56 protein-coding genes, 1 tRNA gene and 4 pseudogenes (2 of these 61 only partly in view) are annotated in these 57,000 nt (G+C 62.5%); 20 read left to right on the top strand and 41 right to left on the bottom strand.

Translation table 11 applies throughout. The annotated features are described in order from the left end of the window. The 7 genes from Cocul_RS09610 to uvrA form a co-directional block, all read right to left on the bottom strand. Nucleotides 1–564, bottom strand: partial view of a TrmH family RNA methyltransferase gene (locus Cocul_RS09610; RefSeq protein WP_055123044.1) — the 5' portion only. It extends 255 nt beyond the left edge of the window; 564 of the gene's 819 nt are visible here — the first part of the coding sequence; the start codon lies at nt 562–564; its stop codon lies beyond the left edge, outside the window. A gap of 19 nt (nt 565–583) precedes the next feature. Then, entirely contained in the window at nt 584–904 is a 321-nt protein-coding gene (locus Cocul_RS09605) for a TM2 domain-containing protein (protein ID WP_082422269.1), read from the bottom strand. A 76-nt stretch (nt 905–980) separates the two neighbouring features. Next, nucleotides 981–1,370 (bottom strand): 50S ribosomal protein L20, encoded by a 390-nt coding sequence (rplT, locus tag Cocul_RS09600; RefSeq protein WP_055123043.1) that lies wholly within the window; start codon nt 1,368–1,370, stop codon nt 981–983. A 53-nt stretch (nt 1,371–1,423) separates the two neighbouring features. Further along, nucleotides 1,424–1,618, bottom strand: coding sequence for a 50S ribosomal protein L35 (gene rpmI / locus Cocul_RS09595; protein WP_018118582.1), 195 nt, complete (start codon nt 1,616–1,618; stop codon nt 1,424–1,426). A 36-nt stretch (nt 1,619–1,654) separates the two neighbouring features. After that, nucleotides 1,655–2,176: a translation initiation factor IF-3 gene (gene infC, locus Cocul_RS09590; RefSeq protein ID WP_082422268.1), complete on the bottom strand. Its 522-nt coding sequence runs from the start codon at nt 2,174–2,176 to the stop codon at nt 1,655–1,657. A 263-nt stretch (nt 2,177–2,439) separates the two neighbouring features. Further along, on the bottom strand, nt 2,440–3,285 hold the full coding sequence (locus Cocul_RS09585) for a serine hydrolase (protein ID WP_150114442.1): 846 nt from the start codon (nt 3,283–3,285) through the stop codon (nt 2,440–2,442). Nucleotides 3,286–3,334: 49 nt separating this feature from the next. After that, a complete protein-coding gene (gene uvrA, locus Cocul_RS09580; RefSeq protein WP_055123099.1) occupies nt 3,335–6,181 on the bottom strand; it encodes an excinuclease ABC subunit UvrA in 2,847 nt (948 codons plus the stop codon). A gap of 92 nt (nt 6,182–6,273) precedes the next feature. Between uvrA and Cocul_RS09575 the strand changes: the two genes are divergently transcribed. The 3 genes from Cocul_RS09575 (at nt 6,274) to Cocul_RS09565 (ending at nt 9,842) form a co-directional block, all read left to right on the top strand. After that, the gene (locus Cocul_RS09575) at nt 6,274–6,873 is read left to right on the top strand and encodes an MBL fold metallo-hydrolase (RefSeq protein WP_055123040.1); all 600 of its coding nucleotides are present in this window, start codon (nt 6,274–6,276) and stop codon (nt 6,871–6,873) included. A gap of 61 nt (nt 6,874–6,934) precedes the next feature. Continuing rightward, on the top strand, nt 6,935–7,627 hold the full coding sequence (locus Cocul_RS09570; protein ID WP_055123039.1) for a DoxX family protein: 693 nt from the start codon (nt 6,935–6,937) through the stop codon (nt 7,625–7,627). Between the two features lie 106 nt (nt 7,628–7,733). Further along, on the top strand, nt 7,734–9,842 hold the full coding sequence (locus tag Cocul_RS09565) for a HelD family protein (RefSeq protein WP_082422279.1): 2,109 nt from the start codon (nt 7,734–7,736) through the stop codon (nt 9,840–9,842). Here Cocul_RS09565 and Cocul_RS09560 read toward each other — a convergent pair. From Cocul_RS09560 to polA, 7 genes are all read right to left on the bottom strand, one after another. Beyond that, nucleotides 9,839–10,282, bottom strand: coding sequence for a universal stress protein (locus Cocul_RS09560; protein WP_055123037.1), 444 nt, complete (start codon nt 10,280–10,282; stop codon nt 9,839–9,841). The two genes, Cocul_RS09565 and Cocul_RS09560, sit on opposite strands and share 4 nt — an antisense overlap. A gap of 38 nt (nt 10,283–10,320) precedes the next feature. After that, entirely contained in the window at nt 10,321–10,770 is a 450-nt protein-coding gene (locus Cocul_RS09555; protein WP_055123036.1) for a universal stress protein, read from the bottom strand. A 33-nt stretch (nt 10,771–10,803) separates the two neighbouring features. Then, nucleotides 10,804–12,888 (bottom strand): excinuclease ABC subunit UvrB, encoded by a 2,085-nt coding sequence (gene uvrB, locus Cocul_RS09550; RefSeq protein WP_055123035.1) that lies wholly within the window; start codon nt 12,886–12,888, stop codon nt 10,804–10,806. 17 nt (nt 12,889–12,905) lie between these two features. Further along, nucleotides 12,906–13,502, bottom strand: coding sequence for a dephospho-CoA kinase (gene coaE, locus Cocul_RS09545; protein WP_055123034.1), 597 nt, complete (start codon nt 13,500–13,502; stop codon nt 12,906–12,908). A 3-nt stretch (nt 13,503–13,505) separates the two neighbouring features. After that, the gene (locus Cocul_RS09540) at nt 13,506–15,539 is read right to left on the bottom strand and encodes a glucose PTS transporter subunit IIA (RefSeq protein WP_055123033.1); all 2,034 of its coding nucleotides are present in this window, start codon (nt 15,537–15,539) and stop codon (nt 13,506–13,508) included. 135 nt (nt 15,540–15,674) lie between these two features. Then, nucleotides 15,675–17,126, bottom strand: coding sequence for a 30S ribosomal protein S1 (gene rpsA / locus Cocul_RS09535; protein ID WP_055123032.1), 1,452 nt, complete (start codon nt 17,124–17,126; stop codon nt 15,675–15,677). A 196-nt stretch (nt 17,127–17,322) separates the two neighbouring features. Next, nucleotides 17,323–19,893 carry a DNA polymerase I gene (gene polA, locus Cocul_RS09530; RefSeq protein WP_055123098.1) on the bottom strand — a complete coding sequence of 857 codons (2,571 nt, stop codon included), beginning with the start codon at nt 19,891–19,893 and terminating at the stop codon, nt 17,323–17,325. A gap of 93 nt (nt 19,894–19,986) precedes the next feature. Between polA and Cocul_RS09525 the strand changes: the two genes are divergently transcribed. The 4 genes from Cocul_RS09525 (at nt 19,987) to Cocul_RS09510 (ending at nt 21,549) form a co-directional block, all read left to right on the top strand. Further along, nucleotides 19,987–20,060, top strand: a tRNA-Leu gene (locus Cocul_RS09525). A gap of 186 nt (nt 20,061–20,246) precedes the next feature. Then, nucleotides 20,247–20,441, top strand: a complete 195-nt coding sequence (locus tag Cocul_RS09520; RefSeq protein ID WP_055123031.1) for a hypothetical protein — start codon at nt 20,247–20,249, stop codon at nt 20,439–20,441. Nucleotides 20,442–20,906: 465 nt separating this feature from the next. Then, entirely contained in the window at nt 20,907–21,215 is a 309-nt protein-coding gene (locus Cocul_RS09515; RefSeq protein WP_245622193.1) for a hypothetical protein, read from the top strand. A 25-nt stretch (nt 21,216–21,240) separates the two neighbouring features. Continuing rightward, nucleotides 21,241–21,549, top strand: coding sequence for a hypothetical protein (locus Cocul_RS09510; RefSeq protein ID WP_055123029.1), 309 nt, complete (start codon nt 21,241–21,243; stop codon nt 21,547–21,549). A 48-nt stretch (nt 21,550–21,597) separates the two neighbouring features. Here the strand turns inward: Cocul_RS09510 and Cocul_RS09505 are convergent, their stop codons facing one another. The 12 genes from Cocul_RS09505 to Cocul_RS09445 all read right to left on the bottom strand — a co-directional run bounded on the left by Cocul_RS09505 (nt 21,598) and on the right by Cocul_RS09445 (nt 34,810). Further along, the gene (locus tag Cocul_RS09505) at nt 21,598–21,966 is read right to left on the bottom strand and encodes a hypothetical protein (protein ID WP_055123028.1); all 369 of its coding nucleotides are present in this window, start codon (nt 21,964–21,966) and stop codon (nt 21,598–21,600) included. Further along, nucleotides 21,956–22,351: a hypothetical protein gene (locus Cocul_RS09500; RefSeq protein WP_055123027.1), complete on the bottom strand. Its 396-nt coding sequence runs from the start codon at nt 22,349–22,351 to the stop codon at nt 21,956–21,958. Before Cocul_RS09500 ends, Cocul_RS09505 begins: the two co-directional genes overlap by 11 nt. Nucleotides 22,352–22,399: 48 nt before the next feature. Then, on the bottom strand, nt 22,400–22,729 hold the full coding sequence (locus tag Cocul_RS09495; RefSeq protein WP_055123026.1) for a hypothetical protein: 330 nt from the start codon (nt 22,727–22,729) through the stop codon (nt 22,400–22,402). A gap of 19 nt (nt 22,730–22,748) precedes the next feature. Further along, nucleotides 22,749–23,972, bottom strand: a complete 1,224-nt coding sequence (locus Cocul_RS12645; RefSeq protein ID WP_211257120.1) for a hypothetical protein — start codon at nt 23,970–23,972, stop codon at nt 22,749–22,751. Nucleotides 23,973–25,027: 1,055 nt separating this feature from the next. Continuing rightward, on the bottom strand, nt 25,028–25,378 hold the full coding sequence (locus tag Cocul_RS09485; RefSeq protein ID WP_055123024.1) for a phage gene 29 protein family protein: 351 nt from the start codon (nt 25,376–25,378) through the stop codon (nt 25,028–25,030). Between the two features lie 2 nt (nt 25,379–25,380). Continuing rightward, on the bottom strand, nt 25,381–27,009 hold the full coding sequence (locus Cocul_RS09480) for a Gp37-like protein (protein WP_150114441.1): 1,629 nt from the start codon (nt 27,007–27,009) through the stop codon (nt 25,381–25,383). A gap of 25 nt (nt 27,010–27,034) precedes the next feature. Continuing rightward, complete coding sequence (locus Cocul_RS09475; RefSeq protein ID WP_055123022.1) at nt 27,035–28,309, bottom strand: hypothetical protein; 1,275 nt, start codon at nt 28,307–28,309, stop codon at nt 27,035–27,037. A 20-nt stretch (nt 28,310–28,329) separates the two neighbouring features. Further along, a complete protein-coding gene (locus tag Cocul_RS09470) occupies nt 28,330–28,695 on the bottom strand; it encodes a hypothetical protein (protein WP_150114440.1) in 366 nt (121 codons plus the stop codon). Nucleotides 28,696–28,709: 14 nt separating this feature from the next. Continuing rightward, the gene (locus Cocul_RS09465; protein ID WP_055123020.1) at nt 28,710–29,816 is read right to left on the bottom strand and encodes a hypothetical protein; all 1,107 of its coding nucleotides are present in this window, start codon (nt 29,814–29,816) and stop codon (nt 28,710–28,712) included. Nucleotides 29,817–32,541: 2,725 nt separating this feature from the next. Continuing rightward, nucleotides 32,542–33,549, bottom strand: a complete 1,008-nt coding sequence (locus Cocul_RS09455) for a phage tail tape measure protein (RefSeq protein ID WP_150114439.1) — start codon at nt 33,547–33,549, stop codon at nt 32,542–32,544. Beyond that, the gene (locus Cocul_RS09450) at nt 33,453–34,376 is read right to left on the bottom strand and encodes an IS481 family transposase (RefSeq protein WP_055123017.1); all 924 of its coding nucleotides are present in this window, start codon (nt 34,374–34,376) and stop codon (nt 33,453–33,455) included. The genes Cocul_RS09455 and Cocul_RS09450 overlap by 97 nt, the downstream gene beginning before the upstream one ends. 68 nt (nt 34,377–34,444) lie before the next feature. Continuing rightward, entirely contained in the window at nt 34,445–34,810 is a 366-nt protein-coding gene (locus tag Cocul_RS09445) for a VOC family protein (protein ID WP_055123016.1), read from the bottom strand. Nucleotides 34,811–34,838: 28 nt separating this feature from the next. Between Cocul_RS09445 and Cocul_RS09440 the strand changes: the two genes are divergently transcribed. Further along, nucleotides 34,839–35,885, top strand: a complete 1,047-nt coding sequence (locus Cocul_RS09440) for a helix-turn-helix transcriptional regulator (RefSeq protein WP_211257119.1) — start codon at nt 34,839–34,841, stop codon at nt 35,883–35,885. A 154-nt stretch (nt 35,886–36,039) separates the two neighbouring features. Here the strand turns inward: Cocul_RS09440 and Cocul_RS09435 are convergent, their stop codons facing one another. From Cocul_RS09435 to Cocul_RS09425, 3 genes are all read right to left on the bottom strand, one after another. Beyond that, nucleotides 36,040–36,420 (bottom strand): hypothetical protein, encoded by a 381-nt coding sequence (locus tag Cocul_RS09435; protein WP_055123015.1) that lies wholly within the window; start codon nt 36,418–36,420, stop codon nt 36,040–36,042. A 59-nt stretch (nt 36,421–36,479) separates the two neighbouring features. Further along, nucleotides 36,480–37,205: a bifunctional DNA primase/polymerase gene (locus Cocul_RS09430; protein WP_150114438.1), complete on the bottom strand. Its 726-nt coding sequence runs from the start codon at nt 37,203–37,205 to the stop codon at nt 36,480–36,482. 78 nt (nt 37,206–37,283) lie between these two features. After that, nucleotides 37,284–37,574 carry a hypothetical protein gene (locus Cocul_RS09425; RefSeq protein WP_055123013.1) on the bottom strand — a complete coding sequence of 97 codons (291 nt, stop codon included), beginning with the start codon at nt 37,572–37,574 and terminating at the stop codon, nt 37,284–37,286. A gap of 380 nt (nt 37,575–37,954) precedes the next feature. Between Cocul_RS09425 and Cocul_RS13040 the strand changes: the two are divergent. Both Cocul_RS13040 and Cocul_RS09415 read left to right on the top strand, forming a co-directional pair. Next, a pseudogene (locus tag Cocul_RS13040) lies at nt 37,955–38,739 on the top strand (transposase). 183 nt (nt 38,740–38,922) lie between these two features. Next, a pseudogene (locus Cocul_RS09415) lies at nt 38,923–39,950 on the top strand (prephenate dehydrogenase). On the opposite strand, the gene Cocul_RS09410 reads toward Cocul_RS09415, so the two are convergent. From Cocul_RS09410 to Cocul_RS13085, 6 genes and pseudogenes are all read right to left on the bottom strand, one after another. After that, a complete protein-coding gene (locus tag Cocul_RS09410) occupies nt 39,947–41,035 on the bottom strand; it encodes a trypsin-like serine protease (RefSeq protein WP_055123012.1) in 1,089 nt (362 codons plus the stop codon). The pseudogene Cocul_RS09415 and the gene Cocul_RS09410 overlap by 4 nt on opposite strands. 1 nt (nt 41,036) lies before the next feature. Further along, nucleotides 41,037–41,966 carry a DUF418 domain-containing protein gene (locus Cocul_RS09405; protein ID WP_055123011.1) on the bottom strand — a complete coding sequence of 310 codons (930 nt, stop codon included), beginning with the start codon at nt 41,964–41,966 and terminating at the stop codon, nt 41,037–41,039. 318 nt (nt 41,967–42,284) lie between these two features. Beyond that, nucleotides 42,285–42,525, bottom strand: a pseudogene (locus Cocul_RS12640) (transposase); the annotation flags it as partial. 38 nt (nt 42,526–42,563) lie between these two features. Beyond that, nucleotides 42,564–42,797, bottom strand: a complete 234-nt coding sequence (locus tag Cocul_RS13095; protein WP_342669519.1) for an integrase core domain-containing protein — start codon at nt 42,795–42,797, stop codon at nt 42,564–42,566. Nucleotides 42,798–42,935: 138 nt separating this feature from the next. Beyond that, nucleotides 42,936–43,484 (bottom strand): annotated as a pseudogene (locus tag Cocul_RS13090) (IS3 family transposase); the annotation flags it as partial. Nucleotides 43,485–43,541: 57 nt separating this feature from the next. Beyond that, entirely contained in the window at nt 43,542–43,757 is a 216-nt protein-coding gene (locus Cocul_RS13085) for an IS3 family transposase (RefSeq protein ID WP_082422264.1), read from the bottom strand. Between the two features lie 561 nt (nt 43,758–44,318). On the opposite strand from Cocul_RS13085, the gene Cocul_RS09395 reads away from it, so the two are divergent. The 3 genes from Cocul_RS09395 (at nt 44,319) to Cocul_RS09385 (ending at nt 45,968) form a co-directional block, all read left to right on the top strand. Then, on the top strand, nt 44,319–44,645 hold the full coding sequence (locus tag Cocul_RS09395) for a type II toxin-antitoxin system HicB family antitoxin (RefSeq protein WP_082422277.1): 327 nt from the start codon (nt 44,319–44,321) through the stop codon (nt 44,643–44,645). A 369-nt stretch (nt 44,646–45,014) separates the two neighbouring features. Further along, nucleotides 45,015–45,374: a Cd(II)/Pb(II)-sensing metalloregulatory transcriptional regulator CmtR gene (gene cmtR, locus Cocul_RS09390; RefSeq protein ID WP_055123009.1), complete on the top strand. Its 360-nt coding sequence runs from the start codon at nt 45,015–45,017 to the stop codon at nt 45,372–45,374. After that, complete coding sequence (locus tag Cocul_RS09385; protein ID WP_055123008.1) at nt 45,375–45,968, top strand: cadmium resistance transporter; 594 nt, start codon at nt 45,375–45,377, stop codon at nt 45,966–45,968. 215 nt (nt 45,969–46,183) lie between these two features. On the opposite strand, the gene Cocul_RS12635 is transcribed toward Cocul_RS09385, so the two are convergent. Then, nucleotides 46,184–46,483: a hypothetical protein gene (locus Cocul_RS12635; RefSeq protein WP_211257125.1), complete on the bottom strand. Its 300-nt coding sequence runs from the start codon at nt 46,481–46,483 to the stop codon at nt 46,184–46,186. Here Cocul_RS12635 and Cocul_RS13175 point away from each other — a divergent pair. The 7 genes from Cocul_RS13175 (at nt 46,451) to Cocul_RS09350 (ending at nt 52,013) form a co-directional block, all read left to right on the top strand. Continuing rightward, a complete protein-coding gene (locus Cocul_RS13175; protein ID WP_245622204.1) occupies nt 46,451–46,594 on the top strand; it encodes an Arm DNA-binding domain-containing protein in 144 nt (47 codons plus the stop codon). The two genes, Cocul_RS12635 and Cocul_RS13175, sit on opposite strands and share 33 nt — an antisense overlap. After that, nucleotides 46,561–47,409, top strand: coding sequence for a tyrosine-type recombinase/integrase (locus Cocul_RS09375; protein WP_245622192.1), 849 nt, complete (start codon nt 46,561–46,563; stop codon nt 47,407–47,409). The genes Cocul_RS13175 and Cocul_RS09375 overlap by 34 nt, the downstream gene beginning before the upstream one ends. A 417-nt stretch (nt 47,410–47,826) precedes the next feature. Then, nucleotides 47,827–48,330 carry a hypothetical protein gene (locus tag Cocul_RS09370; protein WP_055123006.1) on the top strand — a complete coding sequence of 168 codons (504 nt, stop codon included), beginning with the start codon at nt 47,827–47,829 and terminating at the stop codon, nt 48,328–48,330. Between the two features lie 246 nt (nt 48,331–48,576). Beyond that, on the top strand, nt 48,577–49,428 hold the full coding sequence (locus Cocul_RS09365; protein ID WP_055123005.1) for a DUF368 domain-containing protein: 852 nt from the start codon (nt 48,577–48,579) through the stop codon (nt 49,426–49,428). Nucleotides 49,429–49,442: 14 nt separating this feature from the next. Continuing rightward, entirely contained in the window at nt 49,443–50,318 is an 876-nt protein-coding gene (locus Cocul_RS09360; RefSeq protein ID WP_055123004.1) for an ABC transporter substrate-binding protein, read from the top strand. Next, a complete protein-coding gene (locus Cocul_RS09355) occupies nt 50,311–51,243 on the top strand; it encodes an amino acid ABC transporter permease (protein ID WP_055123003.1) in 933 nt (310 codons plus the stop codon). The genes Cocul_RS09360 and Cocul_RS09355 overlap by 8 nt, the downstream gene beginning before the upstream one ends. A 2-nt stretch (nt 51,244–51,245) precedes the next feature. Continuing rightward, the gene (locus Cocul_RS09350; RefSeq protein ID WP_055123002.1) at nt 51,246–52,013 is read left to right on the top strand and encodes an amino acid ABC transporter ATP-binding protein; all 768 of its coding nucleotides are present in this window, start codon (nt 51,246–51,248) and stop codon (nt 52,011–52,013) included. A gap of 175 nt (nt 52,014–52,188) precedes the next feature. Here Cocul_RS09350 and coaD read toward each other — a convergent pair whose 3' ends face one another. The 5 genes in view from coaD to Cocul_RS09325 are tightly spaced (at most 11 nt apart) and all read right to left on the bottom strand, a layout consistent with a single transcriptional unit that may run on beyond the window. After that, complete coding sequence (coaD, locus tag Cocul_RS09345; RefSeq protein ID WP_055123001.1) at nt 52,189–52,668, bottom strand: pantetheine-phosphate adenylyltransferase; 480 nt, start codon at nt 52,666–52,668, stop codon at nt 52,189–52,191. Further along, nucleotides 52,665–53,234, bottom strand: coding sequence for an RsmD family RNA methyltransferase (locus tag Cocul_RS09340; protein WP_055123000.1), 570 nt, complete (start codon nt 53,232–53,234; stop codon nt 52,665–52,667). The genes coaD and Cocul_RS09340 overlap by 4 nt, the downstream gene beginning before the upstream one ends. A gap of 11 nt (nt 53,235–53,245) precedes the next feature. Continuing rightward, nucleotides 53,246–55,300 (bottom strand): ATP-dependent DNA helicase RecG, encoded by a 2,055-nt coding sequence (locus tag Cocul_RS09335; protein WP_055122999.1) that lies wholly within the window; start codon nt 55,298–55,300, stop codon nt 53,246–53,248. Next, nucleotides 55,301–56,605 carry a DAK2 domain-containing protein gene (locus Cocul_RS09330; RefSeq protein WP_055122998.1) on the bottom strand — a complete coding sequence of 435 codons (1,305 nt, stop codon included), beginning with the start codon at nt 56,603–56,605 and terminating at the stop codon, nt 55,301–55,303. It lies immediately after the preceding gene. Between the two features lie 11 nt (nt 56,606–56,616). Continuing rightward, on the bottom strand, nt 56,617–57,000 hold the 3' portion of the coding sequence (locus tag Cocul_RS09325; RefSeq protein ID WP_055122997.1) for a uracil-DNA glycosylase. The gene runs 276 nt beyond the window's last position; 384 of the gene's 660 nt are visible here — the last part of the coding sequence; its start codon lies beyond the right edge, outside the window — the gene reads right to left on this strand; the stop codon is at nt 56,617–56,619.

Genomic DNA, 57,000 nt, shown 5'->3' with positions numbered 1-57,000 from the left:
GCGCAGGGAATCCAGTACGGATTCCACCTTGACCTCGCGGGCCACCGGCAGATGAAACAAAGACCCCGCCGAGGCCCGCACCACCTTGTTCCCCTGCGGGTCCACCGTCTCTCCGGCAAAGATCACGGCGTCTGCCCCCATCGCATCGGACACCCGGATCAGGGTGCCGGCGTTGCCGGGATCGGCGGTGGCCACCGGCACGGACACCAGGGTGGGTTTGCCCGCCAGGGCCCGCTGCATGGGCCATAGCGCCGGGGAGCAGACCGCGAAGATTCCCGTGGTGGTCACCATGTCCGTGAGCGAGCGCGCGGCCTTATCGCTGATGGGGTGGACGTACACGCTGAGGTACTGCGCGGACTTCACGATCTCCGCGCACCGCTGCGCCGCAGTTTCGGTGACGTACACGTCCGTGGCGGCCCCGGTGGTCACCGCCGCCTCCACCGAGTTCTCCCCCTCCACGAGGAAGGCGCGCGCTTTGCGACGCCCCGCAGCCCGGTGCAGTTTGGCCGCCGCGACGATCCTGGGGGTGCGCTCCGTGAACGGAGCAGAAAAGTCAAGAGACATGCCCCTACCGTACCCGGGTTTAGGTCAGTTCCCGCCCATAGGGATCGGTGGTATATGTGCCCGCGCGCAGCAGGATCAGCACGAAGTCCACGAAGGCCCAGATGTGTACCGCGATCACGATGGGGATACCAACGATCACGAAGGAGAGCAGCCAGCCCACGATGTACAGGCTCAGCTGGGTGATGGCGCGCGAGCGGTATCCCAGGTAAAAATTATGCACGCCAAAGTGGCCCAGGAAGAAGGCCAGCAGAGCGGAAACGATGTAGGAGCGCGGCGGAACAAGCGGATCCATCGCATAATCGGGGCCGGGGTTCTGCTGATGAAACTGCGGCAATGTCATGGTTATCCAGGGTAAACAAAAACCCACCGGTGTGCATACCGGCGGGCTTTAGTATTCAGCGATGTTCCGGGCCGTTTTAGGCGGCCTTGGCCTTGGGGGCGTTCACGTCCTCCGGCAGGGCGGCCTTGGCCTTCTCACAGATTGCAGAGAAGGTGGCAAAGTCATTGACGGCCAGATCGGCCAGGATCTTGCGATCCACCTCGATCTCCGCCAGCTTGAGGCCCTGGATCAGGCGGTTATAGGTGATGCCATTCATGCGAGCGGCGGCGTTGATGCGCTGGATCCACAGCTTACGGAACTCGCGCTTGCGGGCGCGACGATCCCGGTAAGAGTAGGTCATGGAGTGCAGCCACTGCTCCTTGGCCTTGCGGTAAAGGCGGGAGCGCTGGCCGCGGTATCCCTTGGCGGACTTGAGAATCTCGCGACGCTTCTTCTTGGCGTTCACTGACCGCTTAACACGTGCCACGGTAATACTCTTCTTTCAAATCTCGTTGGTGGTGTGGGGACAGACGGCCTGATTTAGGCCTGGCCGAGGAGACGCTTGACGCGCTTGGTATCCGGCTTTGCCACATCGACCGTGCCCTTGAGGCGACGGGTGCGGGTGGAGGGCTTGCCCTCCAACAGGTGACGGCGACCAGCCTGCTCGCGGCGCAGCTTGCCGGTGCCGGTCTTCTTGATGCGCTTAGCGGTGCCCTTGTGGGTCTTTTGCTTCATGGCTCGATCCTTCACAATCCCTGATTAACGTGTGTCTTACTTCTTACCCTTGCGAACCGGCCCCAGAACCATCGTCATGTTCCGGCCGTCCTGCTTGGGTTTCATATCCACGACGCCCACCTCTGCGACGTCCTGGGCCAACCGATCCAGCAAGCGGAACCCTAGCTCCGGTCGGGACTGTTCGCGGCCACGGAACATGATCGTCACCTTGACCTTGGAGCCCTTCTCCAGGAACCGGACTACGTTACCCTTCTTCGTCTCATAATCGTGATCGTCGATCTTGGGACGAAATTTCTGCTCTTTGACTACAGTCTGCTGCTGGTTCCGGCGTGCCTCGCGGGCCTTCTGGTCCTGTTCATACCGGTACTTGCCGTAGTCCATGATCTTACAGACCGGGGGCTTGGCCTTGGGGGCGACCTCGACGAGATCCAGATCCGCCTCATAGGCCAACTTGCGGGCGTCATCAGTACGGACAATGCCTACCTGTTCCCCACCGGGGCCAACGAGGCGAACCTCGGGAACTCGGATTCGCTCATTAATGCGAGCTTCAGCGCTGATGTGTACTCCTCAAGTAGCAGGGTAAATAGTGTTCTTCGTACCGCACCACATTCAGATATACATACCCAATGAAAAACCTGCATGTACAAAGCACATGCAGGAGAACATTACGGCCACGCTATACCGCGTGGCTTAAACCTGTGGCCTACCTATGACGGCGGCGTAAGGTGGGATGATCTCCTCTTGCGGCCCGAGCATAGCACTCTGGGCGGTAGTGCCTAGCACTCTATCAGGGGGTCCCACTTCACGCAAATCAACACGCATCAGCAGCGATGCGAGGCTTTGATGTCGCCCTTGCTCAGCAATTCCCGCAGCCCCCGCGCCATGTCATCCAGGATCGCGCGCCCCTCGGATTCCGTCTCATCCTCCGGGTGCACGTACATCGCTATCCCCACACCCTCGGCCACGCCCAGCTGCCGCATGGTGAACACGCCGTCATCGTCGGGGCCCCAGCCCCCCTTGAACACCGATCCGTGCAGCAACCCCAGGCCATACTTGTGTTCCTCGGAGATCTCCCCCATCAGTTCCACCACGGGCTCGGCGCCTTCCACGCACTGCACCTTGGAGGCAAAGAGCGCCTGCCCGCTCAGCGGCCACGAGACCTCGCCAAAGGACACCCGCGCGCCACTGTGTCCCCACTGGCGGGCCACATCGGTGGGGTCACCCGTAAGCGATAACACCTCTTGCACTGCGGCACCGGCCTCTTGGTTATCGCCCAGGGAGTTCCACAGATCCACGGAGGCATCGTTATCGGAATAGGTGATGGCCGCTCTGGCTACATCGTCATCCGCGGTGCCCGCCCGGTAGGCGGCGATGGCGATGGGCACCTTGATCGTTGACCACGCCGCCCCCTGCCCGGGGTCTCCGGCGGAATACACCCGACCCTCCGAGACCACCGCCAGCCCCGCGCGTCCGCCGTGATGAGCCACCGCACCATCGACGATGCGGCGCAGTTCCTTGCCCAGGGCCGAGGGGGCGGAACGCGGGGCCGCGCTGGTGGGCGCGGCCTGCTCCACGTGGGCCATGTGCTCCGGTTGCGCCGCGGTGGTGCACGAGGCACACAGGGCACTCACCATGATGGACGCACCGATGATGCGGCATCGACTCACGATCTCGGGCCTCCCGGGGGGCTGGTTTTTAGGACGCCCCATACTATCCTCAGAGCAGCGCCTTGAGGAAATGCCCAGTGTGCGTGCCTTCCACCTGGGCCACCTGCTCCGGGGTGCCCTGCGCCACCACGCGGCCACCACCATCGCCGCCTTCTGGCCCCATGTCCACGATCCAGTCCGCGGACTTAATCACGTCCAGGTTGTGCTCAATCACGATCACGGAGTTGCCCTTGTCCACCAGGCCCTGGATCACCAGCAGAAGTTTGCGGATGTCCTCGAAGTGCAGGCCCGTGGTGGGCTCGTCCAGGATGTACACGGTGCGCCCGTTGGAGCGTTTTTGCAGCTCGCTGGCCAACTTCACGCGCTGAGCCTCGCCGCCGGAGAGCGTGGTGGCGGACTGCCCCAGACGGACGTAACCCAGCCCCACCTCCACCAGGGTGTTGAGGTAGCGGTGAATGGAACTGATGGATTCAAAGAACACCGCGGCCTCGGAGATCGGCATGTCCAGAACCTCCGCGATATTCTTGCCCTTGTAGGTGACCTCCAGGGTCTCGCGGTTATACCGCGCGCCGCCACAGGTCTCGCAGGGCACGTACACATCGGGCAGGAAGTTCATCTCGATCTTGATCGTGCCGTCACCCTGGCACGCCTCGCAGCGTCCGCCCTTGATATTAAAGGAGAAGCGCCCCGCCTTATAGCCGCGCACCTTGGCCTCGGGGGTCTCCGCAAAGAGCGTGCGGATCTTATCAAACACCCCGGTATAGGTGGCCGGGTTGGAGCGCGGGGTGCGCCCGATGGGTGACTGATCCACCTGCACCAGCTTGTCCAAGTGCTCTAGGCCCTCCACCCGCCGCGCCCGGCCCGGCACCTGGCGGGCGCGGTTGAGCTCGTTGGCCAGCACCTTGGCCAGAATCTGATTGACCAGGGTGGACTTGCCCGAGCCCGATACCCCCGTCACGCAGGCCAGTACCCCCAGGGGGATCTCCACGGTGATCCCCTTGAGGTTGTTCTCCCGTGCGCCCACCACCTTGAGCATCCGGGAGCGGTCAATGGCGCGGCGCTGTTCGGGCACCCCGATCACGCGGCGGCCGGAGAGGTACGCCCCGGTGAGGGATTCCTTCGAGTCCAGAACTCCCTCGGGCGTGCCCTGGTAAACCACCTCGCCGCCGTATTCTCCGGCGCGTGGGCCCACGTCCACCAGCCAATCCGCCGCGCGGATCGTATCCTCGTCATGTTCCACCACGATCAGGGTGTTGCCCAGGTCGCGCAGCCTCTCCAGGGTGCCGATCAGCCGCTGGTTATCGCGCTGGTGCAGGCCGATGGAGGGCTCGTCGAGCACGTAGAGCACCCCGGCCAGCCCGGAGCCGATCTGGGTGGCCAGGCGAATGCGCTGCGCCTCGCCGCCGGAGAGCGTACCCGCGGAGCGGTTGAGCGTGAGGTAATTCAGGCCCACGTCCAGCAGGAAGCGCAGCCGAGCCTGGATCTCCTTGAGCACGGCACCGGCGATCATCTCCTCGCGCTTGCCCAGCACCAGAGTATCCAGGAACTGAAAGGCCTCCTCGATGCTCAGCTCGGTCAGCCCCGCGATGGAGAGTTCCCCGGACTGCGCGGCCAGCCGCACCGCCAGAATCTCCGGGCGCAGGCGGGTACCCTTGCACGCCGGGCAGGCGATCTCCCTCGTGTAGGCCAGGAGGCGCTCCTTCTGGTGATCCGTCTCCGCCTGATCCATCTTGCGCTTGAGGTAACCCATTACCCCCTCGAAGGGGGCCGTCCACTGCCGCACGCGGCCGTAGCGGTTCTTGTACCGCACCGTCACCTCGGTCTCGGTGCCGTGGACGAGCGCCGTGCGCTGCTCCTTGGTGAGGGCGGAATAGGGATCCTTGGGGTGAAAGCCCATAGCCCCGGCCAGTCCCGCCACGAGTTTTTCAAAGTACTTGTGGTTGGGGCTGGTGTGCCAGGGCTGCACCGCCTGATCTACGGGGGCCTCGGGATCGGGGATCAACAGATCCTCGTCGATCTCGATGGTGGTGCCCAGGCCGTCGCACTCGGGGCAGGCGCCAAAGGGGCTGTTGAAGGAAAAGGCGCGGGGTTCTAGTTCCTCCACGTGCAGGGCGTGGCCGTTGGGGCAGGCGAGTTTTTCCGAGAACCTGCGCACCCGCTGCGGATCATCCTCCGGCAGGCCCACAAACTCCATCGCCACCACGCCCTCGGCCAGCCCCAGGGCGGTTTCCACGGATTCCGTGAGGCGCTGCTTCTGCGAGGCCTTGACCTGCAACCGATCCACCACCACGTCGATGTCGTGCTTGATCTGCTTTTTCAGCTTGGGCGGATCGCTCAGCGGATACACCTGGCCGTCCACCCGCACCCGGGAATAACCCTGGGCGGCGATGTCCTCGAAGAGGTCCACGAACTCCCCCTTGCGCCGCCGCACCACCGGGGCCAGAACCTGGAACTTCAGCCCCTCCTCCAACGCCAGGATCTGATCCACGATCTGCTGCGGGGTCTGGCGCTGAATGGGGCCGTCGCAAGTGGGGCAGTGAGCCGTCCCCGCCCGGGAGAAAAGCAGGCGCAGGTAATCATAGATTTCCGTGATGGTACCCACCGTGGAGCGCGGGTTGCGGTTGGTGGACTTTTGGTCGATGGATACCGCCGGGGAAAGCCCCTCGATGAAGTCCACGTCCGGCTTATCCATCTGCCCCAGGAACATGCGGGCGTAACTAGACAGGGACTCGATGTACCTGCGCTGTCCTTCCGCAAAGATCGTGTCAAAGGCCAGGGAGGACTTCCCCGAGCCGGAAAGCCCGGTGAACACCACCATCGCGTCCCTGGGCAGATCCACGTCCACGCCCTTGAGATTGTGTTCGCGCGCACCCCGTACCACCAGGCGATCAGCCACAGCGTGTTCCATCCCTTCCACCATTGCAGTAACAACACTCGAACATACCAACGATACGCACATCAGCGCCAGCACCATTACCCTTGAGCACCATGAGCGAACTGCGCCTGCACCACATCTCCGTGTCCAGCATGGACAACAACTGCTATCTCCTGGCCGCCGGAGAAGAGGGGCTGCTTATCGACGCCGCCGACGACGCCCCGGCTCTGCTCCGCATGGCCGAGGAGGCCGGGGTGCGCATCACCAAGGTGCTCACCACCCACCGGCACAGGGATCACACCCGAGCGCTGGGGGACGTCCTCGATGCCACGGAAGCCACCCACTATGCCCCCTTCCTCGACGCCCCCGCCCTGCCCCGCCCGGTGGACGTCGAATTGCATCACGGCGATGCGATCTCCCACGCCGGGCACGAGCTTTCCGTTCTTATCCTGCGCGGACATACTCCCGGCGGCGCGGCCGTGGCCGCCGAGTTCGGCGGCATCCCCCACCTCTTCGTGGGCGATAGCCTCTTCCCCGGCGGGCTGGGCAAGACGACGTCGGAAAGCGACTTCGCCCGGCTGTACAAGGACGTCACCACCAGGGTCTTTGACGTCTACCCGGATACCGCGATGATCCACCCCGGCCACGGAGCGGCCACCACCCTGGGCGAGGAACGCCCGCATCTTGCCGTGTGGTGGGAACGCCGCTGGTAAGAGAGCGCTAGACTGACTGTTTGTACCTACCGCATATGAAACACATAAAGGAGTGCGTGCCATGATCCGTAAACTCGCTCGCCCCGCCCTGGCCTCGGTGTACATCGCTGATGGTGCCGATACCCTCATGAACACCGCTAAGCACGTGGAAGCCACCGAGTCCGTGCTCAACCGCACCCGTTCCCTGCTTCCGCGCAAGTACGCGCGCCAGGTTCCCCAGGATCCCGAGCTCGTGGCCCGCGCCGTGGGCGGAACCAAGGTGGGCGCCGGTTCCCTCCTTGCCCTGGGTAAGTTCCCCCGTCTCTCGGCCACCACGCTGGCCCTGCTCGCCGTGCCCACCATCGTGGGCCGCCACGCCTTCTGGGAAACCCAGGATCCCCAGGAAAAGACCGCGCGCCGCAAGGGCTTCCTCACCGACGTAGCCCTGCTCGGCGGGCTGACCATCACCAGCCTGGATAACGGCGGCAAGCCCGGCCTGACCTACCGCGCCTCCGAGGCCGTAAAGTCCGCCACCACCTCCGCCAACGAGGGCGGCTCCGCGCTCCGGGAGTACGTGGAAGAGAACAAGGACGATTGGCTGGCTACGGCGCGCGAGAACGCCACCACCGCCAAGAAGAAGGCGGTCAAGGCCGCCGCCAAGGCTCAGGATAAGGCCGAGGCCGCCGCCAACAGCAAGCAGGCCACCAAGCTGCAAAAGCGCGCCGCCAAGGCGCTGAAGAAGGCTCAGAAGAAACTCAAGAACTTCGAGTTTTAGCCCGCCCGCCTCGCGCTCGGTGTACCCTTGACGGTTCCATCACCGAGCAAGGAGGACGCGCGTGCACGAAAGCGAGGAGATCCGCCGCGAGCAGCAGTACGTGGACATGCTGTTCGCGCGCCTCGACGCCGAGGTGGAGCAGGCCCACCAACGCCTGCGGGACATCGCGCTCAACATCGACCCCGCCCACCCCAAGGCGGAGGCCTTGGTTCAGCGCGAGACCGAGTATCATTCCCTGAACGCCAAGCTAGACCGCCTCAACCTGGCTCAGATGGGGCTGGTCTTTGGCCGCATCGACATCGAAGGCGAGGGGGATAACCCCGTTCGTCCCGGCCTGGATCGCCGCTACATCGGCCGCATGGGGCTCGATGACCGCGCGGATCACTACCGCACCCTGCTTCTGGACTGGCGCGCCCCCATGGCCCGCCCCTTCTACCTCGCCACCACCGCCCACCCCGAGGGCGTCCACCTGCGTCGGCATATCCGCACCACGGGCCGCGAGGTCACCGGCGTCGATGATGAGCGGCTCTCCGGCGAGAGGGCCCGCGATACACGAGGCGGCGTGGCCGGGGAATCCGCCCTGCTTCACGCCATGCAGCGAGAGCGCACCGGGAAGATGCGCAACATCGTGGAGACCATTCAGCGGGAACAAGACCAGATCATCCGCGACGACACCCGCGGGGTGCTCGTGGTAGAGGGCGGACCCGGCACCGGAAAAACCGCCGTGGCGCTGCACCGGGTGGCCTATCTCCTTTACACCTGGGGCGACTACCTGGCACACACCGGCGTGCTCATCGTGGGCCCCAACCGCGCCTTCCTGGACTATATTTCCCACGTGCTGCCCGAGTTGGGCGAGACCGGCGTGGTGCTCTCCACCGTGGGCGAGCTCTATCCCGGCGTGATCCCCACCCGCGCCGAGGACGCCCTTGCCCAGGAGATCAAGGGCTCGGCGGAAATGACCGTGATCCTCGCCGAGGCCATCAAGGATCACCAGCGCCTCCCCAACGCCCCGGTGGAGGTACGGATCGACTCGCTGGCCTTGGAAGCCACCCCGGCGATGGTGAAGAAGGCCCGCACGCGGGCCCGCCGCTCTCGACGCCCCCACAACGAGGCCCGAGCGATCTTCCGCGAGCACCTCATCGAACAACTCGCCCAGCAGATGGCCCAGCGCATCGGAAGCGATCCCCTGGGCGGGCACAACCTACTCTCCCGCGCGGACGTGGATCAGCTGCACGACGACCTCGCGGACGAGCCCGGCGTGGCCCGCCTCATCGATCAGTGGTGGCCCGTGCTCACCCCGGAGGGGGTGCTGGCCGGGCTTCTCGACTCCGCCGAGGCCATCGCGCGCGCGGCGCGCGAGTACGACGAGGAAACCCGCGCCGCGCTCCTGCGCCCCGAACCCGGCTGGGCCCCCTCCGACGCCGCCCTGCTCGACGAACTCGCCCACCGCCTGGGGCGGGCCCCGGTGGAAACCACCGATGAGGAGCAGCAACAGCGCATCGAGGAGGCCCAGGAGGCCCTCGACATCCTCCAGGGCTCCGCCGTGACGGACAACGACGAGATCTTTGAGGCCGAATACCTGGGCGCCTACGACGTGATCGACGCCGAGACCCTGGCCTCCCGCCAGGAAGAACGGGACACCCGCACCACCGCCCAGCGCGCGGCCGCCGATCGCGGATGGGCCTTCGGGCACGTGATCGTGGACGAGGCCCAGGAGCTCACCCCTATGGAGTGGCGCATGGTGTTTCGCCGCTGCCCCTCGCGGTGGATGACGCTGGTGGGCGATACCGCGCAGACCGGCTCCCCCGCCGGCGTGGATTCCTGGGCGGAAGCCCTCCAGCCCTTCGTGGGCGGCCGCTTCCGGCACCGCAGCCTCAGCGTGAATTACCGCACCCCCGTGGAGATCGCGGAGGTGGCCGCCGGGGTATTGCGGCGCATCGACCCCGAGGCCACCCCGGCCACGGCGATCCGCGAATCCGGCGTGGCGGTGCGCCGCGTTTCCGAGGTTCCCCGGCCACCCGCCGACGGCCGCTCCTGGGCGGTGATCACCCCGGAAAACGTAGGAGAGATCAAAGGCCTGGAGTATGACCACGTGGTAGTGGTCAATCCCCAGGCCATCGTGGATTCCTCCCCCCAGGGCTGGCAGAACCTCTACGTGGCCATCACCAGGGCCACCCAGACGCTCACCCTCGTGGGGGAGGATCCCACGGTTTAGTTCACCGTGTGCACGATCATCACGTCGCAGTCCGACTGCCGCGCCACGTCCGCCGGCACGGAACCCAGGAGACGGCCGGTCAGCGAATTGATCCCGCGGTTGCCCACGATGAGCAGATCCGCGCGGTGCTCGTTGACGATCTCCATGAGCGCCTGCACCGGGGTGCCCCGGCGAATGGCCGTCTCCACCTTCTGCGCCCCGGTCTCGCGGGCGTACGCGGCTGCGGCGTCCAGGTTCTTCTGCGCGGGGTCATCGCCCAGAATGGTCACGGAATCCTGGCGCAGCGTCTGCGAGGCCTCTTCCTTGTTCTCGTAATAGGCACAGCCGATAATCAGCGTGGCATCAAAGGCCGCCGCGATCTTGGCGGCGCGCTCCACGGCCAGCATGGAGGACTTGGAGCCATCCGTACCCACCACGATCTTCTGGTAATTCTCGCTCATGAACCTTCCCTCACGTTCGATGTCACTCGGGGTCTAGCTTACGCCTGCTCGGTGTTGACGATCATCACATCCACCGGGGACTTCCGCGCCACGCCCGTGGGGATATTGCCGAAGATCCTCCCGGACAGGCTGTGCATGCCCTTATTCCCCAGCACCAACAGATCCGCCTCCTTCTCCTTGGCGGCCTGCGTGAGGGCCACGATGGGCGCACCGGAGGTCTTGAACACCTCGATGTCACGCGCCCCCTCGTCCTGGGCCACGGCGCGCGCCTCCTCTAAATACTCATCCGCGCGCTGCTCGCTGACCACGGGCACCGAGGTTGCCTCGGAGCCCGGCGAGTTCAGCACCGAGCCGGAGGCCTCGTAGTACGCGCAGATGAGCACGAGCTTTGCCTCGTACACTCGAGCCAGGCTGGCCGCCTTGCGCACGGCCACGAGGGCGGTTTCCGAGCCGTCCGTGCCCGCCGCCACGGTGGTGTAACTAACCATGCTGCTTCACTCACATCCTTGCTTTGCCGAGGGTTACATTCCCATCTCTTTGATACCACGCAGCTCCTTCTTCAGGTCCGCGATCTCATCGCGCAGCCGCCCAGCCAACTCAAACTTTAGCTCCCGGGCCGCCGCCCCCATCTGTGCGGTGAGATCGTCGATGAGTTTTTGCACCTCATCGGCCGGCATGTCCTTGGTTCGGGGGCGCTCCACCGTGGCCGCAGAGCCACCATCGCCCTCCCCGCGTTCGTAAACCTGGTCCAGGATATCCGCGATCTTCTTGCGCAGCGGCTGCGGGTCAATGCCGTGTTCCTCGTTGTACGCAATCTGCTTGGCGCGGCGCCGCTCCGTCTCATCGAGGGCGTACTGCATGGAGTCGGTCACGGAATCGGCGTACATAATCACGGCGCCGGAGACGTTACGGGCGGCGCGGCCGATGGTCTGGATCAGCGAGCGCTCCGAACGCAGGAAGCCCTCCTTATCCGCGTCGAGGATCGCCACCAGGGAGACCTCCGGCAGATCCAGGCCCTCGCGCAGGAGGTTGATGCCCACCAGGACGTCATACTCCCCCAGGCGCAATTGGCGCAGCAATTCCACGCGCTGCAAGGTATCAATATCGGAATGCAAATACCGCACCCTAATCCCATTTTCCAGGAAGTAATCCGTGAGATCCTCGGCCATCTTCTTGGTCAGGGTGGTCACCAGCACGCGCTCTTCCCTGCGGGTGCGGGTGCGAATCTCCTCCATGAGGTCATCTATCTGCCCCCTGGTGGGGCGCACGTCGATGGTGGGGTCCACCAGGCCCGTGGGGCGAATCACCTGCTCCACGAACTCCCCGCCGGAGGCCGCCATCTCATAGTCGCCGGGGGTGGCGGAAAGGTAGACCGTCTGCCCCACCCGATCCTCGAACTCATCGAAGGTGAGGGGGCGATTATCCACCGCCGAGGGTAGGCGAAAACCAAATTCCACGAGGTTGCGCTTGCGCGACATATCGCCCTCGTACATGCCGCCGATCTGCGGCACGGTCACGTGGGACTCGTCGATGATGGTGAGGAAGTCCTCCGGGAAGTAGTCGATGAGCGTGGCCGGGGCGGAGCCGGCCTCCCGGCCGTCGATGTGGCGCGAGTAGTTCTCAATCCCGGAGCAGAACCCCACCTGCTCGATCATCTCCAGGTCATACTCCGTGCGCATGCGCAGCCGCTGGGCCTCCAGGAGCTTGCCCCGATTTTCCAGATCCGCCAGGCGCTCGGAAAGCTCGATCTTGATCTCCGAGACCGCCTTTTCCATGCGCTCCGGGCCCGCCACGTAGTGCGTGGCGGGGAAGATCCGCACCTGGTCCACCTTGCGGATCTCCTCCCCCGTCACCGGGTGAATGTAATACAGGGAGTCCACCTCGTCCCCGAAGAACTCCACCCGCACCGCCACCTCCTCGTAGGCCGGAATGATGTCCACGGTATCGCCCTTCACCCGGAAGGAGCCCCGCGCCAGAGCCACGTCATTGCGGTCATACTGAATATCCACCAGGAGGCGCAGAAAGCGATCCCGCTCAATCTCCTCCCCCACCTGGAGCACCGCGGAGCGATCCAGATACGATTGCGGCGTGCCCAGGCCATAGATGCAGGACACGGAGGAGACCACCACCACGTCGCGGCGGGATAGCAGCGAGGAGGTGGCGCGGTGGCGCAGCCGCTCCACATCCTCATTAATGGAGGAATCCTTTTCAATATAGGTATCCGTCTGCGCGATATACGCCTCCGGCTGGTAATAATCGTAATAACTCACAAAGTATTCCACCGCGTTATTGGGCAATAACTGGCGCAGCTCATTGGCCAACTGCGCGGCCAGCGTCTTATTAGGCGCCATCACCAGCGTGGGGCGCTGCTGTTTTTCTATGAGCCAGGCCGCCGTGGCGGACTTGCCCGTGCCCGTGGCGCCCATGAGCACCACATCGCGCTCGCCCTTGCGCAGGCGCTCGTCAAGCTCCTTAATCGCGGTGGGCTGATCGCCCGCGGGCTCGTACTCGGAAACCACCTCAAAGGGCTTATCCGAGCGCTCAATATCGCCCACGGGGCGAAACTCTGTGTGGGACAAGACGGGGTGTTCAGCAGCAAAAGCCATGCCCGCAATGGTACCCGCTAACTCAGGGCGGATAGCCTCTCCACCAGGGCCGCCACCTGCTCCTCTAATTCCTCCAGCGTGCCGTTATTATCCAGAAGCACGTCGGCGGCCTCGCGGCGCGCGGCGTCATTGATCTGCGCGGCCATGCGGCGGCGCGCGTCCGCCTCCTCGATGCCTCGCCCACGCAGGCGCTCCACCCGGATATCCGGTTCCGCGTCCACCACCACGGTCATATCCATGCCCCGGTGCAGGCCCTTGTCCACCAGCAGCGGCATGTCATAGATCACCACCGACTCCCCGGCCCGCTCGGCCTCGGCAAAGCGCCGGGCGGTCTCGGCCTCGATGCGCGGGTGCATGATGCCGTTGAGCAATTCCGTCTGCTCGGCAGCGGCAAAGGCCCGCTGCGCCAGGGCCGCGCGGTGCAGGGAACCATCAGGATTGATGATCTCCGGCCCGAAGGCCTCCGCCAGCGCCCCCAGGGCAGGCTGGCCGGGCTCTACGATGTCGTGCGCGATCTGATCGGCGTCCACCACGGGGTAGCCCGCCCGGGCCAGCGCCTGCGCCACCGTGGATTTCCCGCTGCCTATGCCTCCGGTGAGTCCCACCTTTTTCATCGCCTAGACCGCCCCCGTCGTCTCTGCTTCCTTGACCGCCACCGCGATCAACTCCGCGCCGGGCTCCACGTTCCCGGAGGCGCGCACCGCCTCCACCGCGCCGAACTTCTTATGATTGGTCACCAACACGGGCGTGATAGGGCTGTACCCGGCGGCCTCGATGGCGGCGCGATCAAAGCGCACCAGGGGCTGCCCCGCCGCCACCTGATCCCCCTTGGCCACCAGCAGCTCAAAGCCCTTGCCCTCCATGTTCACGGTGTCCACGCCGATGTGAATCAGCACCTGCACGCCGCCGCTGAGCTTCAGGCCAATGGCATGGCCCGTGGGGAAGGCCGCCATGACCTTCGCCTCCGCCGGGGCCACCACCGTGTCCCCGGTGGGGTCGATCGCCACGCCCTGCCCCACCGCGCCGGCGGCAAAGGCGGCATCCGGGACGTCGCTTAGCGGCACCACCCGCCCCGCCAGCGGAGCGGCGATGCTTATCGACGCCCCCTGCGGCCGCGGGCTGGCTGCGGCGATGCGCTGTTCCTCCGCCTCATTGGCGGCGTCGAGTTCCGCGGCGATCTGGGCGCGCATGTCCTCGCGCTCCTGCTTGGTGCGATAATCCAGGGCCAGGGTGAGCAGCAGAGAGGTGATAAAGGCCGCGCCGATGCCCAGCGTGTACCCCAGCCAGGGATCCATCGCGGTGATGGTGAGCAGGGAGGTGAACACAAAGGCATAGGCCTTGACGTCGAAGATGCCCACGATGATGCCGCCCACGAGGCAGCCCGGCAGCAGGCGCCAGTAAGACTTGCGGAAGCGCAGCAGCACGCCGTACAGGCTCGGCTCCGAGATGCCTCCCAGCAGGCCGGCGAACATGCCACCGGCGGAAACCTGCCGCATGGGCTTGTTGCGCTCCTTGATCGAGAGAATCAGCACGCCCGTGATCACGCCAAAGCACGCAAAGTTCCAGGCACCCATCGGGCCCTGAATGAAGTCATAGCCCAGGGTATTGATATTGACGATCATGATGGCGTTGAGCGGCCAGTGCAGGCCCAGTGGAACCAGGAAGGGGTACAGGAGCGGAATGACCACCGCCAGGATGAAGGGCGAGAGATCATTAAGCCAGAAGAGCCCCTGGGCGATCGCGTTGCCCAAACCAATTCCCACCGGCCCCATGATGAAAGCCGTGGCGGGAATGAGAATCAGCAGGGAAAGGAAGGGCACAAACACCATGTGCACGGCCGTCGGAATGATCTTTTTGAGCCCCTTTTCCACGAAGAACAGCGCGATGGCCGCCAGCAGAGGCGGGAACACCTGTCCACCATAATCCTGGATGGTCATGGGCAGGCCAAACACATCCACCTGGTACTGCATCGCCCCCTCCACGGAGGTGGGGATCTCCCTGGCCACGTCTTTTAGTCCGATGAACTCCGGGGTGAGCAGGGCCGCGGGAATCGCCGCTCCCACCCACTCGTTAGCGCCCAGCTTCCGCGCCGCGGTGGCCCCCACCATGATCGGCAGGAAGTAGAACACCGAGCGCCACATGGCGTGCAAGAACTGGTAGGTGGGAGGCTGCTCGCTCATGGGAGCGCGGAAGTCCTGCCAACCCAGGGCATTATCCGCGAGCACCAGCATGGTGATAATCAGCGAGGCGCCCAGCAGCGCCCACAGGACGGGCCGGAAGGTGTCCGAGAGGAACTCGAAGGAATAATCAATCCAGGAGTACTTCCCCCGAACGCCCCCGTATTCCTTGGCGTTCTTGGCGGTGGATGCCTTTCCCTCGCTGCCTCCCCCGGCAGCCATCGCGGGATCGCGCATGATCTCCGCGTAATAATCCGCCACGCCACCGCCCATGATGACCTGAAGGCCGGTGTTCCCCTGTTTGACCACGCCCAACACGGCGGGGTCCTTTTCCAGGGCGGCCACGTTCACCTGGCTTTGATCGTGTAGCTGAAAGCGCAGGCGCGTGGCGCAATGCGTGAGAGACGAGACGTTAGCGGCACCACCGATTTCCGTGATGATGTGCTGGGACGTCGTCGCCGTGTTGGAGGACATAAGGTGGTCACCTTTCCACAAAACGACACAAGTATGACCACATCATAGAACTTCCGATGATCCCGTGAAAAGAACCGAAAACCGCCCGCCCCGGCGGTCATTCGCGGGGTCGGGCGGTAACGGGCTAACTATGCGTTAGTTACCAGCGAGCTTCTCGCGCAGGGCGGCGAGCTGCTCATCGGAAGCCAGGGAACCGGCCTCGGTGTCCTGAGATGCCGGAGCCGCATCCTGGGACTCGGAGGAGTAGTTGGTGGCATCCTTCTCGGCGGCCTCAGCGGCGGCGGCACGGTGACGCTCGATCTGCGCGGAGTGCAGCTGGAAGCGGCGCTCGGACTCGGCGTAACGAGCCTCCCAGGCCTGACGTTGCTCGTCGTAACCCTCAAGCCACTCGTTGGTCTCCGGATCGAAGCCCTCGGGGAAGATGTAGTTACCCTGCTCGTCGTAGGAGTCGGCCATGCCGTACTTGGAGGGATCGAAGTCCTCGGTGAAGTCCTCGTCTGCCTGCTTGAGCGAGAGGGAGATGCGACGACGCTCCAGGTCGATGTCGATGACCTTGACCATCGCCTCCTCGCCCACGTTGACCACCTGATCGGGCACATCCACGTGGCGCTGGGCCAGCTCGGAGATGTGCACCAGACCCTCGATCCCCTCGTCCACGCGGACGAACGCACCGAAGGGCACCAGCTTGGTGACCTTGCCGGGGACGATCTGGCCCACGGCGTGGGTGCGGGCGAACACGCGCCACGGATCTTCCTGGGTGGCCTTGAGGGAGAGGGACACGCGCTCGCGATCCAGATCCACGTCCAGAACCTCGACGGTGACCTCGTCGCCCACCGTGACCACCTCGGAGGGGTGATCGATGTGCTTCCAGGACAGCTCGGACACGTGCACCAGGCCGTCTACGCCACCAAGATCCACGAAGGCACCGAAGTTGACGATGGAGGACACCACGCCCTTGCGCACCTGCCCCTTCTGGAGCTGGTGCAGGAACTCGGAGCGCACCTCGGACTGGGTCTGCTCCAACCAAGCGCGGCGGGACAGCACCACGTTGTTGCGGTGCTTGTCCAGCTCGATGATCTTGGCCTCGATCTCGCTGCCGATGTAGGGCTCCAGGTCGCGCACGCGACGCATCTCCACCAGGGAGGCCGGGAGGAAGCCGCGCAGCCCGATGTCCAGGATAAGGCCGCCCTTGACGACCTCGATGACGGTACCGGTAACCGGCTCGTCATTCTCCTTGAGCTGCTCGATGGTGCCCCAGGCACGCTCGTACTGGGCGCGCTTCTTGGACAGGATCAGGCGGCCTTCCTTGTCCTCCTTGGTGAGGACCAGGGCGTCGATCTCATCGCCGATCTGCACGACCTCATCGGGATCAACATCGTGCTTGATGGACAGCTCGCGCGAGGGGATCACGCCCTCGGTCTTGTATCCGATGTCAAGCAGAACCTCATCGTGATCCACCTTCACCACGGTGCCCTCAACGATGTCACCATCGTTGAAGTACTTGATGGTCTGATCAACCGCAGCGAGGAAATCCTCAGCGGAGCCAATGTCGTTGATGGCTACCTGAGGGACGTTGGTGTTGGGCATATGTTCTTGTGCTCCGAAGGTAAGATAGGAACTAGAAAGCGGACAGGTGCACATGTCTCTTAAAAGATGCAGGCCGAGCCTGGTCTTTTAATCCCGTATCCGGCATAGCCCCGCCCGCCTATCGCGGCGAACATATACCAGAACTTAGACATGCTTTCCTCAGCATACCGCCATAGCACAGAACAATCAAATACCGCTAGTGCGCCGCCTCCTCCCAGTTCCGACCCACCCCCACGGATACCTCCAGCGGAACCCGCAGGTTGATGGCCTGACCCATCTCTCGCTCCACGATCTCGCGCACCTGATCGAGTTCCCCAGGAGCCACCTCCACCACCAGTTCATCATGCACCTGTAGCAGCACCCGCGAGGCCACCCCCGCCTGCATCAAAGCGCGATCCACCCGAATCATGGCCACCTTGATAATATCCGCAGCCGTGCCCTGAATCGGCGCATTCAGCGCCGCGCGCTCGGCGTTCTCCCGCGCCACCCGGTTGGTGGAGGACAACTCCGGCAGGTATCGACGCCGCCCAAACAGCGTGGAGGTATAACCATCACGACGCGCCTGCTCTACCACCTCGTCAAGGTAGCGCTTCACTCCGCCAAAGCGCTCGAAGTACGCCTCCATGATTCGCTTGGCCTCCCCCGCCGGAATCCCCAACTGCTGGGAGAGACCATAAGCGGAGAGCCCGTAGACCAGGCCATAGGACATCGCCTTGACCCGGCGGCGCAGTTCCGGCGTCACGCCGTCGATAGGCACATCAAAGACCTTGGCACCCACGTAATTGTGCAGATCCTCCCCCTTGCTATAGGCCTCGATGAGGCCGGGGTCCTGGGACAGATGCGCCATCACGCGCATTTCAATCTGGGAGTAATCCGCCGTAAGCAGCGTTTCATAGCCCTCACCCACCCGGAACGCGGAGCGGATCTTGCACCCCGCGTCCGTGCGCACCGGGATATTTTGCAGGTTCGGACCGGTGGAACTGAGCCTACCGGTAGAGGCCACCGTCTGATTAAAGGTGGTGTGAATCCGCCCATCCGGCCCCACCGCCTTAATCAGGCCCTCCAGGGTGGTCTTGAGCTTTTGATATTCGCGGTGCGCCAGCAGGTGATCCAGGAAGGGGTGCGGGTGATTAACGGCGAGTTGCTCGATCTCCTTGGCTGCGGTGGAATAACCCGTCTTGGTTTTCTTGGTTTTAGGCAGGCTCAGAGTATCAAAGAGCACCACCTGCAACTGCTTGGGGCTGGAGAGATTTAGCTCGGGATCGTCGGCCAATTCCCGCGCGGCGGCCACCTCCTGATCGACCTGTTCCACAAAGTCCGCGAGTTGCTCATTGAGCGTGGACGTATCCACCGCCACGCCCGCGCGTTCCATACGCTCCAAAATGCCGGTGAGCGGAATCTCTAAGTCCTCATACAACTCATAGGCCTGAATATCCTGCAATTCCTCCGCGAGCAGCGCCGATAATTCCAGCACCGCCAGGGCGGCATTCACCGGCCCCGCCTCTAAACTGCGCTTGGCGTGGCGCTGATACACCTCATCGAGGGCATAGGTGCGCTGACCGGGCCGTAGCAGATAGGCCGCAAGCAGAGTGTCATGCGCTACCCCGCGCAGCCGGAAACCACGCTCATGCAACTGGCGCGCCATCTCCTTGGCCCCATGCACATACTTCGCCGCATCAGAACCCAGCCAATCCGCCAATTCCCCCTCCTGCGCCGGGGATAAATCCGCAAGATCCAGAGCCACCGCCTCGTACTCCGAGCTCACGCAGGCCAGTTTCTCCTCGCCGTCAAAGGCCAGGGCCACCCCGGAGCGCCCCCGCAGCCATTCCACTCCCGACGCCACCAGGGTGACCTGTGGGGTATCGTCCTGCGGCACCGGCTCGCCACCGACCGTGGGCAAGGCACCTAAAACCCGGCCGCGCAACTGCGCACCAAACTCTAACTCATCGAAGATCTCCGCAGTCTTGGCCACGTCTACCGGCCGCAGTTCCAACTGCTCCACCGTCACGTCCAGGGAAACATCGCGCACCATCTGCGTTAATTCCCGGTTCATGCGCACCTGATCCAGGCGCTCCCGGAAATTATTACCGGCCTTGCCCTTGATCTCCTCCGCGTGTTCCAGCAGATTAGCCAGGGTGCCGTACTCACGTATCCACTTCTGCGCCGTCTTCTCCCCCACCCCTGGGATATTGGGAAGATTATCGGAAGGGTCACCGCGCAAGGCCGCAAAATCGGGGTACTGCTCCGGGGTAAGGCCGTATTTCTCCTCAATGGCCCGAGGCGTAAAACGATCCAACTCGGAAACGCCCTTGCGCGGATACAGCACCGTCACGGATTCCGTGACCAGCTGATAATAATCCCGATCTCCCGTAACAACGCGGGTATCAAAGTCCTCCGGGGCCGAGGTGACCAGAGTGGCGATGATGTCATCGGCCTCGTAATTCTCCTGGGTCATGGTGACAATCCCCAGGGTATCGAGCACCTTTTGAATCAAGGCCACCTGACCCCTAAACGCCTCCGGGGCGGACTCACGCTGCGCCTTGTACTCCGGGAACATCTCCGTGCGGAAGGTGGAACGGCCCACATCAAAGGCCACGCCCAGGTGCGTGGGCTGCTCCTCCTTGACCAGGTTGGCCAGCATGGACAAAAAGCCGTACACGGCGTTGGTGTGCTGGCCGCCCGCCGTGGAGAACTTCTCCACCGGGAGAGCATAAAAGGCGCGGAAGGCCATCGAATGGCCGTCGATAAGCAACAGGCGTGAGGACATGCCCACGAGTGTAGAGGCGCGGATGTGGGACGGGTGGGGCGGCATGCGATTTCCTTCGCGCGGGCGCGGTGGTCTAAGATAATTCGGGCAAGCGCCCCCGTAGCCCAATTGGCAGAGGCAACGGATTCAAAACCCGTTCAGTGTGAGTTCGAGTCTCACCGGGGGCACTTTTCGTAACCCCAGGTTCTAGCAGGGAAAACACCCCGCAGCCTGGGGTTTCTTCATATCTACCCTTCGTGACGAATACGGCGAAACACGGTCAAATACGGCGAAAAACTGTCGCGCATGTCGTGGAATTGTCGTGGAATTGCACCCCGGGAACAGCCAGGCCAGCCCGCCTAGTCCAAATAGGCATGATCTTGATTGACGCTGATGATGGCCGCTGGCAGGCCGTGGGCACGCCCGCTGATCTGACCGCCGCGCTGATTGCCCGCCTACCCCGCGCGCTCGATAGTGACGGCCTCGCCGTGCTTGCCGCCCTAGTCGTGGGGTGTGAGGTCGGTGACGTAATCGTCGAGGTCGTGGATTCTGGCTATACTCACCACTAGGGAGATACCCTCCCGTAATTCCCCGCACCAACAGGGCTGAGCCCACTGTTCGGCTCCCCGGCTGATTCACCAGGATAGTGCCCTGCGTTAGCAGGGGTGAGCCGAAGTAACGCTACTGAGCAGACCCATTCCCCGCACACGCGGGATACCCCCGCGACGAAGATTTGGCTTTTGTCGATAGTTTCGACTCCTGTCGAGGGCAATTTTCGTAACCCCAGTTTCTAGCAGGGAAAATGCCCCGCGGACTGGGGTTTTATTGTTTCTGGGCCGTGTGACGAATACGGCGAAAAGCTGTCGCGCATGTCGTCAAATTGTAGTCAGATTATTTCGTCACTCATGCAGGGCTGACCACGCACTATGCAGCAAAAACCTTATACCCGCCCTCCCCTTGACCGATGTGTTCCAAGCTTCTACTATTGCCCTATCACCTATCCGCCATATCACTCCCAGGAGATCTCCATGCGCATGAAGCGTTTCATCGCTACCGCAAGCACAGCAGTAGCACTCACCTCTACGATGATCGCTCCCGCCCACGCTGAGGACACCATCGTCGGCCACGACCGTCCGGCCACCGACCAGCAACCTGTCTACGCCGAAAACACTGAAACTCCGACCGCACAGACCCCTTCCGATTTCGAACAGGCACAATTCGACCTTCGAAAGCAAGAACTCTCCACTGAGCAAGCCAAGCTCTCCATCGATTCCATCAAGACCATCCTGAAGGCCGTCCTCTTCTTCACCGGTGTTGGCATCCCCCTAACTCTCACGCTCTAAAAACAAACACTGAACAGGAACTAATATGCATGCAAAACGCTTCCTTACCGCTGCCACCGCAGCAGTAATCATCACCTCCAGCATGATCACCCCTGCCTACTCGGCAGAAGGTTCCAGCACACCCAACGAGGGCTCCACCCTCCCAGTCGACACCAGAGAATACAACGAACTGGATGTCACTCCAGAGCAAAAAGAAGAGCTAGTCAAGCGGAAAGAAGAACTCTCCACTGAGCAATCCAAGGTTTCTTTCGACGTAGTTAAGTCGATAACCCAAATCGCCTTGTTCTTCAGTGGTGTAGGAATCCCCGCCATGCCGCTACTTTCGGCTCTCTAAGTCGAGACAGAAGAGTATGGCCCCCACCCGCTAGGATGAGGGCCATCTTCATTGCTCAGAGATGAGCGCTCGCAGCACCTCCGGTACCGGCGGGCGCGCACCGACAGGAATTAAGGCTCGCAAGCCGACGATGTAATCCACCGCCTCCTGCACCTTCTCATCGGCCAGCTGGTAGGCTTCCTCCATACGAGCCAGGTGCCGCTTGAGGCGATCCTGCTCGGTCTCTAACTCCCGTAAGCGCTCACGTAACTCGCGGTTTTCTTCCCGGTAGTCGTGCTTGAGTTTATCCAGGTCTTTGACCATGGCCTGGTACTGGCTAGCCACGGTCTCCTCCCGGGCGGAGCGGCGCTGCCAAAACGCCACCACCAGCCCCGACGCTGCCGAGACTACGGCGATAATAACGCCCTCAGCGATCATCAGCCCCCACCTCCCTGTCTACCACCGGGGACAGGTCACCGCGCCCAAAAGCCCACGTCGCCAACAACGCCACCGCGATATAACTCAACGCCGTGACATAGCCACGCTCGGAGTCCCCCGACGCCCACGCCGCGATGTAGATCGCACCCCACAAGGTATGCAGCGCCACCAACACCCCCGTAGCCACCGGCAACCACCGCCTAGCCCCACACACCACGCACACCACCGCCAGTGCCCCCGCGATCAACCACAGCCCCGACCATGACCACAGCGGCAAAAACCTCTCCAGTGCGGGGATACGATGCCCCTCAGGAATCATCGACGGCACGTAACACACCCCGCGAATCAACACCGTGACCGCCAGCACTAGTACCCCGGGCCCCATCCGAGCGCAACCACCCCCACCGGGAAACCTCCTCACGCACAATCATCGTCAGTGCTCCCCCATCGGAGACACCGCCAAGCCCTCACGCTCATGGCTGACCACATCCACAGCCGGGGTAGAGGCCGCATCCTCCAAGCGCGTAGCCATCGACGGAGTAATTGCCCCCGGCGTCGCCGCATGCACCACCACCTGCAGCACACCCACCACCACGGCCAGGGCCACGGCCGCCGTTGGTGGCCACTCCGTCGCCTGGGCGGCCACGAGATTGACCATCTGGAGGATCGTACCCGCCACCGCAGCGATGGTGTCTTTACGGCGGGTAAACCACGGCTGGGTCTCCAGCGCGGCCGCCACGGCCTGCGAAATCGTCGCACTCATCCTCTTCTCCTTATCCTTGCTACTTCTTCTGCGCTCGGTCTGCGGCGATGGCCTCGGCGATAATCTGATCCGCATCCAGGCCCACCTTCGCGGCAATGGCCTTAACCACCTGCAACATCGACCAGGTATTGAGGTCCTGCACCGCCATCAGCGCGCGCGGGTGAAACTCCACGGCCAGGTTCACCACCGAACGGATCGGCTGGTCCCAGCTCGCCACCACATCACGGGCCGCCTGCGCCGCCAACTTCGCGTCCTTGAGCGCAGCCACTAGCCCCTCAATCTCAGCAAGCACGTGTGTATGCGTGACATCGGCCTTCTTAGCGACCTCACCGTCCACATAGCGCTTATTGACCACCGAGTTATCTGGGGTTCGCGCCCCTTGTGTCGCAGCGATTTGTATAGCACCATCGCGGGCCTTCATGCCTGGTGAGCCATACACAGAGATCTTCCCCGCGCTGTCCATCTTCACTAGCAGGTTGCGGTCTTGCCTCAACCCAATATTGTAGGTCGAGTCGATGATCTCGCTACTGCGATGCCGATGTGCAGTATCGGCCTTACCCGCTAGCCCCTCGGCCACCTCCGCCTTGGTGGCCTTAGCATCAATCTCACTACGCACCTGCGGGCTAATCCCCGACGTAGCCGTAGAGGCCGCCTGCACCGCCCGGTCCGCCTCCGCCTTCGAGCGATCCGCCTGGGTGCCCGAGCGGGCAGCCGCCGCCTCCGCAGCCCGCTTCGCAGCAACCACTGCTTCGGCAGTGCCGATACGACCCGCACCCTCTACCGCCCGGCGGGCGGCTTCTTCCGATCGATCCGCTGCTGTGGTGGCGCGGGTGGTCTCCCCTGCTGCCTGAGTGACAGCCTCCCCGGCTTGGGTGGCAGAGGTGGCGGCGTCGCGGGCGGCTTTCTCGGCGGCATACTGTCCCTGGGCAGCGTGATTAGCGGACTGCTCGGCGCGAGTCTCGGACGCCTTCGCCGTAGTGGCGGATTGCTCTGCCCGCTTCGCCGCTGCGTCAGCCTCAGTAGCGGACTGCCCAGCCTGAGTAGCCGACGCAGCAGCCTGATCGCGGAGGGTAGCGATCCCATCGCTGGCAGCCTTGGCCTGGTTGGCGGCGGTGCGGGCCTTATTACGGGAGGCCTCCGCGCGGTGGGCGGCGGCCTCGGCCTTGGCTTGGGCTTTCTGCACCTCGGAGACGATCTCCGGCTCCCAGCGGTAATTTCGCTCAATCAAATCCCGCAGCGTCACGCTCCCCGAAGTCGGGATCAGCACATCAAAAGGCCGCGAATCTACCGACGTACCGACCCGGAAAATCACCTGGCATGGGCCAGGCTCAAGACTGACACTAGCCCTACCATCTTCCAGGGTGACTGTCACCGCTCTGGGCGTGATGATCTGATCTGCGGTACCCGGACGCAGCCTCGGGGCACGAAAGATGACCTTATCCCCGTACTGCGGTGCACGCTGGAACACGTCACGCGCATTAATCTTTACTGTTGCTACCATCACAACTCCTTGTTGATCACTCTGGTGGACGCGGTGGCCCTTGCACCGGGTCTGGTGGTATCTGTGAGGATTCCGCACCTGTAGAACCGGAAACTTCACGGCTAATATGCTGGACAACAAGCCTGTTCCATTCCGGCCCCCAAAGACAGTGCGGCCAATTCCTAAGCTCATCAGCTCTACTTGAACCAAATAGCCGGATGCGGGGACGACTACTGACGACACCAGCGTTTGCGTCAAGCGGTTATTAGAGGTCACCGTGGCACGCTGGGAGGAGTACACCCGGCCCTGCTGGTCTTTGACAACCACCCGCCACTCCATTTTTCCGGTGACAATAATTGCCGCTTCAGCGGTTAACTGCGCGCGGATATCCCACAGGCCTTTATCCTCAAGGCGTATACCATCGGCCTCCAAGTGGCAGCCCCGCATCGGCCCAATCTGAGTACGAAAAGGCATGACCCCTGTTTGATCAAAACCAGTGAGTCGCCCCATATACGCACTTCCGTAGTCCAGCAGCGGAGAAAGTAAATCAGTGCGCTGATTTAACTCCGCTTGCCCATCACGGAACTCTTGGCCGACGCGCTCTAGGCGCTCGAACCCGAAGATCGAGCGCACCCCGGAGAGGACATCGGCAATACCGTCTACGAACTTAGTTACGAATTTGCCTTTGACCTGGTTAAAGAGGTTATCTGCGGGGGCGCGCAGGCGGCGCTTAATAGCCTCCTCATTCATCCCCTGGAGTGCTGCGAGGCCGGACGCCCCGTAGCCTCCCTCGGGGATACCCTGCTGTGGTGCGGTCATTACATACCTTTCTTTCGTCGCTCTAGTGCAGCCTCCACGGCCGCAACTTCCGCTTCAGACAGCGCGGAGAGGTCTACCTCCGGGGTGGGGGTGGTGGCCTCGGAGATGGGGACCCAGGCCACTCCCCCGGCCATAAACGCGGTGTGGGCGTCCTCGCTGGCGGTGATTTCTTGGAGGTCTGGGTGGTGACGGAAGCCACAGCACCATAGGTGCTCGGAGATGAACTGCAGCGCCATCAACGGCAGCACCAGCGGGGTTCCCTGCTCATCAATCGGCACCGGGGAGAGTGCCCAGACAGCGTGCTCGCGGGGGTCGGTCATGTTGGCCTTGGCTTGGGAGATTGCAGGCACTTTTACATCACTCCTATATCGTGCAGGATTCCGAAGAACCGCTTGGATTGGTCAAGGGCGCGCGCCAGCGGGGACTGATCCACACGCGGGTCACCCACGGTGAGCTGGAAAGCGGGGGCGGCATCACGCCCCCAGCCCATCGAGATTTCCTGTACCTGCTCGACAACGACACGCCCACCGGGGACTCCCTGCATCTGGATGCCGATACGGTCACCGAGCCAGAAATGCCCCTGCCCCCGATCTCCCAGGAGGTAGGGCCCCGCGTCCCCAATGCTGACCTCGTGCTTGGTGCGTGAGCGGGTCTGCCAGAATCCCTCGCGCATGGCGACCACTCCAGATAAGGACCAGGCGGATTCGCCGCCCTCAGCGCGGGACTCGTGGTAGTGAGACCACCCCGCCTTAGCGGTGCGTACCGGGGATTTAATCGCCCCCCAAGCTAGGAAGATGTCCTCGTAGAGGGGCTTGAGCGCGGTGTCCGCGATGGTGCCCAAGGTGGGCATGAAAAAGATCGCGCCAAGGACGTTGCCCACCAGCTGTACCGAGAGGCTCACGGACTCATTGACCCCGAAAATGGACTTGCCGCCAGCCACAATGCTGGTGGCGGTGGCGGGCTCATGCGTCCACTTTGCCGAGTCAATCGGGCTGTACTGCCCATCGCGGTAGACCACCCACGGCTGGGCGGGCTTCGTGCCCAACCACTTGGACACAGAGTATTCCGCAGGCTCCGGCGGGGAGGCCACCACCGTGATGAAGTCATCGACGAGGTTATCCGCCAGGCGGGTAGAGGTGCGTAGCATACCGCCGAAGATGGTGCCGCCGAACGCCGTGGTCTCGAACACGCCGGATTTATCCACCACGTCCACGATGAGTTGGCCGTTGCGCAGCGGCCCAATCCACCCTGTGGGTTTCTCATCGCCCTCTAACCAGCGGCGACACTCCACCATAAGCCCAGCGTCCTCCAAGATAGGCTCAGCGACCTCCCGCCAGGTATTCATCCGGGAGGACAGGATGCACCATTGGGAATCGTCCATGAGCAGCGATCCTGGTGCCACGGCGATACTCCAGTTCCAGGGGGTAACACCCTCAAACCAGGTGCGCGGGTCAAGGGGATCATCGGGTAGTTGCCAGAAGTTCCCGTGCAGGCGGATAAGGTTAAGGAAGAGGATCAGTTTCAGCATGTAGCGCGAGGGGCCTGCCAGCACGAAGTGCTTCGGCCACTGCACCCCCGCAGGCAAAAACGGGTTTGGCCAGCACAACACGTGGTCGAGTTCTTTAAGGTCATGCAGGAACGTGATCTCTACGGTGCGCGTCCCATCGGAGCCTTTGACCAGGGAGACTGATTGCATTCGCCCGCCCCAGCGCGCACCCCGAAAATCAGCGGTGATGTGGATATTCTCGGTCTTGCGGCCCCATACGTCCAGCGCCCACACCGCCAGGTGGTGAGTGGCGGGCAGCACAATGAGACCACTGCCGACGTCGTTGAGCTTGAAGGAGAAACTCGCCTCGATTTCCCCGGAGACCCGCCCGCGCAGTACCCAGTCGCCGTCCCACAGGCGCACAAATGACTTCTGGCGACGGTGTGCATCGCGTGCCTCGCGGTGGCGCAGCGCTGCCTGCCAAATCGTCTCCATGCGTGCAACGAAATCCGATGAGTACTCACCCATCACGCGCCACCTCCAGCTCCATGCCAAACGCCGATGTCCATTTCCGTTCCACCCGCACCTGCACCCCGGCCCCGGCCATCGTGTTCAGCGACCCCCAGGAGTAGGCCCACGTATCGGCCACCAGTTTGCCGATGGTGGCGCGGGTCAGCACCCGGCTGATCGTCTGCGCCATCTCCGCAGCCGCCTCCCCCAGCCCACCGAAGATGCCGCCTGCACGGCGCACTGCCTCATCAATCTTGTCCGCCAGATCATCCGGGGTCATCGCCAAAACCCGCGACCCGGACAACGGGTCCATGACCACAGTCATTGCCTCCGCGCACAGCACCAGGAAATCCGTGGGAATGGAAAACGGAATTTGGAGCGTACGCCACAGATTAGGCAGCCACGGCAACGGATTGACCGCCACCGGCACCTCCGTAGGTGGGGTGCGCGGCGGAATCGGGTAGGTGAAAAACTGCCCATTCATGCGCGCCCACCACTGCGGCCCCTCCGGCAACAACCGCCGAAGCAACCCCGCCAGATCATCGACGAGGTTCTCCGGCTCCGTCTCGATGGCAACCACCTGCTCGACCATCGGGTCCGTATCGACCAGCACGTGCTGCTTATACGACTGGAACGGCATGGTGATTCGGCGTTTGCGGTGTTCATAGCCGGGGAAACCGCCCCGGGTTTCGAACGAAAAATCCGGCAAGATCAACGACGCCGGGCCAGTGCACACCCACTTCGGCCAAGCAGGAACATCGGTGGGATTCGACACGGTGACATGACCGTGCCAGCGATTCCCATTAAACTCCCAGCCAGTCACATCTACCCCCGACGAAAACAACGGGTCCCCCGCGCGCAGTTTCATCAAAATACCCGCGCGCCCCTGCACATGACCACCCAGCTGCCCCAAATAAATCTCCGGGGTCTCCGACATGCGGCACCGCAACTCACGCCGCCCCGCCGGAGTCGTCACCACCAACGTGGCATCCTCCCAGATCGACCAAGCGGTTAGCCACCGGCTATACACCGTCTCCCAATCCCTCAGCGGCGAATCCAGCAACGTCACCGGCAACGTAATATCCCGAGCAGAGAACTTAGCGTCAGCGAACGTGCCACCGATTTGATCCGCCGCCGAGGTCCACACCGTAGAAAACGCCGCATTCACCACGCCAACGAAACCAGGATCAAGCCATACCCCCTCACGGCCTGCACCTGGCCCGCTGATACGGAACTCCTCACCGTGGACACCGATCACATCAATAGCGATCTTTCTATCCGTCATATGCGAATCTCCTTCACTCATCAGCGAGACAGGCCAAAACCGGCAAATTCGCGGGCCTGGTGGTGCTTGACCACCTCGTAAGCGTCCGCCTTCGACCCCACATTGGTGATATAGGTAACCCCCCTGCGGGTGATCTCCGAGGCCCTAGCCGCACCCCCCACTAATTCACTACCCGCAGACCGGGCAGCCTCCGGCAACTTCGCCAGCGCGTCCCCCGGCAACGGCATATCCGGCAGCTCGTCCTGCACGGTATCAAAACCAGCATCGACCATGCGCCCACCGGCCTGAGCCACCTGGTCAATACCGATATTCGCCAGCAGCCCCGCGCCGCCAATCGCCTGCTGCCCATACACATCAGCCAGCGTGCCCGCCGTAGCAATCGCCATCTCCCCCGCAGGAATCAGACTCGACAAGGCCATCTGCGCCTGCGGCAACGCCTGCGCCAGGAACGGGGCCACCACAGCGCCCGCACCGGGAGCAACCGCATTGAGCACCGCACCGGCCGAGCCACCCACAGCATTGAGTGCATTGGACGTAAACGACACCCCGGAGTTGAGCGCGGCGGACGCCATCGACTCCATGGTGCCCACACCCGCACTCCACCCCTGGGAGGCCATCGACTCCAGCACACCGACACCATGACTGGCCCCATAGAAGCCAGCTCGATCCCGCCGTGCATGGCGTTACGACCCAACTCCATCACAGAACCCGCACCCAAAATCCCCGCAGCAAACGACGCCCAATCCTGCCCCTCGCCCTGCGGGGACTTCCCCTGCGCGGCGGTCTCCACCGCCTCCGGGACAGGTGCCAACCCGGACTCCTTCGCAGCCTGACCACCATCCGACAGCCCCACCGCCCCGGCCTGGGCCGCCTGAGACTTACCCTTAGCCTTCTCAATCGACGAGGCCAAAGAGCCCCGCGCAGACGTCATCGCACCGGGGATCGCGGCGCGGAATTGCTCCGCAGCGTCAAGCCACGCAGGCTTTTCGGTGGGGATACCCAAAAGCCCAGCCGCGTCCTCCAGATGGCCGGTGACCACCCCGTGAGCGAGATTGCCCATGACCTGGCTTGGCTCCAGGTTCGAGTAGGTCTCGAACGCGGACTTGCCGAGTGCCGCCCAGGGCCCGGCGAGGTGCCCTGCGGCGCGGGCCAGGGGGTTATCCCGTGTACCACGCACCGCATCACCTAGCAGCCCCACACCGTCGCGGTAGGACACGGCCAGTTCTTCGAGCGCATAAGGTACACGCTCTAGACCAGGCACGATGTCCTTGAATACGCCCAGTAGCCGGGAGAGGTCGTCCCACTGGTTGTAGGTAAGGACCGCTTCCGGCTTGCCGGAGAGATTCACCGCGAGGCTGCCATGCTGGAGCACCCCACCAGAATCATAGAGACCAGCCATAGCCTCCTCATTGACATCCACCTCCCCTGTCAAGGCTTCCTTGACCAGCTTGGGGATGTTCCTGATCGCGGAGAAGATAGTGCCCACGGTGTCCGCGAGCCCACCCACGGCCTCAGCGATCCCCCCAGCGAGGCCGTCACGGCCTTGGTCGTAGACGCCCTTGGGGAGATGGCCTGCCACTCCGGCGGCGGGGAGGGCAACATGCCCGTGATCGGCGCCATGATCTTATCCACCGCCCCGGAGAGCTTCTCCTCGATGATGGCCTTCATGCTCTCCACGCTGATGCCGCCCTCGCCACCGGACTCAAAAGCGCCATCCGCACCAATGGGCAGGTGGTATTGCATGGTAAAGGAACTGTGGTCGGCTCCGACCGCGCCGGGTCCGTACTTCACCATGCTGGGGCTACCACCGGACTCCACGTTGATCGCTGGGTAGTCACCAGCCGCCGACAGCGTACCGGCAGTGTGGCCACCATAAGGGCCGCCGTTGAAGATGCCCACCGAGAACCCCTGGCCAAGGCCAGGGACAAAGCCCTGAGCGCCCGGCGTTGGGAAGGACATCGTGGCCCAGTACCGCTGCCAGGGGTTGGTGCCCTGGATGACAGCGGCGATGGCGGCCATGAAGCCGGAGCAGTCAAACGACGTGCCCGGCCCAGTGGGGCCTGCCCACTGGTAGGGCTTGCCGTGCTGCGCCTTGGCGAACTCGTGGGCAGCAATGAGCTGTTTTTCCCACATGGGGCGAATCTCACCGCCGTCCTTGTACGCCGGGAGAAACAGTCCCGGAGCGGCCCCGGCCAAGTCCCCAGCGCTTTCGTCCGGGTGAGGCAAGACAGCCAGGCCACCCTGGCCGTCATAAGTGAAGCCGCGCCCGGTAGCAATGGCGTCACGCATGGCGTAGACCGCGCCGTGACCACCCATCGCCTGAACTTCAGCGGCGGTCATCATGTGCTCGCCGTTCGAGCCCCACATCAGCACATCGTCAGAGGTGCCGGTGCCGGGGCCCTTAATCTGGCCACCCGTGGCGTACCCGTCGATCCGCTTGGCCTCCTCCAATTCTCCGAGCTTGAGGACTCGGGCGATGAGGTTCCAGGCCTTGCGGATGCCGTTGTTGTACACCGTGTCGATCATGAAGTTGATCGGCTTCGCCATGAACCCGCGCAGCTTATCCCATGTGGAGCCGATGCCATCGACTACGCGATCGAACCAGCCCTTAAGGGTGTCCAGCCCTCGCTGAAGGGCGTCGAAGGCAGGTAGGACAACGTTTTGCTTCACCGCCTCAATGGCGCGGCCTAGCTGATCCCAGCGATCCTGAATGAAGCCGATCACGGGCTTAGCGACGTTATCCCACAGAAACCGCAGTGCGTTTTGCAGCGCTTCCCAAGCGGTCTTGATGACGTTCTCCCAAACCCACTGGATGGCCTTGCCAAGCCCATCCCAAGCGGTCTTGATGGCGTTGAAAACTGGGTTGAGGACGTTATCCCACAGGAACTGGGCTGCGGTTTGCACCGCGTCCCAGGCCGGTTTGAGGATGTTCTCCCAGGCCCATTTGATGCCATCGACCATGAGTTCCCAGCCGCGCTTAATCCCCTCAAAGGTGGGAACGAGGACGTTATTCCAGAGCCATTGGGCGACCTCACCGACCTTTTCCAAGACCGGATTCCAGACATTCTCCCAATAGAATTTGATGCCTTCGACCATGTCCTGCCAGCGGTCTTTAATCCACCCAAACGTGGGCTTGAGGACGTTCTCCCACATCCAACTCGCCGCAGCACTCAGCGCATCCCATGCGGGCTTAATGACACTCTCCCAGCCCCACTTCACGGCGGCCGACATAGCCTTCCAATACAGGACTAGTGGAGCGAGGATCAAAGTGCCGATCACACCAATGGTCACCTTGGCGACCTGCCAGATCGCGTCGAACACCGGCTTAATGACGCTCTCCCACGCCCACGACAGCCCGCTGGTGAATTTATCCCACGCCGCCTGGATAAGACCCCAGGCTGCATTCCACAGCGGCACCAGCGTGCCAGTAATGAACCCTATGAAAGGATCCCACACGCTGGCCTTAACCCATTGCCACCCGGCGGAAAGTTTCTCAGTAAACCAATCCCAGCCGCGCGCGAGGGCATCGGTGAACTTCGCCCACATCTCCCGCCCGGTCTCGGTCTTGGTGAAAAACGCCCACAGGGCCCCTGCCAATGTCATGATGACCGTGACGATCTTCATGTACGGATTCATGTTCATCACGAAATTAAGGGCTTTTTGCGCAGCCGCCCACAAATTCGTGGAGGTAATCATCTTGCTAATCCAGCCGATAAGCCCACCGGATTTCATAATGGTCTGCGCCACGGCCGTGGCCTTCATCTGGAGGGCCACAGCGCCGAAAGCCACCGCAAGACCCCCAGCCGCACCAGCGAGCACCGCCATGACACCCTGGTGTTCACGCCCCCACTGAACCAGTCCTTGTACCTTCTCGACAAGGCCACGGAAAATCTCACCAAGCCGCTCAAAAGCGGGGACAACAAGTGAAATCAGATTAGCTGAGACGTAGCCTACAAACTCCGAGATTTTCCCGGACACGACAGAAATCGCCGGCGCAAGCACCGACTCCACCCACGGGGCTATTCTTTCCATGCCGCCCAGCACTGCGTCCATCGCGGGGCTAAGGGCGTCAAAAATCTTCGACGCGATAGGCTCTAAAGCCGCCAGGGCGTTTTGCTTCAGAAGAGCCCACTTTTCACTGAAACTTTGGGTCTCCTTTGCAACCCCCAGGATCGTGTCCTCCGTGGCCCCGATATTACCCATCAGATCATCGACAGATAGAGCGCCAGATTTCACAGCATCAATAAATTGACCAGCGCCTTTTGTGCCAAAGAGCTTCGCCGCCATGTCCGTAGCCGCAACGTCGTCGCCCAGTGAAATGTAATTCTCAATCTCGCGGGCGGTATCAAAAAGTGCCTGTTGGGACTCTTTCCCATCTTTAGCGAATTGCACCATCGCCTTGCCCATACCCGCAAGGACCTTATCGGCTTCCACACCGCCTTATCAAGCTTGCCGACTAAAGCGGCAGACTCGCCCATACTGAAACCAAATTGCTTCAGCTGCGGGGCACCCTTAACAGCAGACTGCGCTAGTTCACTAATAGTTAGTCCCGTGGCCTGCGAAGCGCGAAACAGCTCGTCCATTGCCTCTGGGGCTTGATGAGCCTCCGTACCAAAGGCACTCAGCGCCGCCGACGCGTCATTAATGTCCGCGTCAATACCCATATTAGACAACTCAACAAACTGCGACGCCATCTGCTCTAGCGGCTCTCCAGTAAGACCCAAGCGAGTATTCAAATCCGCAAGAGTGGTGCCTACCTGCTGGAAACCACCGTCCATCGCCGGGATTTCCTTATAAACATTGCGCGCAGATTCCTTGAGCCCCTCAAAGGCCTCACCGGACGCGCCCGTACCGACGCGGATAGCATCGTAGGCTTCATCGAAATCCTGGCCGACCTTAAACAAAGCCGCACCCGTAGCAACTGCCGCAGCACTAACAGCAGCAACACCCAACTTCACCTTATCCTGCACGGCGGCGAAACGAGACGACTTCCCCTCCGCATCCTCGGAAGCGTCACCGAGGATTTTAATAGACTTTGCGGCTTCTTCCGCACCTTCCGCCGCCGCTTTTTCAGAACGCGCGACATCTTCCTGGACTGCCTTGTGGGACAGCTCCTTGGACTTGACGTTATCAGTGGCATTAGCTAGATGTACTGACCGGAGACGTTGGTCAACCGTGAGAAGGGCGGCTGGTTCCCGCAGGAAGTGTGGGGCCGGTGATGGTTGTAATAGTGCAGCCAACCGTCAAGCTCGCCCCGGCGCTCGGCCTCGGAGGTGTAGCAGCGGGCATAGGCCCAACCATCGGCCAAGGTGCGGTGGAATCGCTCGATCTTGCCGTTGGTCTGCGGCCGATACGGGCGGGTTCGCTTGTGTCGGATGCCAAGCTCCGCGCAGGTGTCGCGCCACAGGTGTGAGCGGTAGGCACCGCCGTTGTCAGAAAGGACCCGCTCGACGGTGACGCCCCGCTGGTTGAACCACTCGACGGCTCGGACCAGGACAGCGGTGGCGGTGAGGGCGGTTTCGTCGTCGTGGATTTCAGCGTAGGCGACGCGGGAGTGGTCATCGATGACGGTGTAGACGTAGGCATTGCCCATCAACGGGTCCCGGTACCTATTCTTGGGCTTGCCAGGGGTGGCGGCGCGGTTCTTCACGTCCACGTGTAGCATTGATCGGGGGTGGTCGTGTTCGTATCGACGGACCGGTTCGCCGGTGGCGCGGTCGACATGGGACAGCCGGTTCAAGTGTGCGGCGACCAGAATGCGGTGGACCGTCGACGGGGCGATACCCAGTCGACAGGCCAACTGCACCGGCCCCTCCCGGAGGCGCAGCCGTAGGTCGATGCAGCGCCGGGAAGTCTTCCCGCTGGTCCGGTTCAGCGAGCGATGGGCACGGGAGGACCGGTCCTGCATTGATTGGCCTGCCCGGTAACGGTCGGCCCAGCGTTTCACAGTGGGCCAGGAGACCTGGAAGCGGGCGGCCACCTCGCTGATCGGCCATCCCTCGTCGACGACGAGCTGCGCCACCTTGAGACGGTGGCGTGGGGTGAGGGCAGCGTTAGGGTGTGACATGGTTTCCTCGACAAAGAGTCGTGGCGGCGAGCTGCTGCTCGCCGCCACGTAGGGGATGGGGTGGGATGTCAGTCGACGGGGCTGACGCGGATGAGGTTGCCGTCTGGGTCGGCGATCACGAAGGTGCGGCCGAACACGTCGTCGTGGGGCTCCTCGACCACCCGGATGCCCTTGGCGAGCCACTGCTGGTAGACCTCGTCGATGGCGTCGCCCCCGCCGGGCAGCATCAGTCCGAGCTCGCTGGTGCGCGGCGTCTCCAGGGTGGTGTGTTCGTTGTGGCCGGTCCAGATCGCGAACAGGACGCCGGGCGCGACCTCGAAAGCGACATAGCGGGGGCTGGTGAAGGTGGGCTCGATGTCGAACAGGTCGCTGTAGAACGCGGTAGAACGCTGAGCGTCGGTCACGTAGGTCAGGAACAGGTTGGGTGCCGTCATGGCGGGCCTCCAAGGGTTAGATTGCCGTGTGAACGTCTCCCAGCATATCGCCGATACACGACAGTTCCTGTCATATTTTTGTGAAAATGAGGACATAAAGGCTTCTCGTCTGCTGTCGATCGTCCTGCTGCTCCAAGTGCACGGACGGATGACCACCCAGCAGCTCGCTGACCGCTTTGAGGTGTCTACCCGGACGGTCCTGCGCGACGTTGAAGCCCTGTCCGCTGCCGGTGTCCCAGTCCATGCAGAACGCGGCCGTCATGGCGCGATCGTGCTCGACGCGCGTTCCCGTCTGGACCTGTCACGGCTCGATCCCTCCGAGCTGCAGCTCCTCGCGGCAGTCGGCCTCAGCCCCGACCAGCTCGCACAGATCGGCCTGGGAGAGGTAGGTGAACACGCCCGCGCCAAGCTCACAGCAGCCACCCGTCGCTGGGGCCCAGGCGAACCGCCTCTGACCGATGTCCTATTGATCGACCCTGCCGGATGGTTCACGCCTGCCACGACCCGGGACCTGTCGAGTTTGCTGGCTGCGGCCCGGCAGGGCCGCCGGCTCGTCGTCACCTACCGCCACAGCGGACACGCCACTGCCGACACCTACCAGGTCGACCCCTACGGACTGGTCAGCAAGCAGGCCGCCTGGTATCTGGTTGGTGACGTGGACGGCACGCCGCGCATGTTCAACACCAATCGCCTGGTGACACACAAGGCTATGGACGAACCGGCCGTGTTGCGGCCCGGCCAGCCCTTGGAGAAAGTCTGGGATCAGTTGGTCGGCACGTTCACCACCGACGCGAGCGTGGAGATTAACGCTCACCTGCGGGCCAACCGGCTGGACCTCGCCGCCAGGATCCTGGGGAGCCGTCTGGTCGACGTGTCCAATCCCGTCGACGAGTGGCTCACCATCACCGTGGCCTATCCCGACATCGAGTCGGTTCGCCAGCTCCTCCAATTCGGGGACCACATCAAAGTCCTCGACCCACCTGAAGCCGTGCAGCGCGTCCATGACCTCGCCCACCAACTGATGCAAGCTCACAAACCGGCAGGCTCAATCAACGTCTCCGGTCAGTACATCTAGGGCAACGTCGTGTTGGAAGCGGATTCTTCCGGCTTCCTCCGCGCTGGGGGTATCCCCCTCCGTTTCTGCATGTTCTCCGGCCCCCTGCTCACCATCTCCGCCTGCTTCCTCTCCCCCGGGGGTTAAATCGGCCTCTATACGCCCACCAGGCGGCTTATTGCCCCCTGGTGGGGTGTGTTGGGGGCCGCCAGGCGATGTTCCCGCCCCCAGGCGGGCCGCGAGAGGCCCTATCGGGGTCGAGGTGCACCTGGCGGGCCTCGGCCTGGTCAATAGCGCGCGGTATCGTGTGCGCAATCTCCCCGTCAGGCAGCCCGCACTCCTTACCCGCCAACCACAGTGCCTCCTGGGCCTCACGGACACCCAAGTGCCCGGCCTTCACCAACTGGCCTATCGACCACGATTGTGCATTGAGAGTGTGGTTGCGGGTGCCTTCGGGGGCGTGGGCGATCTCATCACACGCCCGCCGCAGGGCCGCTTGGGCGTAGCGGGCCGCCTGCGGATCACCCGCTAACGCCCCCTGCACCCCCACCGGCACATCGTGTGCCCCAGTGGGCTTGGGTTGGGTGAGGTACTTCTCAAATCACGCCATGAGCCTCACCCCGCTTTCTTCGCTGGTTGGATCACATTAGCCGGGGGGATTTGCCATGACCACACCGGCCCATCGGCGCGCCGCGAGTAGGGGGCTACTACGTACCCGCCGGTGGTGCGGTAGTCGATCTTCGGCCCAAAGACCCCCACCCCATTCTTGGCAGGCCCATCAGCAGGGAGGATGTAGGCGTGGGTGCCGCCAGAGGCCGTGGCCGCCAGCGCGTAGACGTGCAAGCCTTCATCGGCGGCGATGTCCCACCACTGGTTTTCGATGTACGGCACATCCACATCAATCACCGCAAAATGCTCCCCACACAGCAACCCAATGTTGGCCTCGGGGTGCTCTCCCCACCACGCGGCCACCTGCCCGGGGTCACGGGAAGCGTCCTTGAAGCATCGCGGCGTTAAGGGCGCTTTCCCCCCGGGTTTGAGGGGGAATACTGGCCAGCCGCACGCGGTGGCGTAGTACATGGCGGCCTTGGGGAGATCGACATGGAGCACGCGGCGTTGGATCGTGTGAAGGTCTGCGCACGCCTGGTCGAACTCCACCCACTGCGGAGAATCTGCCGCAGTCGGCGCGGCCCTCGCCATTAGCAAGGTGGCACGGTGCGCGGCGTGCGCGAGTTGGCCCAGCCGGGGGTGGGGTGCGCGGACTTTCTCCTCTGCGGGGTGGGTGTCACACTCGGGGTGATGAGTGGGAGCCGGGTGGCCGGGCTGCCAGGTGGTGGCCATGTCCTGGCCGCAAATTTTGCACGGGGTTGTCAGCAGCACGAGGTCATGCCACCTCCCTTCGACTCTCTAGGACGGGGGTCAGAACGGCAAATCGTCAGCTGCGCCCGCCGCCCCTTGGGCGGGGCTACTCGTACCGCTGGGTTGCCCCGTAGCAGGCTGCTTGGAGTTCAAATACCGCTGGGCGACCTGAGCATCCTGCTCGGTGAAATCCCCCAGCATCCAGGGGGCGGACTGGCCGGGCTTGGCTTCGCCCTTGCCGAGGCGGCCCAGGCACACCTGCCCGGAGCCGATATAGCGCTTCAACTGGCCTTGGAGCACCTTCTGGAAGATGAGGGTGTCCTCTGATTTCCTCCCCGGCGTTGGGGCCATCGAGGATCACCACGCTGGCGGCCACCGCGTCCGACGTGCCATAAGCGATGGTGATACCTTCCTTGAACTCGGTGGGGGTGATCATCAGTAGCGCACCGTCGTTGGCTTTAAGGTCGAGGCCTGCGCTGGAAGCAGGTTGAGCAAACATGGACACGGGAATGTCTCCTTTCGAGACAGATGGGGGTTAGAATAGGGAATCTTGCGCGCCTTGGGCGTCGCGGTGGAGGCCGGGGCGGGTTGCGTCCGTTAGCGTGGTGTACGAGTTAGTTCCTGTGATGGGCCCCGAGGACAAATAGGGCGACCATCATGGGTACCTTTCGAATCAACTTCTACCGATGCTCGAAAGGACGAGACCCATAATGACCGCTGGCCCTTAGTTTATCGACCCGACCGCGTATCTCGAAGAGCTACTCACCCAAGCATCACCCGATCTGATGCGTCAGATGCTCGGTGATTTCATCAACCAAATTCTATCTGCCCAAGCCGATACTGTCTGCGGCGCTGACTACGGCACCACCAGCGACAACCGCGTCAACCACCGCAACGGCTACCGCCACCGACGACTGGATACACAGGTCGGCACCGTCGATGTGGCTATCCCGAAACTTACGCCACGGTTCTTTCTTCCCTGACTGACTGTGAGAACGACGAACCCGTACCGAACGTGCCTTCACCACCGTGATCGCCACGTGCTATTTAAAGGGTGTGTCTACCCGCAGGATAAACGACCTGGTCGCCACTCTCGGCATCACGAACCTATCGAAGTCACAAGTCAGTGAGATGGCCAAAGACTTGGATTCGATGGTGGAGGATTTTCACACCCGGCCACTGGATTCCGGCCCGTACTACTACCTCTCGTGCGACGCGCTGACGATGAAAGTCCAGGAAGGGGTCAGGTCCGTGTGGACCACAGTCTGGTCGGATAACCCCACCGAACGGCTCAATCGCGAGATCCGCCGGCGCACTGATGTTGTCGGGATCTTCCCCCACCGTGATGCTGTGATTCGCTTAGTCAGGGGCCGTCCTTGCTGAGCAGCATGATGATTAGATTCAGCAGAAACGCTACACGTCGTTGACAAGCCTAGAGCAAACCAAGGCGTTGATCACAGCCAATGTCATCGACGCCGACACCACCACCCCGGCAGGCAAGGAGATTGCAGCCTAATGACCAACCACACCCAGGCCCGTGCCGGACCCGATCCCTGCTAACAGATCACCGACGATTCGAAAGAACTCATACACCACCTACGCGGACCTGACCCTCGCTGCGGGCGACGGTAACCGCGAAAGAGTAATTTTCGTTGCTCATACCTCGTGAGATTAGTCGTGTTGTGCCACAATTTTCACCGTGAGTTCTCAAAATGTTCAACGCCCCATCTGCATTATCGGCCTCGGCCTCATCGGTGGTTCCTTGCTGCGCGATCTCGCGGGCTATAACCACCACGTATTCGGATATAATCACTCCACTTCGGCTGCCCGCACCGCAGTCAAGCAGGGCTTTGATGTTAATGATGACTTGCCGGCGGTTCTTAACCGCTCCGAAGTTGAAAAGGCACTCATTGTGATAGCTGTTCCCATGACTGCGGTGGGCAGTGTCTTGGATGCGATCCAGGAATACGCCCCTAGCTGCAGCATCACGGACGTGGTCTCCGTGAAGACTCCCGTTCGCCAGCAGGTATGTGACCGTGGCATGGAGGATCGCTACGTCGGCGGGCACCCCCTGGCGGGCACCTCGAAATCTGGCTGGGATCACTCCCAGACGGGGCTTTTCCGCCGCGCCGCGTGGGGCATTACCTACGATTATGCCGCCGAGTGTGAGGCGCGCGGGGAGAAGATTCCACGGAATGGATTGAGACTTTTACGGACGTCGTGCGCATGACCCAGATGGTGCATGAAGAAGCCGTGCCGATCCGCGTGGCCAACCACGATGCGGCGGTCGCCCGCATTTCTCACCTGCCCCACGTCTTTGCCGAGACCCTCGCCACGGTGGGCGATAATGGCGGGATTTTGGCGCAGTCCTTGGCCGCCGGTTCCTTTAAGGATGCAACCCGGGTGGCAGGCACTCGCCCGGATCTCGTGCGGCAGATGTGCAAGACCAATGCCTCGGCCTTGGTGGAGGCCTTGGATGAGGCACTGGAGCTGCTTCACGATGCCCGGGAGAAGCTCGCCGCCCCCGAGCCTTCCACTGCCGAGCTTGCCGATGCCGGCTACCGCGCCCGCACCCGCATCGAAGCCAGGTCGGGCGCGCGCAAGGAATCGGTATCCCCGGTCAAGATTTCCTCCCATCCGGTACTACGCCTGCACCCCGGCGGCCCGAAGTGGGTGGCGCAGCTGCGCCAGACCGAGTCCCTGGGTGGGCGCATCGAGATTTTTTAGCGGCGCGACTTGCGAGCGGCACCGGTGGCGAAGGTGCGCGCGGCCGCCGCAGCACCGATAAGGCCAATAGCGGCTACCGTGAAGTAGATCCACGGACGGTCGCCGCTGGTCTGCGGCGTTGCCTCCGGAGTGGGCGTGGTATCTGCGGTCAAAATGGCGTCCTTGTCCTTGCCGCTAATCACACCGTCTACCCAGTCCTTGGTGCCAGCGAGCGTGGTGATCGCTGCACTCGGGGAGGGAATATCCGGATCTGCATTAGACGTACCCGCGGTAGCCAGGCCCGCAAGCTTTCCGTCCACGAAGAACGGTCCGCCGGAATCGCCACCCTGCATGCCGGCATTACCGGTGGAGTGAACATCGAGGATCGGGCTGCTGATCATCGGAGCCATACCACCTTGACCAGGCTGCATTACTTGTCCACCGTTACCGTCGGGTTTGACGATCTGCGGCTGCTCGGCACCCGGTGAGAGGACCTTGGGCGCATCCGACCCCGATCCTGATCCAGGCATCATGGCACCAGGCATAGCCTCTGCTGCAGGCACAGACTCATAGCCCTCGGGGGCTTCCTTGTCGGCGTCTGGCTTCTTTGCGGCGTCATCGCTTGGCCCGCCGCCCAAGATTTCTGAGACCTTCATCTTTGCCATCGGCAGCTGGCCTTTGCGCGCCATGGAGGAGCTGCTGCTCCAACCGTACAGGGTGCCAAGGTCACCAGGCTCTGGAATATCGGTGGTGATCTTGGCTGGTTTGATATCGGTGACGGGTTCGGTGAGGTGAAGCAATCCGGCATCAGAAAGCGGGGATAGCGCCCACGAATCCGCGTCGTAGGCCTTGTTTCCCAGGCGGGCCTGGGCGCCTTCGTTATTGACGGACTCCAGGCAGTGGCGGGCGGTGAGCACCCACTGCTTATCCACCAATGTGCCGGTGCAATCGCCGAAGTTGCCTACGCGGCCCATCTTGAGCGCAGCAACGGTCTGGGACTCAGCATTATCGGGGGCAGGTTCGCCATGCTCTAGGGCGCTGGCAGGGGCAGCCAACATCCCGATGATACCGGCGGTGGTCAAAGCGGTAGCAAATTTACGCGACATGTTAGTCCTTCTTTCCAGCAGGAACGGCGAGTTTAACGGCGGTGGAGACGGCCTTTTCAAGGGGACCTTGACCCAGGAATTTCCGCCAGATAGTGGCGAACACGAGGAATAGACCAATAAATGCCCCCGCCCACGCGGTATTGTGCAGCGAGATGTGACTTTGCCAGTAATAAGCGGAAAGCACGTGCAAGACATAAACGGTCAGGGACATCGTGCCCAATGCGGCCAAGGGGTAGACCAGCTTGGGCACCGCGCTGCCAATGAGCAGGCACAGGTGCAGCACCACTGCTGCCACTGCAACGGAAAGCAGGATTTCGCCCGCTACGCCGGTGTGGCCGGTAAAGCGCAGCCAGCTAGGCATATCCGGCTCGAAGCGGAAGTAGGTGCCAGCCACGGAAATCACCGCGCTGACCGCGGTAACAATCCATTGCAGCGCCGTGCGGAAGCTACCCGGGCGGATGTAGACCTCAAAGAGCAGCATGCCGGCGATGAAATACGCGATCCATGCCAACAGCGGATAAACCTGTGGCAGGGTAAAAGGCGCATAGTGCACGGTTGAGGCGATGGCGGCGATAAAGAACAAGGCCAGCTTCCACCACACGTTCAGCGGTGGTACCCAGGAAACCACCATCATGGTGATACCAATAGCAACGAGCACAACCTGGATCTGCCCGCCCACCGGGAGCAGTGCCAGTCCGATAAGCGTAATGATGGAGCCACGGGCAATCAGGCGCAGCAGCGTCTGTACGGAATAGTTCTTACCGATGAGCATCATCGTCACTCCGGCGACGATGGCAAATAGGGCGGCCGGAAGGCCTGACAATACGACTTTGGTACTCCATACCAACGAGGCCATGTGCAAAATAATCATGCCAATTATGGCAAGTGAACGGGCTAAATCCAGCCCGACGATGCGCGATGATGCACTCACCTAGCACTCTCCTTCACGATGGTGGGACGCAGCGGTCTCCACCACGGCCCATGTTTATAACGACACCTCATTTTCTACAACGGGAGTCTGGGAGTTTGCTGTATCAAGACTTTGCATGTCCTGTACTTTATAAATGCCATCATTGACCTGAGGTTACCTTCGTATAGTGGGCACCCGATTAGTGCGGATCGTGTGTCCGTAGGAGAGAATGTTCATTGTGCGGGTCAGGTCCGCGTAGGTGGTGTATGAGTTCTTTCGAATCGTCGGTGATCTGTTAGCAGGGATCGGGTCCGGCACGGGCCTGGGTGTGGTTGGTCATTAGGCTGCAATCTCCTTGCCTGCCGGGGTGGTGGTGTCGGCGTCGATGACATTGGCTGTGATCAACGCCTTGGTTTGCTCTAGGCTTGTCAACGACGTGTAGCGTTTCTGCTGAATCTAATCATCATGCTGCTCAGCAAGGACGGCCCCTGACTAAGCGAATCACAGCATCACGGTGGGGGAAGATCCCGACAACATCAGTGCGCCGGCGGATCTCGCGATTGAGCCGTTCGGTGGGGTTGGGCCTGACCTCCGGAAAGTGGACACGTCGGGGGTTAGCTATGCTGCTTTGGTCAGTGTAGCTGAAGTCTCGGCTTCAAAGACATCAGGGGCTGCAAGATTGCACCACGAGTGTCGCCGGCGTGTGTTGTAGCGCATGCACCATCGAAAGACTTCCTGCCGGCAGGCGATCGGATTGTCAAAGACTTTCCTATCACGCAAGACTTCCCGCTTGAGCGTGGCGTTACATGATTCTGCTAGGGCGTTATCCGCACTCGTTCCTACCGCTGCCATGGACTGGCGCACACCCAACGACGAGCAATAGCTCCTCAAGGCTTGTGAGGTGTAAACACTGCCGTGATCGGAATGGAATACAGCCCCGTCAAGACTGCCACGCACACCGTGCGCGTGGGCTATTGCATCGACGACCAGTCAGACGTGCATGTGGTCTGCGAGGGCATAACCTGCACGTTTCCGCGAGTAAGTGTCAATAACTGTGGCCAAATACATGTTCTTGCCACCCTTACAGGGCAGGTATGTAATGTCGCCTACATAGACGCGGTTCGGCTCGTTAGCTGTGAATTTACGGCCTACTAAGTCCGGCATGACACGGTGGCCAGGCTTGCGCCTGGTAGTGACACATCGGCGCCGCTTGGTAAAGCCTTTAAGTCCCATGGCTTTCATGATGCGTGCGACCTTCTTGTGATTTATCGGGCCAAAGCTCGTATCGGCTTTAAGGCTTGCAGCGATGCGTTGAGCCCCGTAAAGACCATGCTCATCATCGAAGATGGTTGTGATCCTTGCACCAATAGCGGCATCGGAATACATCTTTAAACTGCGCTTTTCACGGGTTTGCACCCATTTATAAAACGAGGAATGATTCAGCTTTAAAACGTGGCACATCCGCTTAACCGAGTATTCGGTTCGGTGGTCATAGACAAACTGGAGGCGGATCACCAGTGAGTCTCTTCGGCAAAATACTTCGCGGCCTTGCGTAGGATATCGCGTTCTTCGCGTAGTTGAGAGATTTCTTTTGTCTCACTGGCGGATCCGTTCGGAATCATTCGCCGCTTGAGCTTTATCATGCACAGGTTTAATGCGCGCACGCTTTCCGGTGCCGTACTTTTTGACCCAAGAATGCAGCGAGGCACGGTTGATACCGAGCTCTGCTGATGCTGCGTTCAGCGAGAGGTCCTCATTGTTCTCATAGAGAGCCACAGCATCGCGTCTGAACTGTTCGGAGTACCTGGACATGATGGTAGATTACCTTTCTTCCCAGCCCGACTGGGCTGGATATCAGGTGTCCACCAAAAAGGGGTCAGATCCGTGGTGATGCTCCTATTGCTCCACGAGTTTAGCTGCAAGACTTTACCATGCCGCACTCCTGGTGTCAAGCGAGCCATGACAAATTGCCATGGGTGGCCACTGCCCAGCACGATGGAGGGGCCTTTGTGCAGTAATGTGATTTATCTGTCAAAGATTTGCCCAGTCAAGGTGGCGTGGTAGTATCATATTTGGTACCATGATGCTATGGGTAAAGGTATTGTAGATGCCCTGAAAAGGATGCGTGACCAACCGCAGAAGGTGCGCTTCTCCGATTTGAAGGCTGTGTGTGACCATTATTTCGGAGAGCCGCGAACGGTAGGATCACATGTAGTATACAAAATGCCATGGCCGGGAGACCCGCGCGTAAATTTCCAGAGAGGAAGAGATAATTACGCAAAGCCCTACCAGGTAAACCAGGTTCTCAAGGCTGTAGAGAGGAAAGGAAACTCAGGGAAGGGCGTGTAAGCCCGCGAGAGAAAGGGGTGCATGGTGGATATTGACAAGTACACGTACCAAACTTTTTGGTCAGAAGAAGATGGTGAGTATGTGGGCACGGTTCTGGAATTCCCCTCATTGTCGTGGTTAGATCCGGTCCGCGACGGAGCTGAAAAGGGAATAATCTCTCTAGTCAAGGAGATTGTTCTAGATATGAAGGCCAACGGCGAGAAGATTCCTGTACCGCTGGGCACACAATCGTATTCGGGAAAGTTTCAGGTTCGCACATCGCGATCCGTCCATAAGAGGTTGGTAATGGAAGCCGCGCGCGACGGCGTTTCCCTCAATGCCTTTATAAACCAAAAACTTTCCGCAGTATAGAGTCTTATATAAATACAAATAGCAATCCCCCTTGGTATGTTCACTAAGGGGGATTGCTATTTGTATTTATAGGATTTCCTGGGCTGGCGATAGGCGATTCGCCTCCCAGCTCTCGGCGGAGTGAGCGGGAACTTCCACGGGCTCACCCAAGCGCGGCGACTGAGGGACGTGGGGCGAGCGGACTTCGGGTGTATCGTCCCGGGGCGAGATGCCGCGCAAGCGCAGGGGTGGGCTCTCTTCTCACTTGTATCAAAAACATTCGATTTCGACACAGGCAGTACCGAAGGGCTCTGGTGTGTCACGCATCGCCGTCGGGCCGACGTTCGACCCTCGTGGCAACAGTTCAGCAAAAACTGTATAATTCAGTGCATGCTGACTATTGCTTCGCGCTTGGACGTGATGAACCGATTGGGTCGGGCGATGGCCGATCCCACCCGATCCCGTATTCTCCTGACCCTGCTGAGCGGCCCGGCCTACCCGGCCGCTCTCGCCCGGGAGCTGGAACTGACGCGGTCAAATGTGTCGAACCACCTCACTTGCCTACGGGACTGCGGAATTGTGGTCGCCGAACCGCAGGGGCGAAAGACCCGATACGAGATCGTCGACGCCCATCTTGTCCAGGCGTTGAATTTACTGCTGGATACCACTCTGGCTGCCGACGAGAATGCTCCGTGTATTGACTCGGCATGTGACGTGCCCGGGTGCGCCACCGGAGAGGGGAACAGGTAAGTGGTAACTGGTCTCCTGGGGGCGGTTGGTCTGTTTATCGCCACCAATATCGACGACATCATCGTGCTCTCGCTGTTCTTCGCCCGTGGGGCCGGCCAAGCAGGGACCGCACTTCGGATCCTGGCCGGGCAGTACCTTGGTTTCGCGGGCATCCTCGCAGTAACGACCCTGGTCACACTAGGGGCGGATGCTTTCCTACCCACCGAGGCGATCCCCTACTTTGGATTAATCCCCCTGACCCTGGGGCTGTGGGCGGCCTGGCAAGCCTGGCAGGGAGACGATGACGACGATGACGCGAAAGTCAGCGGAAAGAACGTAAGCGCCTTGATCGTCGCCGGGGTAACCTTTGCCAACGGTGGCGATAATATCGGCGTCTATGTCCCGGTTTTTCTCAACGTGGATACCGCCACCGTTATCATTTACTGCGTCGTCTTTCTGATCCTGGTGGCGGGCCTGGTCCTGTTGGCGAAGTTCGTGGCCACCCGTCCGCCCATCGCGGAGGTTCTCGAACGCTGGGAGCATGTGCTATTCCCAATCGTTTTGATCGGCCTGGGTATCTTCATCCTCGTCAGCGGCGGCGCCTTCGGCCTTTAATAAGCTCATCTCATGTGCTCCTAGGGCCTCTCTAGGTTTCCTCACCGGCATCAACTGAACCGCCTATGAAGTTGTGAAAGGCCGCTGCCGCAGGGACTCGACCACGCTAGGGCGACAGAAATTCTAAAACTGCCCTATTGGGGTGTACTTTAAAAAATCACTCGGAGTTAGGGCAACTCCCCCTCGTTGCCCAGAGACGAAATCCGCCAGTAGTACTAAAAGGTGAGCGAAGTCTGGCCGTAGCCCCGTTTGATTGTCTTCGGCACCTTTCGTTCAGCATCCGTGGGCGAGGGAAGCTGCTCGGTTGTGATGAGTTCGCTCTGCACAATCTCTTCGAGAAGCTGGATCTGCTGTACACCAAGCTCGACCGTTCTAGTGAGCATCCTCAACAAATCCACCAGTAAAAGGAACAGGTCAAGCATATCATGGCTTCCATCACCAAGTACGCCTCCGCCCGCGCCAAGAGCGGCTACGCCTAGCGCATCCAATACCGAGGCCCAGACGGCAAATCCCACACCAAGCAAGGCTTCCGCACCAAGAACGAAGCGGAGAAATGGGCAGAGAAGAACGCGGTAAATGCTGCCGAAGGGACATGGATCGACCCCAACACGGACGCACCACCATAGGCGAACTGGGCGCGAAGTGGCTGGGCGTCCAGACCCACCTTAAGCCATCTTCCCTGCGGGTCACAGAGATCGCGTGGCGCAGCCACGTAGAACCCCGCTGGGGCCGCACCCCCATCGCAGCGGTCAAGCCCTCAGACGTAGCCGCCTGGGTCGCCACACTGGAAGGCGGAGCAGTCACCGTGCGCCGCGCACACAACACCCTCACCCAGGTACTCGACATGGCCGTGCGGGACTCCATGCTCGCCCGGAATCCCGCATGCGGAGTGAAACTTCCTCGCAAGCCAAAGGCAGAGCCGATTTACCTCACAATGGAGCAACTTCAGTGCCTCGCTGGGGAGTGCTCCCGCTACGGGGAGTTGGTGTGGCTGCTGGGCACGGTGGGACTGCGATGGGGTGAAGCCGCCGCGCTGAGAGTGCAGGACGTGAACTTCTTACGGAAGCGGATCAGCGTGGAGCGCAACGCGGTTACCGTAGGAACAAAGGTTGTGGTGGGCACCCCAAAGACGCACGAGAAGAGGGTCGTGGCCGCCCCCCGCTTCGTGCTTGACCTACTAGACCCACTGTGCGTGGGCAAGGGGCAAGATGAGTTGCTGTGGTCTGCGGCATCTGGCGATCCGCTGAAGTTGCCGTCCAAGGGGTCGTGGTACTACGGAGCGCTGGAGCGGTGCATGGCAGCAGACCCGGATTTTCCTCGTGTGACGGTGCACGGCCTGCGGCATGTGGCGGCGGGGTTGCTGATCAGCGCAGGAGCAAATGTGAAGGCGGTGCAGAGGCAACTAGGGCACGCTGATGCTGCGATGACGTTGAACACGTAATGCGGCGCTGTGGGAAGACGAACTGGATTCCGTGGCGGACACGATGGATAAGACCTTTAACGCTCAGTGTGGGTAGCTTGCCATGTTGCTGTACGTTGGCCAGGTTTTAGCCGTGTCGTGGGATTTGAGAAAATCTCAACAAAACAGCAGGTCAGAGACATTTCTTGTGTGAGTTCGAGTCTCACCGGGGGCACTTTTTGTAACCCCAGGCACTAGCCGGGAAAATCACCCTCACCGCCTGGGGTTTCTGCACATCAAGGCACTACCCCACGCGCAACACACCCACAGAATCCACCAAAGTACCCTCCCCCATACCCAAAGGGAGAAACCCATTTGGGGGTATCCAGTTGCATATTCCCGCAAAACCCCTACCCTTATCCGCGTATTCTGGCACATCCCGCCGAAAGGATTCCACCCATGAAGCGCAGCTTCGCCGCAGCGGCACTCGCCGCGAGCCTGACCGCCGGGGTCATCGCCCCCATCTCCACGGCAGCCCCCGCAACCACCGCCCAGACCAACCAGTTCCTGGATGAGAACCGCACCGTGTTCGACGATCCTCAGTGCCCGAGCACCGGCACGAGCGAGAACGAGTTCCTGGGCAAGAAGCAGAGCATCTTCGACCAGTGCCCCACGAAGGAAGAAAAGCCCGCCAAGGAGAAGCCCTCCGGCACGAGCGAGGCCGCCACACCGAGCGAAACGACCAAGCCCGATGCAAGCACCGAACCCAGCGAGAAGCCCGCCCCTGAGAAGCAGGATCCCGCCAAGCCCGCCAAGAAGTCTCCCCTGGGCGATATTGATAAGGAAAAACTCAAGGAGCAGGTGCAGGGTTCCGTCGAAGGATATAAGGCCGTTCAGCCGGTTATCAAGGTTCTACTCAAGGCGCTGCACATTGTGCGCAAGATCTTCATTCCGTTCCCCTGATAGGGGCATCGGGGAGCCTTTACCTTCACCACGGCGGTAGAGCCGCGGCGTGACTTGGGCCATTGTAGCTGGCATCACGGCTACAATGGCCCTCTATGGTTTGGTGGCCGAAGAGTTGGCCCCACACCTCATAATGGATATTATTCATGGGTCCATGTTTATCCATTCTCCATTCCCGGCCTCCTCGCGCCGGGCCACGCAACAATGATCGTGACCACCGAGGTCAGGAAGGCAATTACTCTCCCTATGACACCCTCCCCCCTTGCGGCGGCAGCGAATATTATCAAGGGTGCCTGCATCGGCATGGCCGAGCTTGTTCCGGGTATCTCCGGCGGCGCCGTCGCCCTCATCGTGGGCATCTATGAAAAGGCTCTGCACACCGGCAACACGCTTATCGACGCCGCCCGTACCCGTTCCCGCCAGTCCCTCCGCGCCGTCGATTGGCCCTTTCTTCTCTCCATCGCCGTGGGCATGGTGGGCGCGATCTTCCTGCTCTCCGGCGTGATCCACGCCTTTGTGGAGGGGCACCCCAGCGTGGCCAAGGGCCTCTTCCTGGGCATGGTGGCAGTCTCCCTGAGCGTGCCGCTGCGCATGATCGGAAGCGCGGAGATTCACCGCCGCGCCCCGATTCTCCTCCCCGTATTCGCCCTGTGCGCGGCTTTAAGTTTCTTTGCCACCGGCTTTACCTCGGAACCGGTAAACAACCCCTCCCTGATCGTGGTGTTCTTCGCCGCCATGATCGCGGTGTGCGCCCTGGTGCTTCCCGGCCTCTCCGGCTCCTTTCTGCTCCTGGCGATGGGCCTGTACCAGCCGGTTATGGGCTCGCTGAGCAACCGCGAGTGGAGCGTGATCGCGGTCTTTGCACTGGGTGCGCTGGTGGGCCTGGTGGCCTTTGTCAAGGTGCTCGATAAGATGATGCGCGATCACCACACCATGACGCTCACCGTCATGGCCGGCCTCATGCTCGGGTCCCTGCGCGCCCTGTGGCCGTGGGAGGGCGCGGTTCCCGGTGCCGAGGCATCCGTGTGGGCGGCCATCGCCCTGGGCGCGGCCATCGTGGCCGGGGTGTTATTCCTGGATAAGAGGAAAACCGCGTGAGGGCGGCCGCATGCATGGCGCTGCTCGCGGCCGTGAGTGTGCTTTCCGGCTGCGTGACCAACGAGGAGCCCGGCACTCCCGAGGGTTGGAAGCCCGTCACGCCCCAGGCCTCCCCGGAGGTGGAGGCTTTGGTGCCACAGGAGATTCGGGATCGCGGGGAACTCGTCATCGCCAGCAATCCGCCCTTCCCGCCCTTCGAGTTCAAGGATTCTCAGGGCAATATCATCGGCGTGGAGATGGATCTGGCTCGCGGGGTGGCCGCCGTGATGGGGCTGGACCTGCGGATTATCCAGCAGGACTTTTCCAAGATCCTTCCCGCCGTGGACGCGGGCACCATAGACATGGGTGCCACCGGCTTCACGGATACCCCGCAGCGGCGGGAAGGCTATGACTTTGTGAACACCCTCTACGCGGGTATTCAGTGGGCGCAGCGAGTAGACGGCGATCCCATCGACCCCGCGCGGCCCTGCGGGCTGACCGTTGCCGTGCAGCGCACCACCGTCTCCGAGACGGACGACGTTCGCCCCAAGAGCGAGGAATGCGTGGCACACGGGGAAAAACCCATCGAGGTGTTGGCCTACGATACCTCCGATTCCGCAGCCACCGCGCTCGTCGTCGGTCGAGCCGACGCCCTCTCCGCCGATTCCCCCGTGACGGCCTGGGCCATTGAAAAGGCCGGGGGCAGCATCGAAAAAACCGGCCCGATGGTGTCCGCCGCCCCTTATGGCTTTGCCACGCCCAAGGGCTCCGATTTAAGCCTGGCCGTGGCCGCCGCCATGCAGCGGCTCATCGACACCGGGGACTATCAGAGGATCCTCGGCCAGTGGAATATCACGGACGGCCTGCTCACCCAGGCCACGATCAACGAGGAGCCGGTGCATCATGCCTAACTCCCCTACCCCACCTACCCCGATCAAGGCCGTGCCGCTGAGGCACCCCGGCCGCTGGATCACCGCGATTATCGCGCTGGCCCTGGCGGCCTGGGTAATCATCGGGGCCGCCACCAACGAGGCCTACGGGTGGGATATTTACCGCTCCTACCTCCTCGACACCCGCATCGCCACCGCGGCGCTACACACCCTGCTCATCACCGTGCTCAGCATGGTCATCGGGCTGGTGGGGGGCGTGGCCCTGGCCGTCATGCGTATGTCCCCTAATCCGGTGCTTGGCGCGGTGGCCTGGCTTTTCCTGTGGATCTTCCGGGGCACCCCCATCTACGTGCAGCTGGTGTTCTGGGGGCTGATGGGCTCGCTCTACGAGGTCATTCGGGTGGGACCGGCCGAGGTGAGCCTGGAGAGCCTGCTCAGCAATGCCTTCGTGCTCGCCGTGATCGGCCTGGGCCTCAATGAGGCCGCCTACATGGCGGAGATCGTGCGTTCCGGCATCCAGGCCGTGCCCGAGGGACAGTTCGAGGCGTCGAAAGCCCTGGGCATGGGCTGGTGGTTGACCATGCGGCGCACCGTGCTGCCCCAGGCCATGCGGATCATCATTCCCCCCACCGGCAACGAGTTTATTTCCCTCCTAAAAACCACCTCTCTGGTGGTGGCCATTCCCTATACCCAGGAGCTTTACGGCCGCTCCATCGACATCTCCAATGCCCTCTTTGCGCCCGTTCCCCTGCTGATGGTGGCGGCCACGTGGTACCTGGTGATCACCTCGCTGCTCATGATCGGCCAGCATTACCTGGAAAAGTATTACGAGCGCGGCTCCACCAGGGAACTCACCGGGCGGCAACTCGCGGCCCTCGCTGATGCGGAGGGCGCCCTCCCCCGCAATATCAGCGTGATTCACCAAGCAGATAACCGGAGGAAATAACCATGAGCACCCCCATGATCGAGGCCCGTCAGGTGTGGAAGTCCTTTGGTCGGCTGGACGTGCTCAAGGGCATCGACCTCGCCGTCGAGCGCGGCTCCGTCACCTGCCTCATCGGCCCCTCCGGCTCCGGCAAATCCACCCTGCTGCGCTGCGTGAATCACCTGGAAAAGATCACCGCGGGCAGGCTTTACGTGGACGGTCAGCTCATCGGCTACGAGGAGCGCAAGGGGGTGCTCTACGAGATCACCGAGCGCCAGGCCGCCCGCCAACGCTCCGGGATCGGCATGGTATTCCAGCAGTTCAACCTGTTTCCGCACCGCACGGTGCTAGAAAACATCATCGAGGCCCCCGTTCACGTCAAGGGAATCAACCCGGAGGCAGCCAAGGAGCAGGCTCACCGCCTGCTCGATCAGGTGGGATTGGCGCACAAGGCGGAGGCCTTCCCCGCCCAGCTCTCCGGCGGCCAGCAGCAGCGGGTGGCCATCGCGCGCGCCGTGGCGATGGAACCCAAGCTCATGCTTTTCGACGAACCCACCTCCGCCCTCGACCCGGAGCTGGTGGGCGAGGTGCTGCGCGTGATGAAGGACCTGGCGCGCCAGGGCATGACCATGATGGTGGTCACGCACGAGATGGGCTTTGCCCGCGAGGTAGCGGATCAGGTGGTGTTCATGGCCGATGGCGCCGTGGTGGAGGCGGGCCCGCCCGAGCAGGTGCTGGATAACCCGCAGCAAGAACGCACCCGCAGCTTCCTCTCCACTCTGCTCAAGTAAAACCCCGGATAGGGCCAAGGGCCCGCCTTGCGGCAGGCCCTTTTGTTTGCTTGCTTCTTTTTATCCGGGATTCTCCGCGCGCGGGTCTTGAGCTTTAAGTGCTCCTGGAGCCGCTCCGGGCTCATCTTCCACGCGCTGTGATCATAGGACAAGCGCCACCTCCTTTCCGCTCTCATCACCGCCGAGCGTACTTGGCGCGCACCACCTCCACCACATGCGGGGGCAGCAGCCCGGAAATATCCCCGCCAAAGCGGGCCACCTCCTTGCACAGCGTGGAGGAGATATAACCGTATTTTTCATCGGTGAGCAGGAAAAAGGTATCCACCCCGGAAAGCCTGCGGTTCATCTGCGCCATCGGCAACTCATACTCGTAGTCCAGGGAGGAACGCAGCCCCTTCACCAGGGCCGTTACCTTATGCGCCGTGGTGTAATCCACCAGCAGCCCACCCCAATGATCCACGCTCACGTTGCCTAAGTGAGCCACCGATTCCTCAATCAATTCCTTGCGCTCGGCCACGGTAAACAGCCCGCTATTCTTATGCGGATTGGCGGTGACCAGCACGATCACCTCGTCAAACTGCGCTGCGGCGCGCTCAAAAATATCCAGGTGGCCCATCGTCATCGGGTCAAAGGAGCCGGGGCACACTGCCTTCATTCTTCTTCCCTCCACACGGCCATATCCATGCGCGCGATGCCGTAGGTGCGTTTTTTCAGTTTCTGCCCGGTGGGGCTAAAGCCCTCCGGCCAATCGGTTTCCGGGGAGGCGCTGTGGCGCTCCACCACCACCACGGCTCCGGGAGCCAGGGCGGGGATCAGGGCCTCCAGCATAGCGCGCACGGACTCATCCGCGAGGTCATAGGGGGGATCGGCCAGCACCATGTCAAAGAACTCGCGCGGGGCGCGGGCCAGGTAGGTGGACACCTTGGCCTCTTCCACCTGCACGCTCGGGTGACCCACCTTGAGGGCGTTCTCCCTGATGATCCTCACCGCAGGGGCGTGGGATTCCACCAGCACCACCTGGGCGGCCCCCCTTGATGCGGCCTCCAGGCCCAGGGCTCCGCTGCCGGCGAAGAGATCGGCCACGTTCTTATCCTCAAAACCAAAGCGCACCTGGAGGGAGGAAAACAGCCCCTCCTTTGCCCTATCGGAGGTGGGGCGGGTGCCCTGCGAGGGCACCTTGAGGGTGCGCCCCCGTGCCTGCCCAGAAATAATGCGTGCCATAGCCCACCACTTTAACTTTTTTCCAGAAAGTCCTGGCTATCCGGGGCGATGTCGGCGGCAATCTCCTCCGCCACCGCCCGGTTGCGCCCCACCAGGGCCACGGCGTCCTCATTCGCCCGCTCGATCAGCTCCTGATCGCAAAAGAGATCCAAAAGCCTGATCCGGCGGTTTCGCCCCGATTGCGCCTCCCCCAGCACGTCCCCCTCCTGCCGCAGCCGCAGGTCCTGCTCCGCCAGGGCAAACCCATCCGTGGTGGCGGCCACGGCGGCCAGCCGCTCCCACCCGCTCTCCTCCGGGGTCATCGCCGTGGCCAGCAAACAGAGGGAATCAAAGCCACCGCGCCCCACCCGGCCCCGCAGCTGGTGGAGCTGGGAGATGCCAAAGCGCTCGGCCTCCATAATCATCATCACCGTGGCATTGGGCACGTCCACGCCCACCTCCACCACGGTGGTGGAGACCAGCACGTCGATCTCGCCTGCGGCAAAGCGCCGCATCACCTCGTCTTTCTCGGCGGCAGGCAATTTTCCGTGCAGCATCTCCACGCGCAGTTCCGGCAGGATCCTGCCCGCCACCTCGATGACCCCGTCCTCTCCCTCGATGCGGGGGCACACCACGTAGGCCTGCCTCCCGGCGGCCACCTCCTCCCGGATCCGCTCCCAGGCGCGATGCACCCAGGCTGGCTTGGAATCCGGCACCACCCAGGTGCGAATGGGGCGGCGGCCACCGGGAAGTTCCCGCAGGGTAGACACCTCCAGGTCACCAAAAACCGTCATGGCGATGGTACGGGGAATGGGGGTAGCCGTCATCACCAGCAGGTGCGGGCTGCCGCCCTTAAGCCGCAGGCGATCGCGCTGTTCCACGCCAAAGCGGTGCTGCTCGTCCACCACCACCAGACCCAGCCGGAAAAACTCCACCGCGTCCTGGATGATCGCGTGGGTACCCACCACGATGTCCGCCTGCCCGGAGACGATGGCCAACAGCGCCTCCTTCCGCGCGGCCGTGCTCATGGAGCCCGTCAGCAGCACCACCGAGGCCGCCACCCCGGCGCGCAGGAGCGTCTCCGTGAGGGAACGCGCGTGCTGGATGGCCAACACCTCCGTGGGCGCAAGCAGGGCGCATTGGTGGCCGTTATCCACCACCTGAAGCATGGCGAGCAGGGCCACGATGGTCTTTCCCGATCCCACCTCGCCTTGCAGCAGCCGAGACATGGGCTCCTCCCGGGCTAGATCCTGGGAGATATCCGCCACCACGTTCTGCTGGCCGGGGGTGAGATCAAAGGGCAGGGCGGCGCGCAGGCTCTGTTCCAAGCCCTGTTCCCGGGGGGCGCTGGGGAGGGCCTTGCGCTGGGAGGAATCGGCGCGGCGCAGGGCCATGACGCAGGCCAGTGCTAGGGCCTCGTTGTATTTGAGGCGCAGCTGGTGGGGCTCGGGCCCCTCGGGGCCGGGTTGGTGAATGCCGCGCAGGGCCTCGTCGAAGCCCACGAGGTCGGCGGGTACCTCGTCGAGGGGTTCCGGGGCCGGGGGCAGGGCGTGAAGCACGCGCTCGATCGCCCCCATGATGCGCCAGGAGGTGAGGCTTTTTTTGGCCGGGTAGATGGGGAGGTAATCGCGCTCCGCAAGTACCTCCGCCATCTCTGCCGTGCCCGCGCGCGCGGTATGTCCAAGCAGCACGTAGGTGGGGTGCTGGAGTTGAGGAATGTCGCGGAAATAGCGGAGTTTTCCGGAGAACATTCCCCTGGTGCCGGGGAGGAGTTGTTGGCTGATCCAGCGGGATTGGAAGAAGGTGGCCACGAGGCTATGGGTGCCGTCGCTCAGCGTGACGCGGGTGAGCAGCTTCCCGGCGCGGGTGTAGCTCTCCTCTACCTGCTGCACCTCTCCCACGCAGGTGACGTGTTCTCCTTCCCCTGCGCCCTCCACGCTCACCCCGAAGCCGTGTCGGGAATAGAGGCGGGGATAGTATTCGAGGAGTTCCTCCACGGTGGTCACGCCCAGGTGCTTGTGGAGGGCACGCGCCTCCTTGGCGGGTAGTACCTGGTTCAGCAGGCGGGTATCGCTCCAGCCCAGCATCTATTCCACCCCTATTTCCACGGCGGCGGTGAGGTTATCGGCGCGGTAGGCCATGAGTTCCACCCCGAGTTCCTGGCTCAGGGCCGGGGCGTCGATGTGCACGTCCGGGCGCACGAGCAGGGTGACTAGTTCTCCCCCCGAGCGCAGGAGGCCACGGCAGGTTTCCGCGAGGCGGGCCGGGTCATCCACCTCGGCGGTGCGCATGGCCGCCACGGTCTCCCGCATGATGTCCAGCGCGCTGCTGGGTGGCACCTCGGGGTCATAGACGGCCAGCGCCGCTATTCCCTCCACGAGCCGGGTGGTGGGCACCACGGCGGGGCCGGTGATCGGGCTCAGCCCGTTGGGCAGCACGATCGCCTCCCGGTTGGGGAAGGCCCCGGGGAGGATTGCCTCGGCCCCGGCCTCGCGGAAGAGGCGTTCCATGCTGCCGGTGGGCACCACGGCGATGACCCCCGGAGCCTCCTCCTGCGTGGGCTCCGGGAGGGCTTCGAGCCGCAGGTTGGTCACCTCGCCAAGCCGAAAGGCGCACTCGATGAGTTCGCCGCTGCGGCGGGAGTGAATGTGGACGCTGGCGCTGCCGGTGCCGTCGGGGGCGATGATGAGGCTGGTGCCCAGCGGTTCCAGGGCCTTTTTGAGCGTGGATTCCTCGCCTCGGTAGGTGAACATGACCTCAAGGTGGGGTTCCGCCGAGGGCGGGGTGAGGCTGTCGCGCAGGGCGTCGAGAAGCACCACGAGCCCCTGGCCTCCTGCGTCCACCGCGCCCTTGAGGGCGGGGAGCTGGGCCGGGGTCTGAGCCAGCGCGCGGTGGGCGGCCTCGGTGACGGCGGTGACCACTCGATGCAGATCCCGGTGGGAGGAGGCCGCCTCGGCGGCGGCGCGCAGCACGCTGAGCACGGTGCCCTCCACGGGCCGGGCGATGGCGCCCCGCACGAGGTTCAGGGCGCGGCGCAGCGCGGCGGTGATGTCCGCCGCGCTCAGGGTATCGCCGGATTCCTCCGCGAGGCCGCGCAGCACCTGGGACAGCACCATGCCGGAGTTGCCGCGCGCCCCGGCCACCGCGCCTCGGGTGAGCGCGGTGGTGACCTGCGCCGCCGTGGCCTCATCCGGGAGTTCGGACAGGGCGCGCACGGCCGCCTGCATGGTGTGCGCCATGTTCGATCCCGTGTCCGAGTCCGGGATGGGAAAGACGTTGAGGCGATTGATCTCCGGGCTGCGCGCCTCAAGGCGGCTGGCCGCGCGGCGGGCCCAGGCGGCGAGAACGGGGCCGGTGAGTCCATCGATCGTGGCGGCGGGAGGAGACGGCATGAGCGGATACCTTAGAGACGCCAGTCCACCGGGGTGGCTCCCCGCTGTTCGAGGAGGGCGTTGGCCCGGCTGAAGGGGTGGGAGCCGAAGAAGCCCCGGGAGGCCGAGAGCGGCGAGGGGTGCGGAGATTCGATGGTGGGGGTGTCTCCGAGGAAGGCGCGGGCGGTCTGGGCGTCGCGGCCCCACAGGATCGCCACGAGGGGACGGTCTCGGCGGGCCAGGGCGGTGATGGCGGCCTCGGTGATCTGTTCCCACCCCTTGCCCCGGTGGGAGGCGGGCGCTCCGGGGCGCACGGTGAGCACCCGGTTGAACAGCGCCACGCCCTGGCGCGACCATGCGGTGAGATCTCCATCCTGGGGTTGCGCCACGCCGAGGTCCTGAGAGAGTTCTTTGAA

Origin of the sequence: Corynebacterium oculi (genome assembly GCF_001412105.1) — a bacterium.
GTDB lineage: Bacteria > Actinomycetota > Actinomycetes > Mycobacteriales > Mycobacteriaceae > Corynebacterium > Corynebacterium oculi.
Note: the sequence above shows the minus strand (reverse complement) of the source record. Positions and strands in the feature narration are given on the sequence as shown.

Coding starts and splice junctions, on each gene's coding strand:
- Cocul_RS09605 (WP_082422269.1), bottom strand. CDS start 904: ATGACATTGCCGCAGTTTCATCAGCAGAACCCCGGCCCCGATTATGCG.
- rpmI (WP_018118582.1), bottom strand. CDS start 1,618: ATGAAGCAAAAGACCCACAAGGGCACCGCTAAGCGCATCAAGAAGACC.
- Cocul_RS09575 (WP_055123040.1), top strand. CDS start 6,274: ATGAGCGAACTGCGCCTGCACCACATCTCCGTGTCCAGCATGGACAAC.
- Cocul_RS09570 (WP_055123039.1), top strand. CDS start 6,935: ATGATCCGTAAACTCGCTCGCCCCGCCCTGGCCTCGGTGTACATCGCT.
- Cocul_RS09565 (WP_082422279.1), top strand. CDS start 7,734: ATGCTGTTCGCGCGCCTCGACGCCGAGGTGGAGCAGGCCCACCAACGC.
- Cocul_RS09560 (WP_055123037.1), bottom strand. CDS start 10,282: ATGAGCGAGAATTACCAGAAGATCGTGGTGGGTACGGATGGCTCCAAG.
- Cocul_RS09555 (WP_055123036.1), bottom strand. CDS start 10,770: ATGGTTAGTTACACCACCGTGGCGGCGGGCACGGACGGCTCGGAAACC.
- uvrB (WP_055123035.1), bottom strand. CDS start 12,888: ATGGCTTTTGCTGCTGAACACCCCGTCTTGTCCCACACAGAGTTTCGC.
- coaE (WP_055123034.1), bottom strand. CDS start 13,502: ATGAAAAAGGTGGGACTCACCGGAGGCATAGGCAGCGGGAAATCCACG.
- Cocul_RS09540 (WP_055123033.1), bottom strand. CDS start 15,539: ATGTCCTCCAACACGGCGACGACGTCCCAGCACATCATCACGGAAATC.
- rpsA (WP_055123032.1), bottom strand. CDS start 17,126: ATGCCCAACACCAACGTCCCTCAGGTAGCCATCAACGACATTGGCTCC.
- polA (WP_055123098.1), bottom strand. CDS start 19,893: ATGTCCTCACGCCTGTTGCTTATCGACGGCCATTCGATGGCCTTCCGC.
- Cocul_RS09520 (WP_055123031.1), top strand. CDS start 20,247: ATGATCTTGATTGACGCTGATGATGGCCGCTGGCAGGCCGTGGGCACG.
- Cocul_RS09515 (WP_245622193.1), top strand. CDS start 20,907: ATGAAGCGTTTCATCGCTACCGCAAGCACAGCAGTAGCACTCACCTCT.
- Cocul_RS09510 (WP_055123029.1), top strand. CDS start 21,241: ATGCATGCAAAACGCTTCCTTACCGCTGCCACCGCAGCAGTAATCATC.
- Cocul_RS09505 (WP_055123028.1), bottom strand. CDS start 21,966: ATGATCGCTGAGGGCGTTATTATCGCCGTAGTCTCGGCAGCGTCGGGG.
- Cocul_RS09500 (WP_055123027.1), bottom strand. CDS start 22,351: ATGGGGCCCGGGGTACTAGTGCTGGCGGTCACGGTGTTGATTCGCGGG.
- Cocul_RS09495 (WP_055123026.1), bottom strand. CDS start 22,729: ATGAGTGCGACGATTTCGCAGGCCGTGGCGGCCGCGCTGGAGACCCAG.
- Cocul_RS09480 (WP_150114441.1), bottom strand. CDS start 27,009: ATGGAGACGATTTGGCAGGCAGCGCTGCGCCACCGCGAGGCACGCGAT.
- Cocul_RS09475 (WP_055123022.1), bottom strand. CDS start 28,309: ATGACGGATAGAAAGATCGCTATTGATGTGATCGGTGTCCACGGTGAG.
- Cocul_RS09470 (WP_150114440.1), bottom strand. CDS start 28,695: ATGGCGATTGCTACGGCGGGCACGCTGGCTGATGTGTATGGGCAGCAG.
- Cocul_RS09450 (WP_055123017.1), bottom strand. CDS start 34,376: ATGTCACACCCTAACGCTGCCCTCACCCCACGCCACCGTCTCAAGGTG.
- Cocul_RS09445 (WP_055123016.1), bottom strand. CDS start 34,810: ATGACGGCACCCAACCTGTTCCTGACCTACGTGACCGACGCTCAGCGT.
- Cocul_RS09430 (WP_150114438.1), bottom strand. CDS start 37,205: ATGGCCACCACCTGGCAGCCCGGCCACCCGGCTCCCACTCATCACCCC.
- Cocul_RS09425 (WP_055123013.1), bottom strand. CDS start 37,574: ATGGCCCCAACGCCGGGGAGGAAATCAGAGGACACCCTCATCTTCCAG.
- Cocul_RS09410 (WP_055123012.1), bottom strand. CDS start 41,035: ATGTCGCGTAAATTTGCTACCGCTTTGACCACCGCCGGTATCATCGGG.
- Cocul_RS13095 (WP_342669519.1), bottom strand. CDS start 42,797: ATGGCAGCGGTAGGAACGAGTGCGGATAACGCCCTAGCAGAATCATGT.
- Cocul_RS13085 (WP_082422264.1), bottom strand. CDS start 43,757: ATGTCCAGGTACTCCGAACAGTTCAGACGCGATGCTGTGGCTCTCTAT.
- cmtR (WP_055123009.1), top strand. CDS start 45,015: ATGCTGACTATTGCTTCGCGCTTGGACGTGATGAACCGATTGGGTCGG.
- Cocul_RS09375 (WP_245622192.1), top strand. CDS start 46,561: ATGGATCGACCCCAACACGGACGCACCACCATAGGCGAACTGGGCGCG.
- Cocul_RS09370 (WP_055123006.1), top strand. CDS start 47,827: ATGAAGCGCAGCTTCGCCGCAGCGGCACTCGCCGCGAGCCTGACCGCC.
- Cocul_RS09365 (WP_055123005.1), top strand. CDS start 48,577: ATGACACCCTCCCCCCTTGCGGCGGCAGCGAATATTATCAAGGGTGCC.
- Cocul_RS09360 (WP_055123004.1), top strand. CDS start 49,443: ATGGCGCTGCTCGCGGCCGTGAGTGTGCTTTCCGGCTGCGTGACCAAC.
- Cocul_RS09355 (WP_055123003.1), top strand. CDS start 50,311: ATGCCTAACTCCCCTACCCCACCTACCCCGATCAAGGCCGTGCCGCTG.
- Cocul_RS09350 (WP_055123002.1), top strand. CDS start 51,246: ATGAGCACCCCCATGATCGAGGCCCGTCAGGTGTGGAAGTCCTTTGGT.
- coaD (WP_055123001.1), bottom strand. CDS start 52,668: ATGAAGGCAGTGTGCCCCGGCTCCTTTGACCCGATGACGATGGGCCAC.
- Cocul_RS09340 (WP_055123000.1), bottom strand. CDS start 53,234: ATGGCACGCATTATTTCTGGGCAGGCACGGGGGCGCACCCTCAAGGTG.
- Cocul_RS09335 (WP_055122999.1), bottom strand. CDS start 55,300: ATGCTGGGCTGGAGCGATACCCGCCTGCTGAACCAGGTACTACCCGCC.
- Cocul_RS09330 (WP_055122998.1), bottom strand. CDS start 56,605: ATGCCGTCTCCTCCCGCCGCCACGATCGATGGACTCACCGGCCCCGTT.